Source organism: Cupriavidus sp. 30B13 (genome assembly GCF_049059565.2).
Lineage (GTDB): Bacteria > Pseudomonadota > Gammaproteobacteria > Burkholderiales > Burkholderiaceae > Cupriavidus.
On the sequence record NZ_CP188223.1, the window covers coordinates 2,187,402 to 2,243,109 of the forward strand.

The following is a 55,708-nucleotide window of genomic DNA, read 5'->3' on the forward strand; positions in this document are numbered from 1 at the left end:
GCGCCGCGCTGCCGCTGGTCACCGGCGGCTCCGGCCTGGCGCTCGGACTGCCGGCCAACTTCCGCCGCGCCGGCCTGCTGCCCGAGCGCGCCGACGCGGACAACGTGGCGCCCGTCGCCGGCCCGGCGCTGGTGCTGGCGGGCAGCGCGTCCAGGGCGACCAACGGCCAGGTCGCGCAGTGGCTGGCGCGCAAGCGCCCCGCCCTGCGCCTCGATCCGCTGGCGCTGGCCGAGCGCGCGCCGCTGGTCGAGCAGGCGCTGGAACTGATCGCCGCGCATGCCGAGCCGGTGCTGGTCTACGCCACCACGACGCCCGAAGAGGTCAAGGCCGCGCAGGCGGCGCTGGGCGTGGAGCGCGCCGGCCACCTGGTCGAGCAGGCGCTGGCCGCCATCGCCGCGGCGGCGAAGGCGCGCGGCACGCGCCGCTTCGTGGTGGCCGGCGGCGAGACTTCCGGCGCGGTGGTGCAGGCGCTGGGCGTGCAGGCGCTGCGCATCGGCGCGCAGATCGCGCCGGGCGTGCCGGCCACCGTCACGCTGGAGGCGCAGCCGCTGGCGCTGGCGCTCAAGTCGGGCAATTTCGGCGGCCCCGACTTCTTCGACGAAGCGCTGCGCCGGCTGGGAGGCGAGGCATGAGCCGCGAAGCCAGCCTGCGCGAAGAGATCTGCCGCATCGGCGCCAGCTTGTACCAGCGCAGCTATACCGTGGGCAGCGCCGGCAACATCAGCGCCCGGCTCGACGACGGCTGGCTGATCACGCCGACCGACGCCTGCCTGGGCATGCTGGACCCGGCGGCCATCGCCAAGGTGGACGGCGCCGGGGCCTGGGTGGCGGGCGACAAGCCCTCCAAGACCCTGATCCTGCACCGCGCCATCTACGACAACAACCCGCAGGCGCACGGCGTGGTCCACACGCATTCCACCCACCTGGTGGCGCTGAGCCTGGCGGGCGCGTGGCAGCCGCACGACGTGCTGCCGCCGATCACGCCCTACTACGTGATGAAGGTCGGGCATATCCCGCTGATCCCCTATCACCGGCCGGGCGATCCGGCGGTGGCCGGGCGCGTCGCCGCGCTGGCCGCCGAAGTGCGCGGCGTGCTGCTGGCGCGCCTGGGCCCGGTGGTGTGGGAAACCACCGTCTCGCGCGCGGCCTTCGCGCTGGAGGAACTGGAAGAAACCGCCCGGCTCTGGCTGATGCTCAAGGACAAGCCCGAGCCGCTCGACGAACACGCGCTGGCGGAGCTGCGCGACACCTTCAAGGCACGCTGGTAGCACCGGCACCAGCCACAACCCAGGCAAGACGACTGCACCGCACGCCCACCGGCCGCGGCAGGGACAGCGTCCGCCCGCGATCCGCGCGCCGGCTCGCGCAACCAGGAGACGACAATGACGACGACATCCACCGACGCGGGCCGCGCGGACCTGCCCGCCGCCACCGCGGCCGAGCACGACATCGAGAAGCGCGCCTACGGCAAGGTGTTCTGGCACATCATGCCTTTCCTCATGCTGTGCTACGTGATCGCCTATCTCGACCGCGTCAACGTGGGATTCGCCAAGCTGCAGATGGCACAGGACCTGGCCTTCTCGGAGACCGTGTTCGGTCTCGGCGCCGGCCTCTTCTTCATCGGCTACTTCCTGTTCGAGGTGCCCAGCAACCTGCTGATGCACAAGCTCGGCGCGCGCGTCTGGATCGCGCGGATCATGATCACCTGGGGCCTGATCTCGGCGCTGTTCGTGTTCGTCAAGACGCCCGCCACGTTCTACGTCATGCGCTTCCTGCTCGGCCTGGCCGAGGCGGGTTTCTACCCTGGCGTGATCCTCTACCTGACCTACTGGTACCCGGCGCACAAGCGCGCCCGGATGATCGCGCTGTTCATGTCGGGCATCCCGGTGGCCGGCATGTTCGGCAACCCGCTGTCGGGCTGGATCATGGATGCCTTCCATGACTACGGCGGCATGCGCGGCTGGCAGTGGATGTTCCTGCTCGAGGCGCTGCCGGCGCTGCTGATCGGCGTGGCCACCGTGTTCGTGCTCAAGAACGGCATCGACCAGGCGCCGTGGCTCGACGCCGACGAGAAACGCGTGCTCAAGCGCAACATCGAGGAAGACGCGCGCCAGGCCAGCGCCGCCGGCACCGGCCATTCGCTGCGCGCCGTGTTCGCCGACAGCCGCGTGTGGTGGATGTGCCTGATCTACTTCTGCTTCGTCACCGGCCAGTACGCGCTGACCTTCTGGATGCCCACGCTGGTCAAGACCAGCGGCGTGCAGGGCAACCTCAATATCGGCCTGCTGAGCGCGATCCCGTTCATCTGCGCCATCGTGGTGATGAACCTGCTCGGCCACAGCGCCGACAACCGCCGCGAGCGCCGCTGGCACCTGATCGTGCCGTCCCTGATGGGCGCGGTGGGCTTTGCCGTCGCCGCCTCGTACACCCACAATACCGTGGTGGCCATCGCCGCGCTGTCGCTGGCCGCCGCCGGCGTGCTGACGTGCGCGCCACTGTTCTGGTCGCTGCCGACCGCCTTCCTGAGCGGCGTGGCCGCCGCCTCGGGCATCGCGGTGGTGAATTCGGTGGGCAACCTGGCGGGCTTTGTGGCACCGTACATGGTGGGCTACCTGACCGACCTCACGCACAGCACGCAGTCGAGCATGTACGTGCTGGCCGCCATGCTGGTGATCGGCGCCGCGCTGGTGTGGCTCACGCCGGCCCGGCTGGTGAACCGCTGAGGCAGCCCGCCGCGCACCACGACGAGACCACAACGCCTTTCCTCCTGGAGTACCGCATGCCGCGCTTTGCCGCCAACCTCTCGATGATGTACACCGAGCACGCCTTCCTGGACCGCTTCGCCGCCGCCGCGGCGGACGGCTTCAAGGCGGTCGAGTTTCTGTTCCCGTACGAGCATCCCGCCGCCGAGATCCGCGCGCGCCTCGATGCCAGCGGCCTCGCCCAGGCGCTGTTCAACGCGCCGCCCGGCGACTGGCAGGCCGGCGAGCGCGGCATCGCCGCCCTGCCCGGGCGCGAGGCCGAGTTCCGCGACACCATCGCGCGCGCGCTGGAATACGCCGCCGTGATCGGCAACGACCGCATCCACGTGATGGCCGGCATGGTGCCCGCGGGCGCGGACCGCGCCCGCCACCGCGCCTGCTACCTGGAAAACCTGGCCCACGCCGCGCGCGCGGCCGCCGCGCAGGGCGTGACCGTGCTGATCGAGCCGATCAACGGCCGCGACATGCCGGGCTATTTCCTCAACCGCCAGGACGACGGCCAGGCCATCTGCAAGGAGGTCGGCGCGGCCAACCTGAAGGTGCAGTTCGACTGCTACCACTGCCAGATCGTGGAAGGCGACCTCGCCGTCAAGCTCAAGCGCGACATGGCCGGCATCGGCCATATCCAGATCGCCGGCGTGCCCGAGCGGCACGAGCCGGACCTGGGCGAGCTGAACTATCCCTACCTGTTCGACGTGATCGACGGCCTCGGCTACGACGGCTGGATCGGCTGCGAGTACCGGCCGCGCGCCGGCACCACGGCCGGGCTCGGCTGGGTCAGGCCGTATCTCAAGGGCTGAGCCGGCGGTCCGGCCCATCGACGCAAAGCACGCCGCCGCCAGGCGGCATCACCGGAAGACAAAGATGCATGTACTGATCACCGGCGGCGCCGGTTTCCTCGGCCTGCGGCTCGCCCGCCTGCTGCTCGCGCGCGGCACCCTGGACATCGGCGGCAAGCCCGTCGCCATCGACGGCCTGACCCTGCTCGACGTGGTGGCCCCGCCGCCGCTCGGCGACGCGCGCGTGCGCGTGGTCACCGGCGACCTGTCCGACCCCGCCGTGCTGGCGCAGGCCGTCGACGCCCGCACCGGCGCCGTGTTCCATCTCGCGGCCGTGGTGAGCGGCCAGGCCGAGGCGGATTTCGAGCTCGGCATGCGCGTCAATCTCGACGCCGCGCGCGCCTTGCTGGAAACCTGCCGCGCGCTCGGCCATCGCCCGCGCGTGGTGTTCACCAGTTCGGTGGCCGTCTATGGCGGCACCCTGCCCGCCGTGGTGCAGGACGATACCGCGCTCAACCCGCAGTCGTCCTACGGCGCGCAGAAGGCCATCGGCGAATTGCTGCTGTCCGACTACAGCCGGCGCGGTTTCGTCGACGGGCGCGTGCTGCGCCTGCCCACCATCAGCGTGCGCCCGGGCAAGCCCAACGCCGCGGCCTCGTCGTTCGCCAGCGGCATCATCCGCGAGCCACTCGCGGGCGAGGCCGCCAATTGCCCGGTGGCGCCGGACACGCCGCTGTGGCTGCTGTCGCCGCGCGGCGCCATCGCGGCACTGGTGCGCGGCATGGAACTCGACGGGGCAGCGTTCGGCGAGCGCCGCACGGTCAACCTGCCGGGGCTGTCGGTAACGCCGAGGCAGATGGTGGAAGCGCTGCGGGAGGTGGCCGGCGACTTCGTGGCCGACCGCGTGACCTGGCAGCGCGACGCGCGCATCGAGAACATCGTCGGCACCTGGCCGGCGGCGTGGAACACGCAGCGCGCGCTGGCGCTGGGCTTCGCCGGCGACGACGGCTTCGCGTCGGTGATCCGCGGCTATATCGAGGACGCCGGGATCGCGCCGTAGGACGGGCGCGCAGCGCCGGATCAGCCTTCCGGCGTCACCACCTCGTAGGCGAGGATTTTCTCGCGCACCGCGCCCGGCACGGGCGTCGACCTGCGGCTCTCGGGATCGGCGCAGACATAGACGATCTCGCCGGTGATCAGGTGCTCGTCGCCGCGGTACATCTCCACGCGGAACAGCATGCTGGAACGCCCCATGCGGGCGATCCGGCCACGGATGTCCAGCACGTCGTCGAAACGCGCCGAGGCGTGGTACTCGAGCGTCGACTTGACCACGAAGATGTCCACGCCATGCGCGTGCAGCACGTCCTCGGGATAGCGGATGCCCACCGCGCGCCAGTACTCGGTCACGCAGATATCGCAGTACGTCAGGTAGTGCGCATTGAAGACGATCGACTGCGGATCGACTTCGGCCCAGCGCACGCGCAGCGGCATGCCGTGGCGGAATTGTTCCTTGGCCATGAAAAGAAGCTCCTGCTGAATGAAGAAGCGGCGCCGGCCCTGGCGGGACCGGCGCCGCGCGCCTGCCGGCGGCGGGCCGCGGCCCGCGCGCGCGTTACTGCGGCTTGTTCAGCCCCAGCTTGTCGATGATGGCCTTTTCCTTCTTGACCGTATCGGCGGCGAAGCGCGCGTACTGCTCGCTGCTCATGTAGTACGGCTCCATGTCGAACTTGGCGAGCGAGTCGCGGTAGTTCTGCATTTCCATCGCCTTCTTGAACGCGTCATGCAGCTTCTTGACGACCTTCGGATCGGTGCCCTTGGGCGCGACGATGCCGAACGGCGAGGTCTGCACGATGCCGTAGCCCAGTTCCTTGAGCGTGGGCACGTTGGGGAAGCGCGCCGAGCGCTTGTCGCCCCAGGTCGACAGCAGGCGCAGCTTGCCGGACTCCACGTACGGCGCCCACGCCGGCGTGTCCGCCACCGACATCACATGGCCGCCCAGCAGGGCCTGCATCGATTCCGAATTGCCCTTGTACGGGATATGCGAGAACTGCACGTTCTGCTTCATGGCCAGCTCTTCCATGGTCAGGTGCAGCGTGGTCATCGAGCCCGGCGAGCCGTAGGTCAGCTTGCCCGGGTTGGCGCGCGCGTAGGCCATGTACTCCTGCATGGTCTTGATCGGCGAATCCGCCGGCACCACCAGCCCGAACGAGTAGCCGGCCAGGTTGATCACGTAGCTCAGGTCCTTGACCGGGTCCCAGTTGATCTTGGTGGTATACGGCAGGCGGTAGACCGGCATGGCCACCTGGGCCAGCGTGTAGCCGTCGGGCTGGGTCGACTGCATCAGCTGGGCCGGCAGCACGCCGCCCGCGCCGGGCTTGTTCTCGATGATGACGGGCTGGCCGAGGATCTTGGACGCGTTTTCCGCCAGCACGCGGAACGGCAGGTCGGTGGAGCCGCCGGCGGTATAGCCGATGATGAGGCGCACCGGCCGCTGCGGGAAATTGTCCGCCTGTGCCTGGACCGGCGCGCTGGCCAGGCCGAGGGTTGCCACGGTAGCGGCGAACACGCCCGCTTGGGCGAAGAATTGGCGGCGTTGCATGAGTCTGTGTCTCCTATCTCTGCTGTTGCTACTACTACTGCTGCAGGCCGGACGCCTGGAGCACGTTGGGGTGAAGCCATGAATCGGTGGTTCTGCGACCGCTTCGATCCGGCTGCCGGCGCCGGCCGGCAGCCGTGCTCAGCCGCTGCCGAAGGCGGCGCGCAAGGCAGCGACGGCATCCGCGTGGGCGCCCGCCACCGCCGGGACGAAACGTCCCAGCTTGAAAAAATCGTGGATCATGCCCGGGTAGTCGGCCAGCGCGGCGGGCACGCCCGCGGCGCGCAGCTTGGCCGCGTAGGCCACCCCCTCGTCGTGCAGCGGGTCGTAGCCGGCCACGGCGATCCAGGCCGGGCAGCAGCCGTGCACGTCGGCCCCGTGGCCGCCGCCGTCGAGCGGGGCGAAGCGCCAGTCGTCGCGGCTGGCCTCGCTGTCGAGGTACTGCGAGAAAAACCACTGGATCATCGGCCCGGTCAGCAGATAGCCCTGGGCCAGCGCGCGGTGCGAAGGCGTGTCCTGGCGCGCGCAGGTGCCGGGGTAGATCAGCATCTGCAGCACCGGCGCCAGGCCGGCGTCGCGCGCATGCACGGCACAGGCGGCCGCGAGCGTGCCACCCGCGCTGTCGCCGCCGAGCGCGATGCGGGCCGGGTCCGCGCCCAGGCGGGCGGCTTCGTGGAAGACCCAATGCATGACATCGAACGCATCGTTGGCGGCGTAGGGAAACTTCCACACTGGCCCGAGCCGGTAGTCCACCGACAGCACCATGCACTCGCCCTGCGCGCACAGCAGGCGGCACAGCGGATCGTGCGAATTGATGCTGCCCACGGTAAAGCCGCCGCCGTGGAAGTACAGCAGCAGCGGCAGCGGCTCGGCCCAGCTGGCAGCGCGCGGCGCATACAGGCGCAGCGCGATCTCGTAGCCGTCGCGCGCCGGCACCGTCAGGTTTTCCACGCTGTGCACGGGCACCGGCGAGATGTCCATGATCGGCGCGCTCTTCTCGTAGGCGGTCTTGGCGTCGACCGGGTCCAGTTCGTGGATGCCGGGCCGCTTGACGCGCGCGATCAGTTCCAGCAGCGCCGCCACCTGCGGGTCGAGTGCGGCCGCGGGCATGCCGGGCACGGCAGGCGCGGGCCGGGCGGACCCGTGGGGGGAGGCAGGAACGGTCATGGACGATGAATCCGGGGTTTTGTGAACGGTCGTTCGATTTTAGTATGATTCCGGTTGTTTCTGCAGCAATGCAATGGAATTTTCCTGGGGGCTGGTCAGCCCGGGCAGTTTTGCGCCATCATCGACCATCGTCAAACAATAAAACACCTCACCGACGGAGACAGCATAGATGGCCTTCATTTATTACCTGACCCATATCCACCTCGACTTCGGGGCCATCGGCCAGTTGAAGGCGGAGTGCGAGCGCATCGGCATCCGCCGTCCGCTGCTGGTGACCGACAAGGGCGTGGTTGCCGCCGGCGTGGCGCAGCAGGCCATCGACGCGCTGGGCGGACTGCCCCATGCCGTCTTCGACGAGACCCCGTCCAACCCCACCGAGGCCATGGTCAAGAAGGCCGCGGCGCTCTACCGCGAGAGCGGCTGCGATGGCCTGGTGGCCGTCGGCGGCGGCTCCTCGATCGATCTCGCCAAGGGCATCGCCATCCTGGCCACGCACCCGGGCGAGCTGACCGGCTACGCCACCATCGAAGGCGGCAGCGCGAAGATCACCGACCGCGCCGCGCCGCTGATCGCCGTGCCCACCACCGCGGGCACCGGCAGCGAGGTGGCGCGCGGCGCCATCATCATCCTCGAGGACGGACGCAAGCTCGGCTTCCATTCCTGGCACCTGCTGCCCCGCTCCGCCATCTGCGACCCCGGCCTCACGCTCGGCCTGCCGGCGGGACTGACCGCCGCCACCGGCATGGACGCGATCGCGCATTGCGTGGAGACCTTCCTGGCGCCGGCCTTCAACCCGCCCGCCGACGGCATCGCGCTGGACGGCCTGGAACGCGGCTGGAAGCATATCGAGCGCGCCACCCGCGACGGCCAGGACCGCGAGGCGCGGCTGAACATGATGAGTGCCTCCATGCAGGGCGCGATGGCGTTCCAGAAGGGCCTGGGCTGCGTGCATTCGCTGTCGCACCCGCTCGGCGGCCTCAAGGTCGACGGCAAGACCGGCCTGCACCACGGCACGCTCAACGCGGTGGTGATGCCCGCGGTGCTGCGCTTCAATGCCGATGCCCCCGGCGTGGTGCGCGACAACCGCTACGCGCGCCTGCGCCACGCCATGGGCCTGCGCGCGGACGCCGACCTGGCGCAGGCCGTGCACGACATGACCGCGCGCCTGGGCCTGCCCACCGGGCTGCGGCAGATGGGCGTCACCGAGGACATGTTCGACAAGGTGATCGCCGGCGCGCTGGCGGACCATTGCCACAAGACCAACCCGAAGGAGGCCAGCGCGGCGGACTACCGGCGCATGCTGGCGGAATCCATGTAAGCGCGGCGGCGGGCCGGCGCAGGCAAGCGAAGGCAAGGCAGGCGCGCGGGACCGCCGCGAAGATCCGGTTTCATCCAGGCTCATCCAGCTTCATCCCACCAGCACGGAGAGACGTCATGACAGGGGAACACCTGCAGGTCTTGCACGGAGACATCACCCGCATGGAAGTTGACGCCATCGTCAACGCCGCCAACAGTGGCCTGCTCGGCGGGGGCGGCGTCGACGGCGCCATCCACGGCGCCGGCGGCCCGGCCATCATGGCCGCCTGCCGCGGCATCCGCGAAACCCGCGGCGGCTGCCCCACCGGCCAGGCCGTCATCACCACCGGCGGTCTGCTGCCCGCGCCCTACGTGATCCACGCGGTCGGCCCGGTGTGGGAAGGCGGCAGCCGCGACGAAGACGCCCTGCTCGCCAGCGCCTACCAGGCCAGCGTGGCGCTGGCCGCGCAGCACAAGCTGCGCACCATCGCCTTTCCCAACATCAGCACCGGCATCTACGGCTTTCCGCGCGAACGCGCCGTGGACATCGCCATCGACGCGGTGCGCAAGGCGCTGGCCGCGGCGCCGAGCATCGAGCAGGTGAGCTTCGTCTGCTTCGACGAGGAGAACTACCGGCTGTACCGGCAACGCCTGAGCTGAACGCCGGGACGCCTTCGCGGCGCAAGCCGGGAAGGCGCCGGGCCTGCTGCGGCAGCGTCCCGAAAGCGCGCGAAAGCGCGCGCGGCGCCGGCTATCTCACCAGCGCCTTGATCGCCAGCCGCTTGGTCATCTGGAACATGGTCGGGAAGCGCGTCTCCACGCCGAGCACGACGCGGCTGCCCAGGTTGTCCATGTCCTTCGGGCAATGGAACTGCATGCCCTCGAACTGCTTGAGGTTCAGCGGCTTGATGCGCGACTGGAACTGCAGGAAGCGGTGCGACTGCGGGATGTAGTGCGCGGTCAGCGAGTTGCGCGAGAACTGCGGGCGCGTGGTGCGCAGGCTGCCGTGGATGGTCATCGAGTGCCAGAACAGCACGTCGCCCTTGCGCAGCGCGGGCGCCTCGAAGCGCAGCCCGTTCTCGGCGATCACCTTGCGGATCAGCCCCTTGTACTTGTCGTGGTTGAACGCCACGTCGAAGTCCTTGCCGTTGCGGACCATGTCCAGGCGGTGGCTGCCCGGCACCACGAAGAAGCGGCCGGCGCCCGCGTCGATGTCTTCCAGCGCGTACCAGCTGCCGGCCATGCTGCCGATCTTCTCGCTGTCGAGGTAGTAACTGTCCTGGTGCGGCCAGGTCTCGGAGTTGCCCTCGAAGTACATGCTCTGCACCAGCTTGACCTCCTCGTCGAGCAGCGCCCGCCCGATCTTGCGGATCGGGTCGCTGGCGAACACCTTGACCGCGAGCGACTTCAGCGGCGCGAAATCCAGCTGGCCGAGCGACTGGAGGTTGAGGATCGGGTTCATCACGAAGCCGAATTCGTTGATGCGGTTTTTCTCCGGATTGGCCGTGGCCTGGCGGTAGATATAGCCCGGATACGGCTTCACGGTCCTGGCGAAGGCAGTGCGGATGGCATCGCAGGTGGCCGGCTCGATCACGCCGCGGACCACCGTGTAGCCGTTTTCATCGTAGTAGAGCCGGGCCTCCGCCAACTGGTCCAGCGTGAAATAGCTGGCGCCCTCTTCGGCACTTTCTGGAATGGTGATTTCCGTCCCGACGGGACTGACGATGGTGTGCATACCTTCCCCCGGCATGTGTGCTTTCCATGGCGTTCAGCATGGCGTCAAGCCTGCGCCATGCCAAGCCAGATTCGCCGCTAAGGCCGACGGTGGCTATAAGCCGTCCGGCGGAGAAGGCCTCAGCCAGAGGAATGAACAACGGCGCCGGGTGGCGCCGGGTGGCGCCGGGCGGCGCTGCCGGCGCTATGGCGTGGCGGCCGCGGCACTCGCTGCCAGCGCGCCCTCCAGCGCGCGGCTTACCGCGGCCTGCGCGTGCAGCGCGGTGGTGTCGAATACCGGCAGCGGCACGTCGCCCTGCCCGATCAGCAGCGCGATTTCGGTGCAGCCGAGAATGACGCCGCCCACGCCTTGTGCCTGCAGCTCGCCGATCACGCGCCGGTATGCCTCGCGCGAGGCGTCGCGCACGACGCCGTGGCACAGCTCGTCGTAGATGATGCGGTGCACCAGCGCGCGTGCCTCGGGCCCGGGCACCACCGCTTCGATGCCGTGCCGCTCCAGCATGCGGCCGCGGTAGAAATCCTGTTCCATGGTGAAGGCGGTGCCGAGCAGGCCCACGCGCGCGATGCCGGCCGCGCGCAGCGCCTGCGCGGTGGGATCGACGATATGGAGAAACGGCACCGCGAGCGCCGCCTCGATGGCGGGGGCGACGCGGTGCATGGTGTTGGTACAGAGCACCACGAAATCCGCGCCCGCGGCCTGCACCTTCAGCGCGGCATCGCGCATGATGCCGGCCAGCTCGTCCCAGCGGCCGGCGTGCTGCAACGCCTTGACCTGCTCGAAGCCGACCGTGACCATGACGCTGCGCGCGTTGTGGTGGCCGCCGAGCCGCTGCTTCATGTCCTGGTTGATCAGCCGGTAGTACTCGGCGGACGACTCCCAGCTCATGCCGCCGATCAGTCCGATGGTCTTCATCCCGCCCTTTCCTTGCGCGCGCCGGCGCTGTCCGAACCGGCGCCACTGTAGCAGGCGCCGCCCGCGCGGCCCATGCACAGTCGCCCGCATGCCGGCCGGGCCAGCACCGCCGGGCCGGCCGGCATGCGGCCGGCATGCGGGCGGCGCGGACTCAGGGCAAGGCGCTGCGGATCAGCAGGTTGATGCGCTCGGGCTGCTCGTGCACGACCCAGTGCGTGCCGTCGGGAATGCGCTCGAGCCGCATCTCCGGCACGAACTGCTCGAGCCCCTCCAGCAGGCTCTTGGGCAGCGCGGTGTCGCGCTCGCCCCAGATCACCAGCGTGGGCACGCGCACCGTGAAGGCGGCCGGGTCCAGCTTGGAGATGTCGGGCGGCGTCTCGCCGGGGCCGGGCGGGTGCATCGGCGACGCGCGGTAGTAGTTGACGCCGCCGGTCAGCGAATGCGACCCGCCCGCGCCGGGCTGCGACCACGCCGCGCGGTATCTCTCGCGCGTCTCCCCGCTGAACCATGGTGCGGGCTGCTTGCCCAGGCCGTGCAGGAAGCTCTCCAGCCTGGCGAAGCCGTCCGCCGCCAGCGCCTCTTCCGAGCCCGGCTGGCGCAGCCAGTTCATATAGGCCGAGGCCGCCTGCTGCTCGGGATTGCTGACCAGCGCCTTGGCGAACACATAGGGATGCGGCGAATTGATGATGACCAGGCGCTCGACCAGTTTCGGGAACTGGATGGCGAGGTTCCAGCAGATCGCCCCGCCCCAGTCGTGCGCCACCACCACGCAGCGCGAGTACCCCAGCGCGTTGATCAGCTGCACCAGGTCCTCGACGATATGGCGCGGCCGGTAGGCCTCGACCTCGGCCGGCTTGCTGGACAGGTTGAAGCCGCGCAGGTCCGGCGCGACCGCGAAGTGCGTCTTGCCGAATTCCGCTAGCTGGGCCTCCCACTCGTACCAGAATTCGGGAAAGCCATGCACGAACAGCACCAGCGGCCGCCCCCGCTCGCCCGCGCTGGCATAGTGCAGGCGCGTGCCGTTGGGCAAGGTGGCGTACTGCAGGTGGCGGATGACTGCAGCTTTGGTCATGGTTTCTCCTCCCTGGGCCGCAATGAGTTTGTCTGCTTCGGGCGCGCGGCAATGTGTGCTGACGCACGAACCGTGCCCGCGCCGCCCGGCGCCGCCCGCACGGCTCATCCGCGCAGCGCCGCCACCAGCCCGGCGCGCACCTCGGGCTTGCCCGCGAACGGATCGCCGGGGTTGCGCTGGCCGACGATCTCCTCGAAACGCTGGCGCACGGGATCGAGCTGCTGCGGATGCGAATAGATGTAGAAGCCGTTGTCGCGGATGGCGTCGAAGGTGATCTGCGCCACCTCGGCGGCGGTCACCTTGCCGGAGTTGACCGCCTTGTCCGACATGGCCTGCGACACCAGTTGCGAGCGCGTGAGCGGGCCCTCGTTGGCAAGCTCCGCCGGGCGGTTGCGGCCCGACCTGGTGATGCCGGTCGGCACGAAATACGGGCACAGCACCGAGCAGCGGACCTGCTCGCTGACCAGGCTCAGGTCCTGGTACAGCGATTCGGACAGCGCGACCACCGCGTGCTTGGACACGTTGTACACGCCCATCGCCGGCGGGCTGAGCAGGCCGGCCATCGAGGCCGTGTTGACGATATGGCCCTCGAACGACGGGTCCTTCTGCGCCGCGGCCAGCATCAGCGGCGTGAAGATGCGCACGCCGTGGATGACACCGTAGAGATTGACGCCGAGCACCCAGTCCCAGTCGCGCTCGGTGTTTTCCCACATCAGGCCGCCGGCGCCCACGCCGGCGTTGTTGAACAGCAGGTTGACCTGGCCGAAGGCGGCGATGGCGGCATCGGCCAGCGCCTGCACCTGCTCGGCCCTGGACACGTCCACGCGCACGCCGATCACCGGCACGCCCTGCGCCTTGAACTCGGCCACGGTGGCGTCCAGCACGTCTTCCTGCACGTCGGCCAGCACCAGCTTCATGCCGAGCCCGGCGCCGATCCTGGCGAACTCCTTGCCGAAGCCGGATGCGCCGCCGGTGATCACTGCCACCTTGCCCTGGAATTGCTTCATCTTGTCTGCCTCTCGTCGATATGTTGTCGTGGTGGTGGTATTGCCGCGATGCCGGTGCCGGGCGCGCGCGCCTCAGCCGGCGCGCCTGACTTCGTATCCCTGGCGCGGGAAATGCACGTTGACCGCCCCGGCGCGCGGATCCTGCCGGCGCAGCACCGCGCGCCGCGCGTCCAGCGCCACCAGCACGCCGGCGACGGGATCGCGCGCGTAGTCGGTCGGCGTCACGGTCACCGCGTCGCCCGCCTCGAAGCCGCTGCCCGGCGCCACGCCGCCGCTCTGCGCGGCGGGGTCGGCGCGGTGCGCCACCGCCAGCGCCACCTCGCTGCCGATCACGTGCACCTTGCCGTGGCCGAACGCCTGCATGCGCGCGTGCCAGGCCTGCAGCGCCGGATAGGCATCGAGCAGCCTGGCCAGCTCGCTGGCGCGGCGGATGAACCAGACGTTGTGATAGAGCGAAAAGTCCGCCACCGACAGCGCGGGGCCGGACACATGCGCCACGCCCGCCCTGAACTGCTGGTCGAGCCGGCCGAAGGTGTCGTGCAGCAGCGCGATCGCCTCGGGCAGCGGCATGCGCAGCGCGTTGCCCTCGCCGCGCATGGCCTTGCGGTCGGCGGCGAAGGCCTGGATCTGCGCCGGCGCGAGATGGCCGAGCATGCTCTGCGCGCCGGCCGGCTGGAACAGGTAGGTGACGGCGGCGGTAAACAGCGCGGTGTCGAACCAGTGCGCCATCACGCGCGCGCTGGCGGCCTGCGCCGCGGGATAGAGCGCGGGGTCCGGCGCCATGGCGTCGGCCACCTCGCAGATCAGCGCCGTGTCGCAATAGATGTCGGCGCCGACCTGCAGGACGGGCGTGCGTCGGTAGCTGCCGGTGAGCGCCACCACGTCGGGCTTGGGCAGGATCGGCGGGATTTCCACCGCCTGCCAGCCGAGGCCCTTGGCTCCCATCAGCAGGCGGATCTTCTCGGAGAACGGCGAGGTTGCGTACTGGTGGAGGATGAGGTCTGCCATGGGATCGATGTCGCCTGTCTTTGTGTGCCTGGAAAACGCCGGCGGCTGCCCGCCGGCGCCCCGACTGCCTCCGCGCCCGGAGGATGCCGCGGCCTCAGTCCAGCAGGTCCGGCTGTTCCTTCACGATGCGCGCATAAAGCGGCTGGAACTGGAACCAGCCGGCCTGCGCGGTGCCGACGATCGAGTATGCCTGGCGCGCCGCGGCGTCCGAGATCATCTTCAGCGGCGCGCCGGTGCGCGCGGCCGCGGCTTCCGCCAGCAACTGCACCTGGCACGAGCGCTCCATGGTGATGAACCACCATGCGGCTTCGTCCACCGTCTTGCCCACCGTCAGCAGGCCGTGGTTCTGCAGGATGGCCGCCTTGTTGGGGCCGAGCGCATTGGCGATGCGCTGGCCTTCGTCGAGCTCCACCACCACGCCGCCGAAATCGTCGTAGAGCGCGTGGTCGTTGTAGAACGCGCACACGTCCTGCGTGAGCGGGTCGAGCGGGCGGCCCAGCGTGGACCACGCGCGGCCATGCGTGCTGTGCGAGTGCGCGGCGGCCACGGCATCTTCGCGCGTCTGGTGCACGCGCGAATGGATGGCGAACGCCGCGGCGTTGACCGGGTAGGCGCCCTCCACCACGTTGCCGTGGTGGTCGCAGCGGATCAGGTTGGACACCTTGACCTGGCTGAAATGCACGCCGAACGGATTGACCCAGAAGGTATCGGTGAACTCCGGGTCGCGCGCGGTGATGTGGCCCGCCACGCCTTCGTCGAAGCCGAATCTCGAGAACAGGCGGAAGGCCGCGGCCAGCCGCTGCTTGCGGTGCAGGCGCTCCTCGGCCGGCGTGTCGAATTTCGGCGGGCGCGGCAGCATGCGGTATCTGGCCTTGACCTCTTCGGACAGGCCGGCGGCCATGTCGTCGGGGTTGTCCTGCGGCCTGGTGTTTTCTGCCGGGGCATTCATGGGGAGTCTCCTTTTATGTTGGCTGGCCGCGCCTTGCCGCGCCTACACCAGCTTGACGAGTTGCTTGCCGAAGTTCTTGCCCTTGAGCAGGCCCATGAAGGCCTCGGGCGCGCTGGCCAGGCCCTGTGCGATGCTCTCGCGGAACTTGAGCTTGCCTTGCGCCACCGCGGCGCCCAGTTCCTGCAGCGCCTGCGGCCACAGTTCCATGTGCTCGGACACGATGAACCCTTCCACGGTCAGGCGCGACACCAGGATCAGCTGCGGGTTCTTGAGCGGCATCGGCTGGCCGTCGTAGCCCGCGATCATGCCGCACACGGCAATGCGGCCGAAGGCGTTCATGCGCGCCAGCACGGTGTCGAGGATCTCGCCGCCGACGTTCTCGAAGTAGCCGTCCACGCCGTCGGGCGTGGCTTCCTTGAGCATGGCGTAGAGTTCCTTGCCGTCCTTGGCGGCCTTGTAGTCGATGCAGGCGTCGAAGCCCAGCTCGCCGACCACGTAGTCGCACTTGTCCTTGCCGCCGGCAAAGCCCACCACGCGGCAGCCCTTGAGCCTGGCAAGCTGGCCCACCACGCTGCCGACCGCGCCGGACGCCGCGCTGACCACCACGGTCTGGCCGGCCTTGGGCGCGATGATCTTGTTCAGGCCGTACCAGGCCGTCACGCCGGGCATGCCGACCGAGCCCAGGTAGGCGGACAGCGGGATATGAGTGGTATCGACCTTCTGGATGCCGGTGCCGTCGCTCAGGCCCATCTCCTGCCAGCCGAACATGCCGACCACCTTGTCGCCCACGGCATATTTCGCGTTCTTCGAGGCCACCACCTCGCCCACCGTGCCGCCGATCATCACCTGGTCCAGCGGCTGCGGCGTGGCGTAGGACTTGCTGTCGTTCATGCGCCCGCGCATGTACGGGTCGAGCGACAGGTAATGGTTGCGCACCAGCACCTGGCCGTCCGCCAGCGCGGGCACCGGCACTTCCTCGAGGCGGAAATTGTCGGGCGTGACCGCGCCGGCGGGACGCGAGGCCAGCACGATGCGCTTGAAGGTATTCGGCATGATGGTTTCCTTATGGTGAAGCGGGCCAGGAGAGGTGTCCCGTGCCCGGCGTTGTGCGTGGATGCCGTCCGGCTTGCGGCATGGCTATTTCATCAATGCCAGCGCCAGCGCCCGGTACGCGCGATGCGTGACGGGATCGTTGGCGCCGTTGGCGGCGACGGGATGCGAAGCGTAGCGCACGATGGTGAGCTCGGCCCGGGGATCGACGTAGATGCGCTGGCCGTGGATGCCGCGCGCCTCGAACACACCGTGGTCGTCGTGCGAGACCCACCACATCGAGCGGTAGCTCCAGCCCGGCAAGGTGGCATAACCGGCCTTGGCGAACCTGGCGGGGTCGCCGCCGCGGCGGATATCGGCCACGACCTGCGCCGGGACGATCTGCCGGCCGTTGAAGCGGCCGTCGTTGCGCATGGTCTCGCCAAAGCGGGCCAGGTCGCGCAGCGTGGTGTTGAGGCCGCCGCCGCCGGATTCGCTGCCGACGCTGTCGACCATGAAGTAGGCATCGTTCTCGGCGCCCATCTTCTGCCACACGCGCTCGGACAGCAGCGTGGCCAGCGGCTGGCCCGACACGCGCTTGACGATCCACGCCAGCACCTCGGCATTGACCGTCTTGTAGGCGAAGGCCTGGCCGTGCTCGCCTTCCTTCTTCAGCGTGGCGAGGAATTCATAGAACGTCCGCGGGCCGGCGTAGCCCGGCTCGCGCGGCATCATGCCGCCGGCGCGGCTGTAGTCCCAGATCTCGGCCTTGGGGTCGGCGTAGTTCTCGGAGTACCTGACGCCCACCGTCATGTCCATCACTTCGCGCACCGTGGCGTCGCCGTAGGCGGTGCCCGCCATCTCCGGCAGGTAGCGCGTGACGGGCGCGGCCGGATCGAGCTTGCCGTCGGCCACCAGCATCGCGGCCAGCGTGCCGACGAAGGACTTGGTCACCGACATGGCGATGTGCGGCGTGTGATCGTCCAGCGCGCCGAAGTACTTCTCGTAGACCACGCGGCCCTTGTGCATCACCAGGATGCCGTCGGTGTAGGTCAGCGCCAGCATGTCGGCGAACGTGCGGCGCGTGCCGTCGGCGTCGATGAACGGCGTGCCGCCGATGTCGCGCTCGGCGCGCGGCAAGGCCGAGACCGGGCCGCGCCCGTGCCAGACCGACGCGGTCGGCACCAGCTCGCGGATGTGCGAGAAGCTCCAGCGCGTGCGCGGGAAGCCATTGCCGGCGGGGGTAAAGCTGACGATCTTGTCCGGCGCGGGCGGAAAGCCCTGCATCCAGCCCGCGGCGACGGGGTCGGTGGCGGCCGCATCCGCGAACACCGGCGCCGGCGCGGGTGCGGGCGGGGGTGCGGACGGGGCTATCGCGGGTGCCGCGGCTGCCGGCGGAACGGGGGCATTCTGGGCCCGGGCGGGGTGGTACATGGCAAATGCTCCTGCGCCGCACGCGGCGAGCACGGTCAGTCTCAGGCGCCGCGCGGCGGCGGTCCGTTCAAACAGCATCTTGTCTCCGTTCTTCTGTTTTATAGGTGCTGCCAGGTGCTGCGCGCCGGCTTTCCCTTTGCCTTTGCCCTTTTTGCCGCCGGTCCCGGCATCGCCCGCCGGTCCGGCCGGACGCGCCGGCCTCAGCCGTCGGCGCCGGTGTCGGCGGCGCTGCCGCCCGCGCGCTGCGGCGGCACGCGCTTGACGTACTTGAACGTGCCCGAGCCGCGCGACACGGTCTTGCCGTCGCCGTCGACGATCTCCGCCTCGCAGAACGCCATGGTGCTGGTGCGATGCACGCACTGGCCGCGGGCAATCAGCTTGCCCCGGCCCGGTGCCATGAAGGTGGTCTTCATCTCGATGGTCACCACGCCGCGGCCATCGCCGTCGGCCGCGCGCCCGGCAATCGCCATGGCCACGTCGAGCAGCGTCATCAGCACACCGCCGTGCGCCATGTCCCAGCTGTTCTGGTGGCGCTCCTCGAGCGCCAGTTCGATCTCGCTGCCGTCGCGGTCCATGCGGTTGCATTGCACGCCGAGCGAAGCCAGGAAGGGGATCCTGAGGGGAAAGCCGTTGGTTTGGGTCATGGATAGTGAATGAAGCGGGAAACAGGATCGGTGCGCGGGCGGGAACCTGCAAGCGGCATGCCCGCCGCGCACCGGCTGCATTAAAGCACGGCTCAGACCGCGCTGACGCCCCCGTCCACCGCCAGTACCTGGCCCGTGATGTGCTTGCCGGCATCGCTGGCGAACAGCAGCGCGGCGCCCTTCAGGTCTTCGTCGTCGCCCAGCCGGTGCAGCGGCACGCCGGCGCACATGGCGTCCACGCCCATGCGGTCGAGCGAGCCTTGCGTCATCTTCGAGGGGAAGAAGCCCGGCGCCAGCGCATTGACGGTGATGTTGTGCTCGCCCCACTCGGCCGCCAGCGTGCGCGTGAAATTGACCACGGCGCCCTTCGAGGTGTTGTAGGCGATGGTTTCCATCGAGCCCGGCGGGTTGCCCGCCAGCCCGGCGATGGAGGCCACGTTGATGATGCGCCCGTAGCGGCGCGGGATCATCGACAGCTTGCCGATGCGCTGCGACAGCAGGAACACGCCGCGGATGTTGAGGTTCATGACCTTGTCCCAGGCCTCCACCGGGTGGTCCTCGGCGGGCGCGCCCCAGGTGGCACCGGCGTTGTTGACGAGGATGTCGACATGGCCGAGCCTGGCCAGCGCTTCGTCGGCCAGGCGGGCGATGTCCGCGTCGCGCGCGCCGTCGGCGGCGATCCATTCGGCGTCGATGCCGCGTGCCTTGAGGTGGGCCTGGGCCGACTGCAGCTCGTCGGCCTTGCGCGCCGACAGCACCAGGCGCGCGCCCTGCTCGCCCAGCGCCTCGGCGATCTGCAGGCCGAGTCCGCGCGAGCCGCCGGTGATCAGCGCGGTCTTGCCCGTGAGGTCGAACAGTTGCTGGATGGTATGCATGGGGTCTCCCGATCATGTGGCGCGCGCCGGGTCCGGCGCGCGCGGGTCTTGTCTCGCATGGCGCCGGGCGTCAGAACCAGGCGTCCTGCATGTCCAGCGTGGTGCGGTCCAGCGAGGCCAGCAGGTGCAGCTGCGGGCCGGCCTTGGGCAGTTCCCAGCGGAAGAAGTACGCCGCCGCGGCCAGCTTGCCGCGGTAGAAGGCCGCATCGTCGCCGCCGGCGGCGGGCAGAGCGGCCTGCGCCAGCAGCGCCTGCTCGAGCCAGATCCACGCCACCACCACGTGGCCGAAGGCCTCCAGGTAGACGGACGCGTTGGCCAGCGTCACGCTGGCGTCGCCCGCCGCCCACAGCGCCTGCGTGACCTCGGCCACGCGCCTGACGGCCGCGCCCAGCGCGCGCGCGTGGCTGCCCAGCCCGGCATCGCCGCCGGCCAGCGCGCGGCCGATGGTGGCCTGGATTTCCTCGCCGAGCGCCTTGAACGCGGCGCCGTCCTTCATCACCACCTTGCGGCCCAGCAGGTCCAGGCCCTGGATGCCGTGGGTGCCTTCGTGGATCGGATTGAGGCGGTTGTCGCGGTAAAACTGCTCGACGTTGTACTCGCGGGTGTAGCCGTAGCCGCCGTGCACCTGGATGGCCAGGCTGTTGGCCTCCAGGCACCATTGCGACGGCCAGCTCTTGGCGATCGGGGTAAGGATGTCCAGCAGCAGCGCCGGCCGTTCGTGCTCGGCGCCCGCGGCCGCGCGTTCCTGGTCCACCAGTTGCGCGCAATACAGGTTGAGCGCCAGCCCGCCTTCCACATAGCTCTTCTGCGCCAGCAGCATGCGGCGGACGTCGGCATGCTCGACCAGCCGCACCTGCGGGCTGGCCGGATCCTTGCCGCCGGGACCGATCGGGCGGCCCTGCGGGCGGTTGCGCGCGTAGTCCAGCGCGTGCAGGTAGCCGGTGTAGCCCAGCATCACCGCGCCCAGGCCCACGCCGATGCGCGCCTCGTTCATCATGTGGAACATGCAGGCCAGCCCCTTGTGCGGCTCGCCGACCAGGTAGCCGATCGCGCCGGCCTTGCCGCCCGGGCGGTATTTCATGCCTTCGCCGAAGTTCAGCAGGCAGTTGGTGGTGCCGCGGTAGCCCATCTTGTGGTTCAGGCCGGCCAGCACCACGTCGTTGTGCTCGCCCAGGCTGCCATCGGCGTTGACCAGGTATTTCGGCACGATGAACAGCGAGATGCCCTTCACGCCCGGGATCAGCTTGCCGTCCGGGCCGGGGATCTTGGCCAGCACGAGATGCACGATATTGTCGGAAAGCTCGTGCTCGCCGGCGGAGATCCACATCTTGTTGCCGCGCAGGCGGTATTGCCGGCCCAGTGGCGACTCGCCCTCGTAGTCGGCGCGCGTGGTGATGTCCGACAGCGACGAGCCGGCCTGCGGCTCCGACAGGCACATGGTGCCGAAGAAGCGCCCCTCCATCTCCGGCTTGACGAAGGTCTCCACCTGCGCCGGCGTGCCGTGCGCGAGCAGCAGGTTGGCGTTGCCGATGGTCAGGAACGGATAGGAACTGGTGCCGACGTTGGCGCCCTTGAAGTAGGCGAAGCCGGCCTTCTCGACCACCACCGGCAACTGCATGCCGCCGATCTCGTAGTCTTGCCCGGCAGCCATCAGCCCGGCCTCGCAGAAGGCCTTCAGCGCGGCCCCGACCTCGGGGATGATGGCGACGGTGTCGCCGTCGAAATGCGGCTCATGCTGGTCGTTCTTCTTGTTGTGCGGCGCGAACAGGTCGGTGGCGATCTTCTCGCAGGTATCGAGCGCGGCGTCGAAGGTCTCGCGGGAGTGGTCGGCGTAGCGCGGGATGCGCGCCAGTTCCTCGACCTTGAGCCACTCGTACAGCATGAAGTTCAGGTCACGGCGGGAAAGGATCAGCGACATGGCAGGAACGGGCTCCTGGTCTGAAAGCGAAAATCGATGATGCGCGATGCGGGCGCGCCGGCCCGGATCGTCGCTGTCTCCACGGCGGCGCGCTGCATGGCACGCCGCGTTTTTTTGTTCTGGCGGCAGGGCGCGCGCAAAGACGCACACGACCCCGCTCCGCATGTTTGCTCCCCTCTCCCGCGTGCGGGAGAGGGGAGCAAACCATCGGCAATGCCAAACAGCGTCTTACAGGACTTCGTTACAGGACTTCGAACAGCCCCGCCGCGCCCTGGCCGCCGCCGATGCACATGGTCACCACCACGTACTTGACGCCGCGGCGCTTGCCTTCGATCAGCGCATGGCCCACCAGGCGGGCGCCCGACACGCCGTACGGGTGGCCCACCGCGATGGCGCCGCCGTTGACGTTGAGGCGGTCCATCGGGATGCCCAGCTTGTCGGCGCAGTACAGCACCTGCACGGCGAACGCTTCGTTCAGCTCCCACAGGCCGATGTCGTCGACCTTCAGGCCGGCCTTCTTGAGCAGCTTGGGCACCGCGAATACCGGGCCGATGCCCATTTCGTCGGGCTCGCAGCCGGCCACGGCGAAGCCGCGGAACACGCCCAGCGGCTGCAGGCCACGGGCGGCGGCCACCTTGCCGTTCATCACCACGGCCGCCGAGGCGCCGTCGGAGAACTGCGAGGCATTGCCTGCCGAGATCACGCCGCCGGGCACGGCGGTGCGGATCTTGACCACGCCTTCGAGCGTGGTGTCGCCGCGGATGCCTTCGTCGGCGGAGACCGTGACTTCCCTGGTCATCAGCTGGCCGGTGGCCTTGTCGGCCACGCCGGCGAGCACCGTGATCGGCACGATCTCGTCGTTGAACTTGCCGGCTTCCTGCGCCGCGAAGGCGCGCTGCTGGCTGCGCACGCCGTACTCGTCCTGGCGTTCCTTCGAGATGTTGTAGCGCTTGGCCACGTTCTCGGCGGTCTGCAGCATGTTCCAGTAGATTTCCGGCTTGTTCCTGGTCAGCCAGCTTTCCTGGATCATGTGGCGGTTCATGTCCTGCTGCACGCAGGAGATGGACTCGACGCCGCCGGCCACGAAGATGTCGCCCTCATCGGCGATCACGCGCTGCGCGGCCATGGCGATGGTCTGCAGGCCGGACGAGCAGAAACGGTTGACGGTGGCGCCCGGCACGGTGACCGGGCAGCCCGCGCGCAGCGCGATCTGGCGCGCGATGTTGGCGCCGGTGGCGCCTTCCGGGTTGGCACAGCCCATCAGCACGTCTTCCACTTCGCCGGCTTCGATCCTGGCGCGCGCGATGGCGTGCTGGACCGCATGGCCGCCCAGGGTGGCGCCGTGGGTCATGTTGAATGAACCCTTCCAGCTCTTGGCCAGGCCGGTCCGTGCGGTGGATACGATGACTGCCTCGTTCATTTGTTGCTCCTCGGAATCTTGGTGTCTGCGCAAGTCGCTCTTGCGCTCTCTTGCGCTCTTGCGCGTTGTTCGGTTTGTCTAGCGCGAGGGCTGCGCGGCGAGCACGTCGGCCGACTGCAGGCGCTGCACGCCGGCGGCGGACAGGTCCTGCCAGGCGCGTTCGAGCGAGCCGTCGAGGTCGATGGCGCGGCAAGCGTCCTCGATCACGGCCGCCTCGAAGCCCGCGGCGCGCGCGTCGAGCGCGCTCCAGGCCACGCAATAGTCGGTCGCCAGGCCCGCGCAGAACACGCGGCGCACGCCGTGCTCGCGCAGGTAGCCGGCCAGCCCGGTGCGCGTGGCGCGGTCCGCCTCCATGAAGGCGGAGTAGCTGTCCACGTCGCGGTGGTGGCCCTTGCGGATCACCAGCCGCGCATGCGGCACGCGCAGGCCCCCATGGAGCGCGGCGCCCGGCGTGTCCTGCACGCAGTGCACCGGCCACAGCACCTGCTGCCCGTACGGCAGCGCGATGGCCTGGAACGGCTGCGCGCCGGCATGGCTGGCGGCGAACGACGCATGGCCGGCGGGATGCCAGTCCTGCGTCACCACCACATGCTCGAACGCCTGCGCCAGCCGGTTGACGACGGGCACGACCTCGTCGCCATGCGGCACGGCCAGCGCCCCACCCGGCATGAAGTCGTTCTGCACGTCGATCACCAGCAGGCAATCCTGCGCACCGTAGCTCATGGTTGGTTCCGCCCTTGCGTTGCCCTTGCGATTGCCCCCGCCCTCACGGCCGGCTTAGTCGTTGAAGCCCTTGCCTTCGGCCGCCAGCTTCTGCAGCAGCGCGGCGGGCTTCCAGGCTTCGCCGTGATAGCCCTTGGCATAGCGGTTCATCGCCTGCGCCACGTTGAACAGGCCGACCTGGTCCGCGTACAGCATCGGGCCGCCGCGGAACAGCGGGAAGCCGTAGCCGGTCAGGTAGACCATGTCGATATCCGAGGCCTTGGACGCGATGCCCTCTTCCAGGATCTTGGCGCCTTCGTTGACCAGCGCGAACACCAGGCGCTCGACGATTTCCTCGTCGGAGATCTTGCGGCGCGCGATGCCGAGGTCCTTCGAGTGCTGCACGATCATCTCGTTGACCTGCTGGTTCGGGTACGGCTTGCGGTCGCCCGCCTTGTAGTCGTACCAGCCCGCGCCGGTCTTCTGGCCGAAGCGGCCCAGCTCGCACAGCAGGTCGGCGGTCTTGGAGTACTGGATGTCCGGCTTGTCCACCGCGCGGCGCTTGCGGATGGCCCAGCCGATGTCGTTGCCGGCCAGGTCGCCCATGCGGAACGGCCCCATGGCGAAGCCGAACTTCTCGATGGCCTTGTCGACCTGCTCGGGCAGCGCGCCTTCGTCCAGCAGGTAGCCGGCCTGGCGGCTGTACTGCTCGATCATGCGGTTGCCGATGAAGCCGTCGCACACGCCCGACACCACGGCGGTCTTCTTGATCTTCTTGGCGATCTGCATCACCGTGGCCAGCACGTCCTTGCCGGTCTTCTCGCCGCGCACCACTTCGAGCAGCTTCATCACGTTGGCCGGGCTGAAGAAGTGCATGCCGACCACGTCCTGCGCGCGCCTGGTGAACGAGGCGATCTTGTTGACGTCCAGCGTGGAGGTGTTGGAAGCCAGGATCGCGCCCTGCTTCATCACTTCGTCCAGCTTCTTGAAGACGATTTCCTTGACGCCCATTTCCTCGAACACGGCTTCGATCACCATGTCCGCGTCCTTGATGTCGTCGTAGGACAGCGTGGTGGTCAGCAGGCCCATGCGCTGCTCGACCTTTTCCTGCGTGAGCTTGCCCTTCTTGGCGCTGTTCTCGTAGTTCTTGCGGATCGTGGCCACGCCGCGGTCCAGCGCTTCCTGCTTGGTTTCCAGCATGGTGACCGGAATGCCCGCGTTGAGGAAGTTCATGGTGATGCCGCCGCCCATGGTGCCGGCGCCGATCACGGCCACCTTCTCGATCTTGCGCACCGGGGTGTCGCCGGGCACGTCGGGGATCTTGCTGGCGGCGCGTTCGCCGAAGAACGCATGGCGCAGCGCGCGCGATTCCGGCGTGGTCACCAGCGCCATGAAGCCTTCGCGCTCGGCCTTCAGGCCTGCCTCGAACGGCTTGAGCGACGCGGCCACGGCGTCGACGCACTTGAGCGGCGCCGGGAAGTTCTTGGCCACGGCGGCCACCGTATTGCGGGCGAAGGCGATGAAGCCCTCGGCGTTCTCGTGCTTGACCTTCAGGTCGCGCACCTTGGGGTACGGGCCGGGCGCCGCGGCGACGCTCTTGGCGAAGGCCACGGCAGCGGGCAGCACGTCGCCGTCGACGATCTCGTCGAACAGCTTGGTGCCGGCGAACTTCTCGCTCGGGATGGCATTGCCCGACACGATCATGTTCAGGGCAGCCTCCAGGCCAATCACGCGCGGCAGGCGCTGCGTGCCGCCGGCACCGGGCAGCAGGCCCAGCTTGACTTCCGGCAGCGCGATCTGCGCGCCCTTCGCGGCCACGCGGTAGTTGCAGCCCAGCGCCAGTTCCAGGCCGCCGCCCATCGCCACCGAATGGATGGCGGCCACGACCGGCTTGGCCGACGCTTCGATCGCGCGGATCACCGAGTGCAGCGTGGGTTCCTGGGTGGCCTTGGGGGTATTGAATTCACGGATGTCGGCGCCGCCCGAGAAAGCCTTGCCGGCGCCGGTGATGACGACGGCCTTGACGGCCGCATCTTCCAGCGCACGGGTCAAGCCTTCGACGATGCCGAGCCGGGTGCTGTAGCCCAGGCCATTCACGGGGGGATTGTCGAGCGTGATGACGGCGACGCCGTCCTGAACCTGATACTGCGCTGTCATGCTGGTTCCTTTGTACTAGAAGTTGTCTCGGGATTCGAATTCTCGAATTATGTTTTTCTGCGTCGTCCTGCATGGTTTCCGCCTTGGCCGGAACTGCGCGCGGCGGGCTCATTGTCCGCCTTGGCGCCGGCTCCTGCTACCGGGGAAACCGCCCGCCGGCTACCTCGCGCAGGTGGCCGCCCGAGTACGGGCGACGGCCCGGGCGGCAGTACGAGCGGGACAAGCATACACAGAAAAGCACGGTCGTTCAATTTTAATTTGGGCGCGCCGGGATGCCGTCATGCGCCCGCTTTATGGCCGATCTCGCCGGCGTGCATGCCACTCTGGCCAGGGCGCATTTTCGCGGTTCGCGCAAGCGCCGGCCGATGCGTTATCAGGCACTTCCGGGCCGTCTTCCGCGGCGCCGCACTCACCGTGAACCCCCGCGAGGCAGGTCTCCGGATTTACCCTTAGGCGCTTCGCGTTCTCGCGCGAGCCCCGCGCCGGAAGACGCGGAGGACGCAGAAAGCGGGGCGTCGGTCATCGCCGCCGCCGCGCATATGACTGTCCCGGAACTGTCATGCCCGCGTCATTCGGCGCATGCATCGTAGCGGTCTTTCCACCCGATCCCACCGCCCGCATGCGCCTGCTTCCGTCCGCGACCGTCTCCGCCGTCATCGCCATCACTGCCGCCGCCTGGGCCTTGCCCGCCGCATCGCAAACCGCGCAAACCGCGCAGACGGCCGCCGCGCCCGCCTATCCCGCCATCCTCGCCGGCCATGCCATCCTGCCCGCGCAGAGCTTCATCGCCGCGCCCAAGGACGCGCCGCAGGACCTGCAGTCCAGCGGCAAGTTCACCACCGGCGAGCGCGCGGAAAAGATCGGCAGCATCGAAGGCAAGTCGAACGGCCGCCCCACCGGCGTATCGGTGCCCTTCAAGGGCCAGCCGCTGCAAGGCCACTCCGGCATCAGGCACATGGCCGACGGCAGCTTCTGGGTGCTGACCGACAACGGCGCCGGCAGCAAGGCCAACTCGCCCGACTTCATGCTCTACCTGAACCACTACAAGGTGGACTTCAAGGGCGGCAAGCTGCAGCGCCTGGGCACCGTCTTCCTGCACGACCCGGACAAGAAAGTGCCGTTCCGCATCGTCCACGAAGGCACCAGGCAACGCTACCTGACCGGTTCGGACTTCGACACCGAGAGCTTCCAGTTCGCCGGCGGCGCCCTGTGGATCGGCGACGAATTCGGGCCCTTCCTGATCAAGGCCGACCTGCAAGGCAAGGTGCTGGCCGTGTACGAAACCCTGGTCGACGGCAAGCCGGTGCGCTCGCCCGACCACCCCGCCGTCACCACGCCCGGCGTGCCGGGCGGCGCGGTCGACTTCCAGGTCAAGCGCTCCAAGGGCTTCGAAGGCATGGCCTCGTCGCCGGACGGCAGCAAGCTCTACGCCCTGCTCGAAGGCCCGGTATGGAACGCCCAGGCCAAGGACTACGAGCGCGTCGACGGCAAGGAAGCGCTGCGCGTGCTCGAATTCGACACGCAAGCCGGCAAATGGACCGGCCGCTCGTGGCAATACCCGCTCGAAGCCAACGGCAACGCCATCGGCGACTTCAACATGATCGACGCCACCACCGGCCTCATCATCGAGCGCGACAACGGCGAAGGCACCGCCGACAAGGCCTGCCCCGAAGGCCAGAAGCGCGACGACTGCTTCGCCGACATCGCCAGGTTCAAGCGCATCTACAAGATCGAGCTGACCGACGCCAACGCCGGCGGCCCGCTGCGCAAGATCGGCTACATCGACCTGCTCAACATCGCCGACCCCGACAAGCTGGCGCGCAAGCCGCTCAACGACGGCGTGCTCAAGTTCCCGTTCTTCACCATCGAGAACGTCGACGTGGTGGACCCCACCCACATCGTGGTCGGCAACGACAACAACCTGCCCTTCTCCAGCAGCCGCGAGCCGAACAAGGCGGACGACAATGAGATGGTGCTGCTGGAGGTGGGGGAGTTCCTGAAGGCGAAGTAAGCCGCCAGGACAACAAGAAGGCGCTGCGCTCCGGTGACGGAGCGCAGCGCCTTCTTGCATTCCGCCCCGGCGTCCAGGCTCGCAGCGGCATCGTTGCGACGGTCCGACCTGCGGAACCGGCGTAGGCCGACGCCAGCACCTTCGCGCCACCGACATGGGGGCTGCGGCAAAAAACGGCGTCGCGATTAATCTCCCGCCGGATGCATTCGCTCAAATACGAAATTCATGATCGCCATCCAGTTCTTGTAATGGCGTTCTGGAATTAACGATCCGGGGGAAATAAGAGTTCTCTTACGACGCCAGTGGGGTGATGACCCCTGTCAGCCTTGCCGATATTTCACATGCGGGACACGTACTTGTCTCCGTATTCGAGGCTATCTTGATTCTCCGCATCGTCCATCCCCGGCCACCCGATGCATCACGCGGACAAACAAGCTTCATCCAACGTTGCCAATCACCATGAAGATAGACTTCAGCTGAACGCCCTGCAATCGATCACACCCAAGGTCGCCGCACCGGACGTGGCTCCGCAGGCCACGCCGGCAACCACCACTGCCAGGATCTCGAATGCCGGACGCACCGGCGCGGCACTGGATTCCCGCGCGCAGGCAAAGGACATCGACAATCCCGAGCTACGCACAAACCTGCCGCTGCGGGAACTGATGAGCCGATACGATTTCAACCGCATCACGCCACGACAAATGGCGTATCTCGCGACGGAACTCTACTCCCGGGGCGAGATTTCGGAAGACGCGACCAGCAGCTTTATCGGCATCGACATCAGCACGGTGGAAGGCATGGACCTCGACGAGCCGATCGATATGGTGGCGTTCGCCAAGTCCAGGCTCGATTGCACCGAGAAGGACGTACGCACGGGCAGCAAGCCCTATCTGGCATGGACGCTCTACTTCTATCGCGAATCCAGCCAGACGCTGGCGGACATGGTGTCCTTCGCCGACAGCGCCCGGGAGCATATCGCGAGCGGGAAGACAGGCGGGTTCCGGGCAACTGCCTAGTCAGCCCCTTCACGGCGGCATATCGCGGGCACCCGGTTCGGAAAGTCGTACGGCACGTCCCTACGCCGAGACTTTATTACGCTCGACTGCCGCGAGCCAGCCGTTCACGCCCCTGACGGCGCGGCACTGCCCTCCCTGTCCACGCGCCCGGCATCGATGACCAGTTGGCTGATCTGAGCATCCAGTTCGGGGCCGTGATACAGATCCAGGCATTTCAGGAAATCGAACCTGATGCCTTTGACTTCCGATTCAACGAGTGGATTCGAGTAGTCTCGCGACAGATACCCATCCACCAGAGAGCGGATCGCGTCGGGACCCAAAATGCAAATCCCCCGAACAAGTCAGGGGACCGATGGCACGACATGCGCGCAGCCGCGCATAGGCCGCGGCCGGGATCCACGCCGCCCTACACCTCCAGCCACTCCTTCCGAATCGCCGCATTCGCCTTCAGGTCCTGCGGCGTGCCTTCGAACACGATGTGCCCGTGCCCCATCACGTAGACGCGCTGCGAGATGTCCAGCGCGATGGCGAGTTTCTGCTCGATCAGCAGCACCGACACGCCACGCTCCTTGAGCCGCTTCAGGTAGTCGCCCACCAGCGTGACGATCATCGGCGCCAGCCCTTCGGTGGGCTCGTCGATCAGCACGAGGTCGGGGTCGCCCATCAGCGTGCGGCACAGCGTGAGCATCTGCTGCTCGCCGCCCGAGAGCACGCCGGCGGCGGTGTGCTCGCGTTCCTTGAGGCGGGGGAACATGTCGTACATGTCCTGCACGGTCCAGCGGGGCCTGGGCTGGCGCGGGTTGCGCTTTTCGCCGAGCAGCAGGTTCTGGCGCACCGTGAGCGTGGGAAAGATGTCGCGGTTCTCGGGCACGTAGCCTACGCCGAGGTGGGCGATCTCGAAGGTGCGGCGGCCGAGGATTTCCTCGTCGCGGAAACGCACCGAGCCTTCGGCCTTGACCATGCCGAGGATGGCCTTGGCCATGGTGGAGCGCCCCACGCCGTTGCGGCCCAGCAGCGCGACGATCTCGCCTTCGCCGATATGGGCGTCCACGCCGTGGAGGATGTGGCTCTTGCCGTAGTAGGCGTGCAGGCCTTGCACGTCCAGCATGCGCTTGCCCATCAGTGCGCTCCTTCGGTGGCGGGTTCGTCGAGGGTGGTGCCGAGGTAGGCTTCCTTGACCTTGCGGTTGGCGCGGATGGCTTCGGGCGTGTCGGTGGCGATCACCTCGCCGTAGACCAGCACGGAGATGCGGTCGGCCAGGCCGAACACCACGCTCATGTCGTGCTCGACCATCACCAGGGTCTTGCCCACGGTGACGCGGCGGATCAGCTCGACGGCGTGGTCGGACTCGGAGCGGCTCATGCCGGCGGTGGGCTCGTCGAGCAGGATGACTTCGGCGCCGCCGGCGATGGTGATGCCGATCTCCAGCGCGCGCTGCTCGGCGTAGGTGAGCAGGCTGGCCTGCGTATGGCGGCGGTGGTGCAGGCCGATCAGCTCCAGCACTTCCTCGGCGCGCTCGCGCGCGTCGCGCAGCTCGGACAGGCGGTGCCAGAACGAGTACTTGTAGCCGAGCGACCAGAGCACGGCGCAACGCAGGTTCTCGAACACCGACAGCCGGTGGAAGATGTTGGTGATCTGGAAGCTGCGCGACAGCCCCATGCGGTTGATGACGAACGGCTGCAGCCCGCCGATGTCCTGCCCGTTGAGCTTGACCGTGCCGGAGCTGGGCGCGAAGCGGCCGGAGATCAGGTTGAAGGTGGTCGACTTGCCGGCGCCGTTGGGGCCGATCAGCGCGTGGCGCTCGCCCTTGGGGATGGTCAGGTTGACGCCCCGGATGATCTCGGTCTGGCCGAATTTCTTGCGCACGTCGTTCAGTTCCAGTGCCGCGCTCATACCGCACCTCCGGCCATTTCGGCTTGTACCTTGTCCCAGGTCGCGCGCACGCGCGCACGCGCGGCGCGGCAGGCCAGCAGGCCGCCCGCCCACAATGCCGCGGCCGCCAGCCACGGCGCCACGGCGGCGGCGTCGAAGCCGATGCCGAACAGCGACATGGCGGTGCCGTTGGCGCTGTCCACCTGCACCTTGTAGACCAGCTCCACGGTGAGGATCACCGCGGCCAGCAGCACCAGCCCGGCGGCCGCGGCGCGGCCGTAGTCGGGCAGCATGGCGCGCAGCTTGCCGCGCGCCAGCAGCGGCACCTGCATCATCAGCAGGCTGGCGATGCCGCCCGGCACGAACATGACCATCAGCACGAAGAACAGGCCCAGGTAGAGCAGCCACGCCTTGGTCAGGTCCGACAGCGCCACCGCGAACAGGATGAACACCACGGCGCCGATCACCGGGCCGAAGAACACCCCGGCGCCACCGATGAAGGCCGCCAGCAGCACGCCGCCGGAGCGCACCGCGCTGACGTTCTCGGCCGAGACGATCTCGAAGTTGATGGCCGACAGCGCGCCCGAGATGCCAGCGAAGAACGCCGACAGGATCAGCACCAGGTAGCGCACGCGCTGCGTGTTGTAGCCGATGAATTCCACGCGCTCCGGGTTATCGCGCACGGCGTTGGCGATGCGGCCCAGCGGCGTCTGCGTCCACGCGTACATGGCCGCCATCGACAGCAGGCACCACACGGCGATCAGGTAATACACCTGGCGCCCCGGGCCGAAGGTGATGCCGAGCACCGGCTCGCCCACCACGCGGTTGGTGGAGATGCCGCCCTCGCCGCCGAAGAAGTCGGGGAACATCAGCGAGCTGGCGAACACCATCTCGCCGATGCCCATGGTGATCATGGCGAAGGTGGTGCCGGACTTCCTGGTGGTGACGTAGCCGAACAGCACGCCGAAAAAGGCCCCGGCCAGCCCGCCCACCACCGGCAGCAGCGACACCGGCAGCCAGACCTTGCCCGCGCCCGCCATGTTGAGCACGTGAATGGCGATGAAGGCGCCCAGCCCGGCGTAGACCGCGTGCCCGAACGACAGCATGCCGGTCTGGCCGAGCAGCATGTTGTAGGACAGCGCGAAAATGATCATGATGCCCATCTGCGACATCAGCGTGATGGCGAAGCCGCCCGTGAACACCAGCGGCAGCACCAGCATCAGCAGCGCGGCGCTGCCCCAGATCAGCCAGCGCACCAGGTTGAGCGGCCGGTAGCGCATGGTGCGGCCGGTCACGGCCGCCTCGCGGCGTTGTTGCATTGTCGTCTCCATGCCGTCAGCCCTCCCGGGTACCCATCAGACCACGCGGGCGGAAGATCAGCATCACCACCAGCAACAGATACGGCAGCACCGGCGCGACCTGCGCCACCGTGAGATTCCACAGCGAGGACAGCGGCGTGCTGTCGGTGACGTGCATGCCGGCCATGCCCAGCAGCCCGGCCAGCGACGCGTCGAGCGTGACGGCGAAGGTCTGCAGCACACCGATCAGCAGCGAAGCGACGAAGGCGCCCACCAGCGACCCCATGCCGCCCACCACCGCCACCACGAACACGATCGAGCCCACCGCGGCCGCCATCGACGGCTCGGTGACGAAGGCATTGCCGCCGATCACGCCCGCCAGCCCGGCCAGCGCGGCGCCGCCGCCGAACACCATCATGAACACGCGCGGCACGTTGTGGCCAAGCGCCTCGACCATCTCGGGGTGCGTGAGCGCGGCCTGGATCACCAGCCCGATGCGGGTGCGCGTGAGCACCAGGTAGATCGCCACCAGCATGGCCAGCGACACCAGCATCATGAAGGCGCGGTATTTGGGGAAGGACGACGTGAACACCGTGAACAGCGGCCCGTCCAGCTCGGCCGGGATGCGGTACGGCACGGCGGCCAGGCCCCACACCAGCTTGACGCCTTCCTCGATCAGATAGGCCAGGCCGAAGGTAAACAGCAGCTCGGCCACGTGCCCGTACTTGTGCACGGTGCGCAGCCCGAAGCGCTCGACCAGCGCGCCGGCGCCGGCCACCAGCAGCGGCGCGAAGATCAGCGCCGGCCAGAAGCCGATCTTGGCGGCGATGGTGTAGGCGAAATACGCGCCCAGCATGTAGAAACTGGCATGCGCGAAATTCAGCACGCCCATCATGCTGAAGATCAGCGTAAGCCCGGAAGACAGCATGAACAGCAGCAGCCCGTAGCTGATGCCGTTCAGGAGGGAGATGACGAAGAATTCCACAACATGTCCTTCATTGTGACGCCGGCCAGCCAGGCAGCCTCCGGCCGCCTGCCGGCCGCGATATGGCACGACGGGCCGCGCCCGGGTGAGCGCCGCCCGCCCGGCGCGGCGGGCGCCGCGCCGGGCGGGCCGCAGCCGCGCCGGGCGGGCCGCAGTATGCAGGATCGGGCGGCGCGCCGGAACCATCCTGCCGTCCGCCGCACCATCCGCCGGGGGCGGACCTACGGGCGCTTCATCTGGCAGGACGTGGGCTGCGCGGCCACGTACTGGTCCATCAGCGCGTCGGTCTTCCAGCCGTAGCCGGTGTTCTCCTGGTCGTACTTGACCTCCTTGCCGTCGACCTTGGTCCAGGTGGCCACCACCAGCGGCTGCTGGACCTGGTGGTCGGAGCCGCGCATTTCGACGATGCCGTTCATGCTGTCGACCTTCATGCCTTCGAGCGCCTTGGCCACCTTGACCGGATCGGTCGACCTGGTGTCCTTGAAGGCCTTGCCGAGCATGGCGATGCCGGTGTACGCGGCCATCACGTAGAAGTCGTCGTTGTACTTCTTCTTGAAGCCTTCGATGACCTCGGAGCCCTTGAAGCCCTTGTTGTTGGCGTTGTAGTAGCCCACGTACTTGACGTGCTCGGCGCCGGACGAACCCATCGCCGTCGGCACGCCGGTGGTGGCGCCATAGTAGGTGTAGTAGTTCGCGTTCAGGCCGGCATCCTTGCCCGCCTTGATCAGCAGCGCCAGGTCGCTGCCCCAGTTGCCGGTGATCACGGTGTCGGCGCCGGAAGCCTTGATCTTGGCCGCGTACGGCGCGAAGTCCTTGACCTGGGCCAGCGGGTGCAGGTCGTCGCCCACGATCTGGATGTCCGGGCGCTTGCGCTTGAGGTAGTCCTTGGCCGCGCGCGCCACCTGGTGGCCGAACGAGTAGTTCTGGTTGATCAGGTAGACCTTCTTGACGTTGGGGTCCTTGGCCAGGAAGGTGGTCAGGGCCTCCATCTTCATGTCGGAGTTGGCGTCGAGCCGGAAATGCCAGTAGTTGCACTTGCTGTTGGTCATGTCCGGGTCCACCGCGGCGTAGTTCAGGTAGACGATTTCCTTGCCCGGATTGCGTTCGTTGTGCTTGGCGACCGCGTCCTCCAGCGCCAGGCCCACCGAGGAGCCGTTGCCCTGCACGATGTAGCGGATGCCCTGGTCCACCGCCTGCTTGAGGATGGTCAGGCTTTCCTGCGGCGACAGCTTGTTGTCGAAGCCGACCACCTCGAACTTGTTGCCGCCGCCCCAGTCCTTCTGGTTGGCGAGATCGGCGACGAACTGCCAGCTCTTGAGCTGGTTCTGGCCGACCGGCGCCATCAGCCCGGACAGCGGATCGATAAAGGCGATCTTCACCGTCTCGGCAGCCGCGACCCCGGAACCCATCGCCGCGAACAACGCCACGGTGGCCGTGGCGGCCACGAGCGGACGCAATCTGATCATGCTTGTCTCCTTCGGTTTTTTTGTTGGCTTTGGTTGATGCCGGCCCGCGCGCGGCGCCCTCTCCCGAAACCTCGGCGCGCCGCGGACCTGTCCTGCGGATGGCGGCTCTGTGGCCGCCTTGGGGTCAGGCAGACGGCAGCCGGTAATCCTTGAACTGCTCGCGCAGCCTGAGCTTCTGCATCTTGCCGGTGGCGGTGAGCGGAATTTCGGTAACAAAGGCGACGTCGTCGGGGATCCACCACTTGGCGACCTTGCCTTCGAAGAAGCCGAGCAGTTCCTCGCGCGTGACCTCGGCGCCGGGGCGCCTGACCACCACCAGCAGCGGGCGCTCGTCCCACTTGGGGTGATAGCAGGAGATGCAGGCCGCCATGTGGACCGCCGGGTGGGCGGAAGCCACGTTCTCGATATCGATGGAGGAGATCCATTCGCCGCCCGACTTGATCACGTCCTTGCTGCGGTCGGTGATCTGCATGTAGCCGTCGGCGTCGATGGTGGCCACGTCGCCGGTGGGGAACCAGCCGTCCACCAGCGGCGAAGCGTCGTTGCGGTAATAGCGTTCGATCACCCAGGGGCCGCGCACGTGCAGGTCGCCGAAGGCCTGGCCGTCCCACGGCAGTTCGTTGCCGTCGCCGTCCACGATCTTCATGTCCACGCCGTAGATCACGCGGCCCTGCTTCTCCTGGATCTTCTGCTGCTCTTCTTCCGGCAGGTCCCCGTGGCGCGCCAGCAGCTTGCACGAGGTGCCCAGCGGCGACATCTCGGTCATGCCCCAGGCGTGGATGGTCTCCACGCCCAGCGCCTTGAGCGCGCGGATCATGGCCGGCGGCGCCGCCGAGCCGCCGATCACGGTGCGGCGGAACGTGGAGAACTTGAGCTGGTTGCCCTGCACGTATTGCAGCAGGCCCAGCCAGACCGTGGGCACGCCGGCGGAAAAGGTCACCTTCTCCTGCTCGAACAGTTCGTACAGCGAGGCGCCGTCGAGCTTGGCGCCCGGGAACACCAGCTTGGCGCCGACCAGCGGCACCGAGTACGGCAGGCCCCAGGCGTTGACGTGGAACATGGGCACCACCGGCAGGATCACGTCCTGCGCGGAGCAGCCCAGCGCGTCCGGCAGCGCCGACGCATACGAATGCAGCACCGTGGAGCGGTGCGAATACAGCGCGCCCTTCGGGTTGCCGGTGGTGCCGGAGGTGTAGCAAAGGCTGGACGCGGTGTTCTCGTCGAACTGCGGCCAGGTGTAGTTGCCGTCCTGCGCGTCGACCAGGTCTTCGTAGCACAGCAGCGCGACCTTGGCGTCGGCCGGCATGTGCGCGCGGTCGCTCATCATCACCCAGCCCTTCACGCCCGGGCAATGCGGCGCCACGCCTTCGACCAGCGGCAGGAAGGTGGCGTCGAAGAACACGTACTGGTCCTCGGCGTGATTGATGATGTAGGCCACCTGTTCCGGGAACAGGCGCGGATTGACGGTGTGGCACACCGCGCCCGAGCCGGACACGGCATAGTAGATCTCCAGGTGGCGATAGCCGTTCCAGGCCAGCGTGCCGACCCGCTCGCCCTCGCGCACGCCCAGCGCGGCGATGGCCTGGGCCAGCTTGCGGGCGCGCAGCTCGCAGTCGCGGTAGGTATAGCGGTGCAGGTCGCCTTCGGTCCGCCGCGAGACGATTTCCGTGCCGCCGTAGTGGCGGGCGGCGTGCTTGATGATGGAGGAAATGAGCAAGGGTTCGCTCATCATTTGACCCATCAATGCCATGGAATAGTCTCCTGTAGTTTTTTGGAATCCGCAAAAAAACGAACAACCGTTCTATTTTTGGGCCGATTGTTCCCATCCTGTGATGAAACGTCAACGGGAATCCGTTGTGCACCGCCGTATCGTCCTGCTCCCTGCTCCCTGCTCCCTGCTCCCTGCTCCCCGCTCACGCGGCAAGCCGCTCCCATGCCCTGCACCGGTGCGTGCGTTGCGAGACTGGAGAAGGACTTGCGGAGACCGCGCGGCGGCAACGGCGGTCACAGATGGCAATGACAGCGTGGAAGTACAATAACGCCTGCCATGTTGCACCTCAACATGTCGTTTTCCCTAGCCTGCAAGCGCACTTGCGGGAAATCCGGCGAGCCGGCGCTGCGCCGCCCAGCCACTCAACACGACGCCCCCAGTGACCCCTTCCGAGCCAACCGACGTTCCCTCCCTGCCCGACCCGCTTCCCGGCGGCGACGGCACCGCTGCCGCGCCGTTCGCCACGGCGCCCGGCTTTGCCGAACTCGGCTCGCGCTTTTTCACGCGGCTGGCCCCCACGCCCTTGCCCTCGCCCTACCTGGTCAGCGTCTCGGCCCCCGCGGCGGCGCTGCTGGGCTGGGACGCGCATGCCGCCACGCAGGCCGGCTTCATCGAAACGTTTGCCGGCAACCAGGTGCCCGCCTGGGCCGATCCGCTCGCCAGCGTCTATTCGGGCCACCAGTTCGGCGTCTGGGCCGGCCAGCTCGGCGACGGGCGGGCGATCCGCCTGGCCGAGGCGCGCACCGCCGGCGGCCCGATGGAAATCCAGCTCAAGGGCGCCGGCATGACGCCCTACTCGCGCATGGCCGACGGCCGCGCCGTGCTGCGCTCGTCGATCCGCGAATACCTGTGCTCCGAGGCCATGGCCGCGCTGGGCATTCCCACCACGCGCGCCATGTGCATCGTCGGCTCCGACGCCCCGATCCGGCGCGAGACCGTCGAGACCGCCGCCGTGGTGGCGCGCCTGGCGCCGTCCTTCATCCGCTTCGGCCATTTCGAGCATTTTGCCGCGCGCGAGGACATCGGTGCGCTGCGCCAGCTCGCGGATTTCGTCATCGACCGCTTCATGCCGGCCTGCCGCGAGGATGCGCAGCCCTACCAGGCGCTGCTGCGCGAGGTGTCGCTGCGCACCGCCGAGCTGATGGCGCAATGGCAGGCGGTGGGCTTCTGCCACGGCGTGATGAATACCGACAATATGTCGATCCTCGGCCTGACCATCGACTACGGCCCGTTCGGCTTTCTCGACGCCTTCGACGCCAACCATATCTGCAACCACACCGACTCGCAGGGCCGCTACGCCTACAGCCAGCAGCCGCAGGTGGCGTTCTGGAACCTGCATTGCCTGGCCCAGGCGCTGATGCCGCTGTGGCGCGAAGGCGAAGGCGAGGCGGGCAAGGACGCGGCGGTGGAAGCCGCGCGCGCGGCGCTCGACCCGTTCCGCGCGCGCTACGCCGCCGCCTTCTTCCGGCGCTACCGCGACAAGCTCGGGCTGCGCCCGCCGGCCGGCCGCGACGAAGACGACGAGCCGCTGCTGACCAGCCTGTTCCAGCTGCTGCACGAACAGCGCGTGGACTACACCTTGTTCTGGCGCAACCTCGCCCGCATATCGTCGGCAGACGGCAGCCGCGACGCGCCGGTGCGCGACCTGTTCCCGGACCGCGCGGCCTGGGATGCCTGGGCCGGCACCTACCGCGCCCGGCTGCGCGCCGAGCAGTCCGACGACGCCGCGCGCGCCGCGGCCATGCTGGCGGTGAACCCGAAGTACGTGCTGCGCAACCACCTGGCGGAAACCGCCATCCGGCGCGCGCGCGAGAAGGACTTCGGCGAGGTGGACCGCCTGCTGGCCGTGCTGTCCCGTCCCTTCGACGAACAGCCCGGGGCCGAAGCCTATGCCGCGCTGCCGCCGGACTGGGCGGCCGGGCTGGAAGTGAGCTGCTCGTCGTAAGCCGCGAGCGATAAGCCATAAGCCATAAGCCTGCGCAAGCGATGAGCCGGCAGGCCGGCAGGTCCGGCTTACGCCCGACACGCAACTACTGTAAGGTTTGACAGTCTAGATACGACCAGAGGCCCGGGCGGCCAAGCGAGGCGACAGCGTCCTCCGCGCCGCCGAGCCAACCAGAAAGGAAGCCGGACATGACCACCAAAAAGACCGACGCCGAGTGGCGCGCGCAACTCTCCGACATCGAATACCGCGTCGCCCGCGAGGCCGCCACCGAGCGCCCCTTCACGGGCCGCTACTGGGACCACTGGGAACGCGGCACCTACCGCTGCGTCGGCTGCGGCACGCCGCTGTTCGAGGCCAGCACCAAGTTCGACGCCGGCTGCGGCTGGCCCAGCTACTTCCGCCCCATCAACGGCGAGGTGATCGACGAGCACACCGACCACTCGCACGGCATGGTGCGCGTGGAAGTCCGCTGCAAGGAATGCGGCAGCCACCTGGGCCACGTCTTCGAAGATGGCCCGGCGCCCACCGGCTTGCGCTACTGCATCAACTCGGCTGCGCTAAAATTCGACGAGCGCGACCCCGCCGATGCCGGTACCGATGCGGGTGATGCCGCGCCGACATCGCCCGACACGCCGCGCTAAGCCCGGACCGCCCGCGCGGCGGTCTGCCGCCAACCAGCCCCGACCTCCGCGTCGATCTATCCTGTCCGCATGAAATTCCTGTTCGACCTGTTCCCGGTCATCCTGTTCTTCGTCGCCTTCAAGCTGTGGGGCATCTTTCCCGCCACCGCCGTGGCCATCGCCGCCACCGTGGTGCAGATCGGCTGGGTCTGGCTGCGCCACCGCAAGGTCGAGCCGATGCAGTGGATCAGCCTGGCGATCATCTCGGTATTCGGCGGCGCCACGCTGCTGCTGCACAACGAGACCTTCATCAAGTGGAAGCCCACCGTGCTGTACTGGCTGTTCGCCGCCACCCTGACGCTGTCCGCGCTGATCTGGCGCAAGAACCTGATCCGCGCCATGCTCGGCAAGCAAGTGAGCATGCCGGACGGCGCCTGGGGCAAGCTCAATGCCGCCTGGGCCGCTTTCTTCGCCGTGATGGGCGTGGTCAACCTCTACGTGGCCTACCAGTTCTCCACCGACACCTGGGTCAATTTCAAGCTGTTCGGCAGCATGGGCCTGATGCTGGTGTTCATCCTGGCGCAAAGCATCTGGCTGTCGCGCCACATGCAGGAAACCCCCACCGAATGACGGCATGGCCCGGTGCCGGCCTGCGCGCCGGCACCGGGCCCGCTACCGCAACCCACGGATACCGATGGCCGCCGACCCAGCACATATCGAGGCGCTGCTGCGCGCAGCGCTCGCCCCCACCAGCGTCGCCGTGCGCGACGACAGCGCGCTGCATGCCGGCCACGCCGGCGCGGCCTCCGGCGGCGGTCACTACCATGTGACCATCGTCAGCAGCCGTTTTGCCGGCAGCACCCGCGTGGCGCGCCACCGCATGGTGTATGATGCGCTGCGCGAACTATTCCCCACGCAAATCCACGCGCTGGCCGTAACCGCGCTGACCGACCAAGAACTTGAATCCCGCGAATCCTCCCGCGATTCCTCGAGCAACTCTCAGACCTGATTCCATGAAGACCACCGTCCTCTCGTTCAGCCTGGCGGCTGTGCTTGCCGCTGGCAGCTTGCCCGCCCTGGCCCAGAACGCCGCCGTCGTGAATGGCAAGGCGATTCCCTCGGCGAAGCTGGACAAGCTCATCGCCGGCACCGGCCAGCCTTCCAGCCCCGAACTGCGCGACCGTGCCCGCACCATGCTGATCGACCGCGAGCTGCTGCTGCAGGAAGCCAACAAGCGCGGCCTGACCCAGCGCGACGACCTGCAGGAACAACTGGAACAGGCCAAGCTCAACGTGCTGGCCGGCGCGGTGTTCGAGGACTACGTCAAGACCCACGGCGCCAGCGACGAAGAACTGCGCAAGCAGTACGAAAAGATCAAGTCGCAGTTCGGCAGCGGCAAGGAATACCACGCCCGCCACATCCTGGTCGAGAAGGAAGCCGACGCGCGCGCCATCATCGCCAAGATCAAGGCCGGCGCCAAGTTCGAGGACATGGCCAAGGCCTCGTCCAAGGATCCGGGCTCGGCGGCCAACGGCGGCGACCTGGACTGGGCCAACAGCAGCAGCTACGTGCCCGAGTTCTCGGCCGCGATGACCGCGCTGCAGAAGGGCCAGATGACCGACACCCCGGTCAAGACCCAGTTCGGCTGGCACATCATCCAGCTCGACGACGTGCGCGACGCCAAGGTCCCCACGTTCGAGGAAGTCAAGCCGCAGCTCACGCAGATGCTGATGGGCGACCAGAACTGGCAGCGCGAGCAGTTCCAGGCCATGATGAAGTCGCTCAAGGACAAGGCGAAGATCCAGTAAGGATCGCGCTTCGGATGCAGCAGGGGAAACGGCGCCAAGGGCGCCGTTTTTCATGTTGCCGGCGGCGCAAGCCGACCGTGGCCTGCCCTCGCGCGCGCAGCGGCGCTGCCGGAGGCAACGGTGGCCCGGCGCGGCCTCAGGCCGCGCAGAGTTCCAGCAACTGCTCGTCGCGGAAACCCCATTGCGCGGGGTCCTCGAAGCTCACCACGGTGTCGTCGGTGTCGCGCAGGTCCATCTCTTCCGGGCCGATGTGCTCGGCCTCGCTCACCGAGTAGAACAGCTTGACGCGCGGATGCAGCGGGTCGTTGTCGTTCTGCGCGCAGACCACCGCCAGCCGGCCCGAGCGCATGCGCAGCACCGTGCCCAGCGGGTAGATGCCGATCGAGCGCGTGAAGGCCTGGAACACGGTGCGGTCGAACAGGGTGTCCACCCGCACCGCCATGTATTCCAGCGCGCGCGCCGGCGTCCACGCCTGGTGGCCGGGCCGGTTGGAGGTCAGCGAGTCGTAGGTGTCGCAGACCCCGGCGATCTTCGCGTGCACGCTGATCTCGTTGGCGCGCAGCCCGAACGGATAGCCGCGCCCGTCGATGCGCTCGTGATGGTGGATGCAGACGTCCAGCGGGATGTTGCGGTAGAGCCTGGCCTCGTTGAGGATGCGGTAGCCCACCGAGGGGTGGCGCTGCACGGCTTCCATCTCCGCGCTGGTCAGCGGGCCGTCCCGGTGCAGGACATGGGTGGGAATGGCGACCTTGCCGATGTCGTGCACCAGCCCCGCCAGGCCGAGCTGCTGCACCTCGCCGGTGTCGAGCCCGAGCGTGCGCCCGAGCGCGATCATCAGCGCGCAGACGGCGAAGGAATGCAGGTAGGTATAGTCGTCGCGCACCTTGAGGCGCGCCAGCGCGATCAGCGCCTGCGAATGGCGGGTCAGCGAGTTGGAGACCGAATCGACCAGCAGCAGCGCGCCCTCCACCTCCAGCGCGCGGCCCATGCGCGCATCGGTAAACATCGAGCCCACCACCGCCTTGCCGTTGCGCATCACGTCGCGCGCCAGCACGAGTTCCACTTCCAGCGGCACGCCGGACTGCGGCACCGCGCCCTGCGGCTCGTCGGCCACCGGATTGACGGTCAGCGACCCGGTCGCCGCGAGCGGCGGCGGAATGCCCTTGCCCTTGAGCAGGTCGATCCACACCTCCTCGACCTTGGAGGCGATCATCTGGTCGATCTGCTCCTGGCTGGTCACCGCAAAGCGCGAACGCCAGAACGGATGCTCCAGCCACGGCCCGCCCACCCTGGCGACGAACATGCCGACTTGAAGCTGTTGGGTCTTGATGCGTTTCAGCATGCCAGCTCTCCGGGTGCAGGGTAAATGGGGCGTGGCCGCTTAACGGCGGGAAGCGGGAAAACTTTAGGAGCGGCAAGACCAAAAGCCGCCCCCTGTCAACGAACACTCCGAATATCCGCCTCTTCGCCTCAGGCATTCGGCCCCGCCCCCGGGGCGCAAAGCTACAATACGCGGCCACTTGTCCGCCCGTCACACCATGTCCAGAACGTACACGCTCGTCGGTATCGCTCGCGCCAAGGCCCAGCGCCGCGAGGTCCTCGGCGCCAAGCTCGCCGCGCTGCGCACGCGCGGCGCCATGGAGCCGGGCTGCCTGCGCTACCACGTGGGCGAGGATGCCGAGGATGCCGAGGTGTTCGTGCTCTACATGGAGTGGAATTCCCGGCATGCGCTGGAATCGCACCTGAACAGCGAATATGTGCGCGACTTCCACGCCAGCCGCCAGGATTTCCTGGAGGGCGACATCCAGTTGCGCTGGCTGAACGCCGCCTGAGCCCTGCCGCGCCGGCGCGGCCCTCGGCCCCGGTCTCCGGCCCCGGTCTCCGGCCGCGTCTCCCGGCCGCGTCTCTGGCGCTATCTCCGAGGCCTTCTCCGGGGCCTTCTCCGCCTATTTCCCGTCTTCCCTCAGCCGCCGCCACAGCGTCGTGGCGCTGATCCCCAGCAGATGGCACGCCGCGGCGCGGTTGCCGCCGCACTGGGCCAGCACGTGCCGGATATGCTCGGCCTGGCTGGCGCGCGCCATGCCGGCCAGCGACTGGCTGCCCTGCGTTTCCGCGGCTCCGTCCGGAGCTTGGGCCCGGGCCGCCGGCCGGGCCGGCGCGGCCGCCTGCGCCACGCCGAACAGCTCCGGCGCGGCCGCCTTCAGTTCTTCCAGCAGGTCGCGCGGCGCCAGCGTGCGACCCACCACCAGCACCGCGATGCGCTCGGTCACGTTTTCCAGCTCGCGGATATTGCCCGGCCACGCGTAGCCCGAGAGCCGCTCGCGCACGGCCTGCGGCAACGGCTGCGCACGGGCCTGGCCGAGGCGCTCCTGGGCGCGCCGGTACAGCAGTTCGGCCAGCTCCGGGAGGTCCCCGGCGCGCTCGCGCAGCGGCGGCATCTCGATGCGCAGGATATTGAGGCGGTAGTAAAGATCCTGGCGGAAGCTGCCCTGCCGCACCAGTTCGCCCAGGTCGCGGTGGGTCGCGGCAATCACGCGCACGTTGACCGGCACCGCGTCGAGCCCGCCGATCGGCAGCACCTGTTTTTCCTGCAGCACGCGCAGCAGCCGCGTCTGCAGCGCCGGCGGCATGTCGCCCACCTCGTCCAGGAACAGCGTGCCGTTGTGGGCCGACTCGAACAGGCCGGCCTTGCCACCGCGGCGCGCGCCGGTGAAGGCGCCCTCTTCGTAGCCGAACAGTTCGCTTTCCAGCAGGGTCTCCGGGAACGCCGCGCAGTTGACGGCCACGAAGGGGAACATGCGGCGCGGGCTGGCGTCGTGCATGCCCTGCGCCAGCACCTCCTTGCCGGTACCGCTTTCGCCGCCCACCAGCACGGTGGAATCCACCGCGGCATAGCGCCGCGCCAGTTCGCGCAGGTTGTGCATGGCGGGCGAGGCGCCGGCGAGGTCGTCCAGGCTGTAGCGCACGCCGGCCGGGCGCGCGCGGCTGCGCGAGCGCAGGTTGCGGTCCACGCGGTGGATGGCGTTGGCATCCTGCAGCGTCAGCACGGCGCCGGTGGTGCCGCTTTCGGTGACGATGGGAATGCGGTTGACCACCACCATCTTGTCGCCGAGCTTGTGGATGGCCTCGAGCTCCTTGCTGCCGCTCTGCATGACGTGGTCCAGCGCCAGCGCGGGCGCCAGCGTCTGCAGCTTGCGGCCCAGCGCGGCCGCCGGCGCGATGCCGAGAAAGCGCCCCATGGCCGGGTTGTAGGTCTGGATGCGCCCCTCCGCGTCCACCGCCGCCACGCCCTCGTTGAGGTGCGCCAGGATGGTGTTGACGTAGTCGCGCCGGCCGGACTCGATGCGCCGCAGCCGGGCCGCCTCGATCACGTCTTCCAGCGCGCCGCGCACCGACACGCCCGAGTACAGGAACACCCCGATCAGGCCGATGCGGTCGGCCAGGTCGGTCACCAGCCCCGGCCCCACCACCACCTGCACGCCCTCCTGCTTGAGCGCCTTCACGCGCGCCGTGGCATCGTCCTCGGTGAGGTAGGTGTAGGCCGGGATCGACAGCGAGAAGGTGCGCACGAACTCATCGACCTCGGGATAGGTGGCGGCGTGGGTGACCAGCGCCACGCGCGGCGAAATGCGGCGCGCGGTCGACAGCGCGCTCATCACATCGAAGCCGGTCACCTTGACCAGCACCACCGGCACGTCCACGTGCTGGCGCAGGTAGGCGCCGTTGGAGCCGCCCGCGACCACGGCGTCGAGCCGGCCCTCGCGCGCTTCGCGCGCGATCGCGCTGGCGGCGGCGGCGAAGCCCTTGCCGACGATGCGGAAGTCCGCCTGCGCGGCGTAGCCGGGAATCAGGTCGGCGAACGCGCGCGACAGGCGGCTGATGCCGACGGCCCAGATGCGCGGGCGGGTGGTGCCGGCGGCGGCCGGCGGGTTGGCGGAAGCGGTCAGGACGGCACTCATGGGCGCGAAAATCCGGCGAGGATGCGGCTGGGGGACTAATCTTTGCATTGTGCTCGCCCGGCGATTGCATTTCAATATTGAAATGCAATCATTGCATTGCTGAAATCCATGCAGCATAACGCCCGCATCACAATCCCCGGGGAAAAAAGCCGCCTTGGCCCGCCAGCGCAGGCGGGCCAAGGGCTGGCCGGCGCGGGCCAGGGCCGCCGCAAGCGCGGCCGGGCGCGGCGATCCGGCTGGCACACCCTTTGCGCTATCCCGTTGCGCTACCGTCCGTCCACTTCACAAGCGAAGATCATGACCTTCTCGACTTCCGACCTCGCCCGCTCCGCCGGCGCCCGCTTCCGCCAGGCCCTGGCCGACGAACATCCCCTGCAGGTGGTCGGCACCATCAACGCCAACCATGCCCTGCTGGCCAAGCGTGCCGGCTACCGCGCGATCTACCTGTCGGGCGGCGGCGTGGCCGCCGGCTCGCTGGGCCTGCCCGACCTGGGCATCTCCAGCCTCGACGACGTCCTGACCGATATCCGCCGCATCACCGACGTGTGCGACGTGCCGCTGCTGGTCGACGTCGATACCGGCTTCGGCGCCTCGGCGTTCAACGTGGCGCGCACCACGCGCTCGCTGATCAAGTTCGGCGCCGGCGCGATGCATATCGAAGACCAGGTCGGCGCCAAGCGCTGCGGCCACCGCCCGGGCAAGGAAATCGTCTCGCAGGGCGAGATGGTGGACCGCATCAAGGCCGCCGTGGATGCCCGCACCGACGAGCACTTCGTCATCATGGCGCGCACCGACGCGCTCGCCGTGGAAGGCCTGGACAAGGCCATCGAGCGCGCCGTGGCGTGCGTGGAAGCCGGCGCCGACGCCATCTTCCCGGAAGCCATGACCGACCTCGACATGTACCGCAAGTTCGTCGACGCGGTAAAGGTGCCGGTGCTGGCCAACATCACCGAATTCGGCGCCACGCCGCTGTTTACCACCGACGAGCTGGGCAGCGCCGGCGTGTCGATGGTGCTGTACCCGCTGTCGGCCTTCCGCGCCATGAACAAGGCCGCCGAGAACGTCTACACGGCGATCCGCCGCGACGGCACGCAGAAGAACGTGGTCGACACCATGCAGACGCGCGCCGAGCTCTATGAGCGCATCGGCTACCACGCCTTCGAAGAGAAGCTGGACGCCCTGTTCGCGCAAGGCAAGGGCAAGTAAAAGCCAGTCGCGCCGGCCGCCGGGCAGCGCGCCGCTGCCGCGGCCGGCGCCGGCAACGCAACGTCAGATACCAAGTCAGTCAGCACACGGCATTCCCCAAGGAGACCCCAACATGTCCGAAGCGCAACCGCTCGCTACCCCGAAGCCGAAGAAATCCGTCGCCCTGTCGGGCGTGGCCGCCGGCAACACCGCGCTGTGCACGGTCGGCCGCACCGGCAACGACCTGCACTACCGCGGCTACGACATCCTCGACATCGCCGAGACCTGCGAATTCGAGGAAATCGCCCACCTGCTGGTGCACGGCAAGCTCCCCACCCGCGCCGAACTCGCCGCCTACAAGGCCAAGCTCAAGGCCTTGCGCGGCCTGCCCGCCAACGTCAAGGCCGCCCTCGAATGGGTGCCCGCCAGCGCCCATCCGATGGACGTCATGCGCACCGGCGTGTCCGTGCTCGGCACCGTGCTGCCCGAGAAGGAAGACCACAACACCCCGGGCGCGCGCGACATCGCCGACCGCCTCATGGCCAGCCTCGGCTCCATGCTGCTGTACTGGTACCACTACAGCCACAACGGCCGGCGCATCGAGGTCGAGACCGACGACGACTCCATCGGCGCGCACTTCCTGCACCTGCTGCACGGCCAGAAGCCGTCGGCGCTGTGGGAACGCGCCATGCAGACCTCGCTGAACCTGTACGCCGAGCACGAGTTCAACGCCTCGACCTTCACCGCGCGCGTGATCGCCGGCACCGGCTCGGACATGTATTCGTCGATCGCCGGGGCCATCGGCGCGCTGCGCGGCCCCAAGCACGGCGGCGCCAACGAGGTGGCCTTCGAGATCCAGAAGCGCTACGACAGCCCGGCCGAGGCCGAGGCCGACATCAAGCGCCGCGTGGAGAACAAGGAAGTGGTGATCGGCTTCGGCCACCCGGTGTACACCACCGGCGACCCGCGCAACCAGGTCATCAAGGAAGTGGCCAGGCGCCTGTCGAAGGACGCCGGCGCGATGAAGATGTTCGACATCGCCGAGCGGCTGGAGACGGTCATGTGGGACGCCAAGAAGATGTTCCCCAACCTGGACTGGTTCAGCGCGGTGAGCTACCACATGATGGGCGTGCCCACGGCCATGTTCACGCCGCTGTTCGTGATCGCGCGCACCTCGGGCTGGGCCGCGCACATCATCGAGCAGCGCATCGACAACAAGATCATCCGCCCCAGCGCCAACTACACCGGGCCGGAGAACCTGAAGTTCGTGCCGATCAAGGATCGCAAGTAACACCGGCCCGCCGGCCTGCTCCCGGGACCGCGCGCAGCGCGGCCCGCGGGCGCGGGGGCCGGCGGCCGCAAAGCACGGCCGCCGCCCCCGGACCATGACTTTCTCTATTCCCTACGAAATGAACACTGCAAACCGCAAGCCGCTGCCGGGCACCAAGCTGGATTTCTTCGACGCGCGCGCCGCGGTCGAGGCAATCCAGCCGGGTGCCTATGACAAATTGCCGTACACGTCGCGCGTGCTGGCCGAGAACCTGGTGCGGCGCTGCGACCCGGCCACGCTGGATGCATCGCTCGCGCAGCTCATCGAGCGCAGGCGCGACCTCGATTTCCCCTGGTTCCCGGCGCGCGTGGTTTGCCATGACATCCTCGGCCAGACCGCGCTGGTGGACCTGGCCGGCCTGCGCGATGCCATCACCGCCCAGGGCGGCGACCCGGCCAAGGTCAACCCGGTGGTGCCGGTGCAGCTGATCGTCGACCATTCCCTGGCGGTGGAGTGCGGCGGCTTCGACCCCGACGCGTTCGCCAAGAACCGCGCCATCGAAGACCGCCGCAACGAAGACCGCTTCGACTTCATCAACTGGACCAAGAAGGCGTTCAAGAACGTCGAGGTGATCCCGCCCGGCAACGGCATCATGCACCAGATCAACCTGGAGCGGATGTCGCCGGTGATCCATGCGGTGGACGGCGTGGCCTACCCCGACACGCTGGTCGGCACCGACAGCCACACGCCGCACGTCGACGCGCTGGGCGTGATCGCCATCGGCGTGGGCGGGCTCGAGGCCGAGAACGTGATGCTCGGCCGCGCCTCGTGGATGCGCCTGCCCGACATCGTCGGCGTGGAGCTCTCCGGCAAGCGCCAGCCCGGCATCACCGCCACCGACATCGTGCTGGCGCTGACCGAATTCCTGCGCAAGGAAAAAGTGGTCGGCGCCTACCTGGAGTTCCGCGGCGAGGGCGCGGCGAGCCTGACGCTCGGCGACCGCGCGACGATCTCCAACATGGCGCCGGAATACGGCGCCACCGCCGCGATGTTCTTCATCGACGAGCAGACCATCGAGTACCTGCGCCTGACCGGCCGCGACGACGCGCAGATCAAGCTCGTCGAAACCTACGCCAGGACCGCCGGCCTGTGGGCCGACACCCTGAAGCACGCCGAATACGAGCGCGTGCTCAAGTTCGACCTGTCCACCGTGGTGCGCAACATGGCCGGCCCGTCCAATCCGCACAAGCGGCTGCCGACCTCCGACCTGGCCGCGCGCGGCATCGCCGGCAAGTGGGAGGAAACGCCGGGCCAGATGCCCGACGGCGCCGTCATCATCGCCGCCATCACCAGTTGCACCAACACCAGCAACCCGCGCAACGTGATCGCCGCGGCCCTGCTGGCGCGCAACGCCAACGCGCGCGGGCTGACCCGCAAGCCGTGGGTGAAAAGCTCGCTGGCGCCCGGCTCCAAGGCCGTGCAGCTGTACCTGGAAGAAGCCGGCCTGCTGCCGGAGCTGGAGCGGCTCGGCTTCGGCATCGTCGCGTTCGCCTGCACCACCTGCAACGGCATGTCGGGCGCGCTCGACCCCGCCATCCAGAAGGAGATCATCGAGCGCGACCTGTACGCCACCGCCGTGCTCTCGGGCAACCGCAACTTCGACGGCCGCATCCACCCGTACGCCAAGCAGGCCTTCCTGGCCTCGCCGCCGCTGGTGGTGGCCTACGCCATCGCCGGCACCATCCGCTTCGACATCGAGCAGGACGTGCTGGGCACCGACGCCGACGGCAAGCCGGTGCGGCTCAAGGACATCTGGCCGAGCGACGAGGAAATCGATGCGATCGTGGCCAGGAGCGTGAAGCCCGAACACTTCCGCAAGGTCTACGAGCCGATGTTCAACTTCGCGGTCGACAGCGGCGAGCAGATCAGCCCGCTGTACGACTGGCGCCCGCAGAGCACCTACATCCGCCGCCCGCCCTACTGGGAAGGCGCGCTGGCCGGCGAGCGCACGCTCCAGGGCCTGCGTCCGCTGGCGGTGCTGGGCGACAACATCACGACCGACCACCTGTCGCCGTCCAACGCCATCATGCTCGACAGCGCCGCCGGCGAATACCTGGCCAGGATGGGCCTGCCCGAGGAAGACTTCAACTCCTACGCCACCCACCGCGGCGACCACCTCACCGCGCAGCGCGCGACCTTCGCCAACCCCACGCTGGTCAACGAGATGGCCGTGGTGGACGGCAAGGTCACGAAGGGGTCGCTGGCGCGCATCGAGCCCGAAGGCAAGGTGGTGCGCATGTGGGAAGCCATCGAGACCTACATGGACCGCAAGCAGCCGCTGATCATCGTGGCGGGCGCGGACTACGGCCAGGGTTCCTCGCGCGACTGGGCCGCCAAGGGCGTGCGCCTCGCCGGCGTGGAAGCGATCGTGGCCGAGGGCTTCGAGCGCATCCACCGCACCAACCTGATCGGCATGGGCGTGCTGCCGCTGGAGTTCAAGCCCGGCACCAACCGCCTGACGCTGGGCATCGACGGCACCGAGACCTTCGACGTGATCGGCGCGCGCAAGCCGCGCGCCGACCTCACGCTCGTGATCCGCCGCAAGAACGGCGAGCGCGTCGAAGTGCCCGTGACCTGCCGCCTCGACACCGCGGAAGAAGTGTCCATCTACGACGCCGGCGGCGTGCTGCAGCGCTTCGCGCAGGACTTCCTCGAATCGTCGAAGGCCGCCGCCTGAGGCAGCGGCCAGGACAGCGGCAATAGCGCAGCGCGCCGGGTGGCATGGCAACGTGCCGCCCGGCCTCACCAGGACGAAATTTCATGGCTCACGTACCCCAGATCAAGATTCCCGCCACCTACATGCGCGGCGGCACCAGCAAAGGCGTGTTCTTCCGCCTGCAGGACCTGCCCGCGGCCGCGCAGGTACCCGGCGAGGCGCGCGACAAGCTGCTGATGCGCGTGATCGGCAGCCCCGACCCCTACGGCAAGCAGATCGACGGCATGGGCGCGGCGACGTCCAGCACCAGCAAGACCGTCATCATCTCGAAAAGCAGCCGGCCCGGCCACGACGTCGACTACCTGTTCGGCCAGGTCTCCATCGACCAGCCCTTCATCGACTGGAGCGGCAACTGCGGCAACCTGTCCGCCGCCGTCGGGCCGTTCGCCATCGGCGCCGGGCTGGTCGACCCCGGCCGCGTCCCGCGCAACGGCGTGGCCACCGTGCGCATCTGGCAGGCCAACATCGGCAAGACCATCGTCGGCCACGTGCCCATCACCGATGGCGCCGTGCAGGAAACCGGCGACTTCGAGCTCGACGGCGTGACCTTTCCCGCGGCCGAAGTCCAGCTCGAGTTCATGGATCCGGCCGCCGAGGAAGACGGCGCGGGCGGCGCCATGTTCCCCACCGGCAACCTCGTCGACGACCTCGAGGTGCCGGGCGTCGGCACCTTCAAGGCCACCATGATCAACGCCGGCATCCCGACCATCTTCGTGAACGCGGAAGACATCGGCTACACCGGCACCGAACTGCAGGACGACATCAACGGCGACCCCGCCGCGCTGGCGAAATTCGAGACCATTCGCGCCTATGGCGCGGTGCGCATGGGCCTGATCAAGCATATCGACGAGGCCGCCAAGCGGCAGCACACGCCCAAGGTGGCCTTTGTCGCCAGGCCGGCCAGCTATGTCTCCTCCAGCGGCAAGCAGGTCGGCGCCGGCGATGTCGACCTGCTGGTGCGCGCGCTGTCGATGGGCAAGCTGCACCACGCCATGATGGGCACGGCCGCCGTGGCCATCGGCACCGCCGCGGCGATTCCGGGCACGCTGGTGAACCTCGCCGCCGGCGGCGGCGAGCGCAACGCGGTGCGCTTCGGCCATCCCTCGGGCACGCTGCGCGTAGGCGCGCAAGCCAGCCTCGTCGACGGCGAATGGGCCGTGACCAAGGCCATCATGAGCCGCAGCGCGCGCGTGCTGATGGAAGGCTGGATCCGCGTGCCCGGCGACGCGTTCTGAGAACATCGGCCGCGCCCGGGCCGGGGTCCGGTTGCGGCGAGGTCGATGCGGCCCGGCTTATGCCGGGCCGTTGCGTTTCCGGCGCCGCGACTGCCCGCGGCCCATGAAGCACGCGCGCTGCCTTGCGCCCCCGGGAAAACCCCAGAACGGTAAATGTCGACACATTCAGGGCCCCTCTCGTATAGTGCTGGTCCGCCGCGGCGACGCCTGTAAGACAGGCGCCGCCGCGCGGATTGCGTAGACCGATAGACGACGCAGACACCCACAAGGTGCTGCACAGTCGTGCCTATATGAGGAAGATCATGAAGCATTTCGCCCGTCTCACCACGCTCAGCACCCTGCTGCTCGCCGCCAGCCTGACCACCGGCGCCGCCCATGCCCAGCTCGCCCCGTCCGCCGCCACGCCGGCCCAGGCCAGCGCGCCGGCGGAGGCCCGCAAAGCCAACATCGTCATCATCGGCACCGGGGGCACCATCGCCGGCGCCGGCGCGGCCGCCACCAACACCGCCGCCTATCAGTCGGCCGTGGTGCCGGTGGACAAGATCATCGCCTCGGTGCCGGAAATCTCGAAGATCGCCAACGTCAAGGGCGAGCAGGTCTTCCAGATCGGTTCGGAGAGCTTCAACAACGAGCGCCTGCTCAAGCTCGGCAAGCGGGTGTCGGAACTGCTCAAGCAGCCGGACGTGGACGGCATCGTGATCACGCACGGCACCGATACCATCGAGGAAACCAGCTACTTCCTCAACCTCACGCTCAAGAGCGACAAGCCGGTGGTGGTGGTGGGCTCCATGCGCCCCGGCACCGCGCTGGGCGCCGACGGCGCGCTCAACCTGTACGACGCCGTGCTGGTGGCGTCCAGCCCCGAATCGCGCGGCAAGGGCACGCTGGCCGTGCTGAACGACGAGATCCACACCGGCCGCGACGTCACCAAGACCAACACTTTCAAGACCGAGACCTTCCGCTCGCCGTTCGGGCCGCTGGGCTATGTGGTGGAAGGCCGCACGCTGTATTTCCGCCTGCCGGCGCGCCCGCACACCACGCAGACCGAGTGGGACATCGACAAGCTCGACAAGCTGCCTGAAGTGGCGGTGGTGTACGCCTACGGCAACGTCAACCCGGGCGCGGTGGACGCCGCGGTGAAGAACGGCGCCAAGGCCATCGTCTACGCCGCCACCGGCAACGGCAGCGTGGGCGACTACATGGTCGAGCCGCTCAAGGCCGCGCGCGCCAAGGGCGTGCAGATCGTGCGCGCGTCGCGCACCGGCAGCGGCGTGGTGGTCCGCAATGCCGAGCAGCCCGACGACAAGTACGACTGGCTGGTGACCGACGACCAGTTGCCGCAGAAGGCCCGCATCCTGATGGCGCTGGCGCTGACCAAGACCAGCGACAGCAAGGAACTGCAGAAGATCCTGTGGAAGTACTGAGGACCGCGGCGTAGCCGCGGGCATCGCGGGCGGGGGCGCACCCCGCCCTTCACACCCCGCTCCCCGCCCTCGCGGCCGGCCGGTCGCCCGCGCGACCTCGCCGGCCGTTTCTCCATTCATGCCAGCCGTCTTCCTGCAAGACCAGGGGACAACGGAGCCGACGCGGGCAGCATGCCGCCAAGCCGCGACGGAACATGGATCTGTGATGGCAAACTGAGGCCGTTAATTGCGTTAGTGGTGCGTCCAGACTGGCGGAGGACCTCCGGGGCCCGCTATTTTCCCTCGGCCTTCTCCACCGGAATCAGAATGGTTTCGCCCGTGGCCACCAGCCGCAACGCGCCGTCGCGCTCGGCGAACACCTCGGCCCGGGCGAATACTTGCCGCCTGCCCGCCTTGACCACGCTGGCGCGCGCCACGAACGCCTGCCCCACCGCCGGCGCCATGCAGTTCACCGAATAATGCGAAGCCAGCACCGACCCCGCCACCGTGGTGGCGGCAAAACCGCAGGCCGTATCGATCAGCGCGCCCAGCACGCCCGCATGCAGGAAACCCGCGTACTGCGTGGCGTCTTCATGCCAGGGCATGCGCAGTTCCGCCTCCCCGCCCTCCGCGCGCACGACCTCGAAGCCCAGCCAGCGGTTGAGCGCGGCGGTGCGATTGACGTCCCTGAGCTTCGCGAGCGAATAAGTGGCGGCGGCCGGCGTTGCCAAGTCTTTGGTCATTAAATGTCTCCTTGCCCGACGGCGCCTTCGTGCCTGTCTTCGTGTCGTGGATTTAATGTAGACCAGTCTATATAATTTCCGACAACCCGCAACCCCTCCGACGCACGAGGATCCCCATGCCCGCCCACGCCAAGCACCGCGACAAGATCGTCCGCGCCGCTGCCGTCCTGTTCCGGCAAAACGGCTACGCGGCCAGCGGGACCAACGATATCGTCGCCCTGAGCGGAGCGCCCAAGGGTTCGCTGTATCACTACTTCCCGCGCGGCAAGGAACAGATCGCCGAGGAAGTCATCGCCTATGCGGGCGAACTGGTGCGCGCCACGCTGGCGCGCATGTGCGCGGAGCACGCTTCGCCGGCGGCGGCGGTGCGCGCCTACGGCACGGCCCTGGCGGGATGGATGGCGGAATCTTCGTACCGCGACGGCTGCCCGATCTCCACCATCCTGCTGGAACTGGCGCCCGAGTCGGAGACCATCGCCGAGGCAGGCAAGTCCGCCTTCGCCACGTGGGAGAACGTGCTGGCGACGCAGTTCGCGGCGCACGGGATCGCGCCGGCACGCGCGGCCGGGCTGGCCAGCCTGGTGGTCTGTTCATGGTCCGGGGCACTGATCCGCGCGCGCGCGGCGCGCAGCGGCGAGCCGATCCTGTGCGCCATGGAAGCGCTGGCATGCCAGATCGATGCCGCCGTGCTGGAGGCGGCATCGAAGGCCGCCGGCACACCGGGCTAGAACACCACGTTGCTCATCAGCGCCCTGGCCACGAGTTCGGCCTCGTCGGCGCCCTCGGCGTAGACCGACACTTCGCTCACCACCTGCTTGCGCCCGCGCCGGATGACGCTGGCCACGGCGCGCAGGCTGGCCGCCTTCGCCGCTTCGAGATACTGGATATTGAGCGAGCTGGTCGCGCCGCCGCGCAGGTTGCCGGCATCGCAGCCGGATACCGAGGCGGCCGCGCCGGCCACGTCGATCAGCGTGGCGATCACGCCGCCGTGGACGATCTCGCCGACCGTGATGTTGGCGGCGCTGAACGGCAGCAGCAGTTCGACGTGGTCGACCGCCAGCACGTCCAGCACGATGCCCAGCGAGCGGGCCACGGGCGAGCCCATCAGGACCTGCTCCACGGTCTGGCGGATACGCGGATCGACCGGCGCGCTGACGGCGGCGCCGGACAAGGCGGCAACGAGGGTTGGCATCGTACTCTCCTGGGTGAGGATCCTGGCAACAGGTGCAGCTTAAGGCGGGCCGCCGACGGCGCTCAATTACCTGGCTGGTAATCGGCAAACTTCCACGCGGCGGTGTTACGCCAAAGGCACCGCGCGAGCCGGGATTGCCCCTGCCGCCGTTTATAATGTGCGCCCGTCCGCCCCGCCTCGCCGCCGCATGCCGTCAGACCCGCCAGACACAAACCCGCTTTCCGCGCTCTCGCCCGCTACCGGTCCGCAGCGCGACGAAAGCCTGTTCGACCGGCCCGACAGCCCCTGTATCGGCATCTGCTCGACCTTGTTCGACGAAATCTGCCAGGGCTGCGGGCGCACCGCGATGGAAGTCAGCAACTGGGTCTTCATGGACGACGCCGAAAAACAGGCCGTGTGGGAGCGCATCACGCGCGAAGGCACGGCGCGGCGCTTCCGCCAGGGCTGAGCGCCGTCAGCCGCCCCCCAGCCGCCGCTCCATATCCTCGACCTCGCGGCGCGCCAGCCGCTGGCGCGCCAGCTTGCGCCAGCTCTCGGCCAGCGCCGGCAACGCCGCCATCTCGGCCAGCGCCGCCATGTCGAGCCGGTCCACGTACAGCACATGCAGCAGGCGCCGCAGGCTCCAGCCGGGGCACGGCCGCGCGACCAGCGCGAGGCGGTCTCCGCTGGCCAGCTCGCCTTCTTCCAGCACCCGGTAGTACCAGCCCGTGCGCAGGCTCTGCTGGACCGCGCGCGCCATGCCGGCATGGCCGAAACGGTGGTTGAGCTTCCAGCAGGGCTGGCGCGCCTGCGACACCTCGACCAGCGCGGTGCCCAGGCGGAAACGGTCGCCGATGCAGACGTCCGCCTCGGTGAGGCCCGCGCTGCTCAGGTTCTCGCCGAACGCGCCGGGCCGCGACAGCACCGCGGCAGCCTCCGCCGACAACGGCGCGAGGTCCCGCCGCCAGGCCGGGTAATGATCGAAGGCATAGTGATGAAGCGCTTTTTCCGGGCCGCCGTGGTGCCTGGGATCGCCCTGCCCGTCGCCGACGAGGCCAAGCGTGGTGACGCGCACCGCGCCCGCCGCCGGCTGCTTGTCGATGCCGCTGGGCAGGCCCTGGGGCCCGAACGGGCGCACGGCGCCGAGCAAGACGCTGTCGATCGCCGTGGCAACCCCGCTCACAGCCCCGCCTCCTCCAGCCAGCGCGCGAACATGCGGCGGCCCGCCGCGGCCACGCCGGCGCCGATCTCCACGGTGCGGGCGCGGATCGCGCGCGGGTCGATGCCGGCCTTGCCGAGTTCGACCGTATGCCCGATCAGCCAGCCCTCCAGTTCGGCGGGGCGCACCTCGGGATGGAACTGCAGCGCCAGCGCGTGCCGGCCGATGGCGTAGGCCTGGTGCGGCACGGCCGCCGTGGAAGCCAGCAGCTGCGCGCCGGCGGGCAGGTCGAAGGTGTCGCCATGCCAGTGCAGCACGTTCCAGCCGGCGCTCTCCAGTTCGGCCAGCGCGGACTCGCGGCCCGCGGCGGTGGGCTGGACCGGCGCCCAGCCGATCTCGCGCGTGCCGGGATAGACGCGCGCGCCGCTGGCGCGGGCGATCAGCTGCGCGCCCAGGCAGACGCCGATCACCGGCCGGCCCGCCTCGAGCCGCGCGCGGATGACGTCGACCTCCGCGTCCAGCCACGGATAGGCCTCGTTCTCGTACACGCCGAT

General features: G+C 68.6%; 53 protein-coding genes (2 of these 53 only partly in view). 22 read left to right on the top strand and 31 right to left on the bottom strand.

The window, feature by feature from the left end; all coding sequences use genetic code 11:
* The 5 genes from otnK to denD all read left to right on the top strand — a co-directional run.
* Window positions 1-632 carry the final stretch of a 3-oxo-tetronate kinase gene (gene otnK, locus ACKI2N_RS09990; protein ID WP_420994276.1) on the top strand. 676 nt of this gene lie to the left of the window's left edge, so the window shows 632 of its 1,308 coding nt (coding positions 677-1,308); the start codon falls outside the window, past its left edge; it ends in the stop codon at window positions 630-632.
* On the top strand, window positions 629-1,267 hold the full coding sequence (locus ACKI2N_RS09995; protein WP_420994277.1) for an aldolase: 639 nt from the start codon (window positions 629-631) through the stop codon (window positions 1,265-1,267). Before otnK ends, ACKI2N_RS09995 begins: the two co-directional genes overlap by 4 nt.
* 114 nt (window positions 1,268-1,381) lie before the next feature.
* Window positions 1,382-2,722, top strand: a complete 1,341-nt coding sequence (locus ACKI2N_RS10000; protein WP_420994278.1) for an MFS transporter — start codon at window positions 1,382-1,384, stop codon at window positions 2,720-2,722.
* Between the two features lie 56 nt (window positions 2,723-2,778).
* Complete coding sequence (otnI, locus tag ACKI2N_RS10005; protein WP_420994279.1) at window positions 2,779-3,561, top strand: 2-oxo-tetronate isomerase; 783 nt, start codon at window positions 2,779-2,781, stop codon at window positions 3,559-3,561.
* A 64-nt stretch (window positions 3,562-3,625) separates the two neighbouring features.
* Complete coding sequence (gene denD, locus ACKI2N_RS10010) at window positions 3,626-4,600, top strand: D-erythronate dehydrogenase (protein ID WP_420994280.1); 975 nt, start codon at window positions 3,626-3,628, stop codon at window positions 4,598-4,600.
* Window positions 4,601-4,620: 20 nt separating this feature from the next.
* Here the strand turns inward: denD and ACKI2N_RS10015 are convergent, their stop codons facing one another.
* The 4 genes from ACKI2N_RS10015 to ACKI2N_RS10030 form a co-directional block, all read right to left on the bottom strand.
* Window positions 4,621-5,058 (bottom strand): YbgC/FadM family acyl-CoA thioesterase, encoded by a 438-nt coding sequence (locus tag ACKI2N_RS10015; RefSeq protein WP_420994281.1) that lies wholly within the window; start codon window positions 5,056-5,058, stop codon window positions 4,621-4,623.
* 94 nt (window positions 5,059-5,152) lie between these two features.
* Window positions 5,153-6,139, bottom strand: coding sequence for a tripartite tricarboxylate transporter substrate-binding protein (locus ACKI2N_RS10020; RefSeq protein WP_420994282.1), 987 nt, complete (start codon window positions 6,137-6,139; stop codon window positions 5,153-5,155).
* Between the two features lie 138 nt (window positions 6,140-6,277).
* A complete protein-coding gene (locus ACKI2N_RS10025) occupies window positions 6,278-7,246 on the bottom strand; it encodes an alpha/beta hydrolase (RefSeq protein ID WP_420994283.1) in 969 nt (322 codons plus the stop codon).
* A gap of 96 nt (window positions 7,247-7,342) precedes the next feature.
* Window positions 7,343-7,483, bottom strand: a complete 141-nt coding sequence (locus ACKI2N_RS10030; RefSeq protein ID WP_420994284.1) for a hypothetical protein — start codon at window positions 7,481-7,483, stop codon at window positions 7,343-7,345.
* Between ACKI2N_RS10030 and ACKI2N_RS10035 the strand changes: the two genes are divergently transcribed.
* Together ACKI2N_RS10035 and ACKI2N_RS10040 are read left to right on the top strand one after the other, a co-directional pair.
* Window positions 7,473-8,621 (top strand): iron-containing alcohol dehydrogenase, encoded by a 1,149-nt coding sequence (locus ACKI2N_RS10035; protein WP_420994285.1) that lies wholly within the window; start codon window positions 7,473-7,475, stop codon window positions 8,619-8,621. The two genes, ACKI2N_RS10030 and ACKI2N_RS10035, sit on opposite strands and share 11 nt — an antisense overlap.
* A gap of 116 nt (window positions 8,622-8,737) precedes the next feature.
* A complete protein-coding gene (locus ACKI2N_RS10040) occupies window positions 8,738-9,259 on the top strand; it encodes an O-acetyl-ADP-ribose deacetylase (RefSeq protein ID WP_420994286.1) in 522 nt (173 codons plus the stop codon).
* A 91-nt stretch (window positions 9,260-9,350) separates the two neighbouring features.
* Here ACKI2N_RS10040 and ACKI2N_RS10045 read toward each other — a convergent pair whose 3' ends face one another.
* From ACKI2N_RS10045 to ACKI2N_RS10110, 14 genes are all read right to left on the bottom strand, one after another.
* Window positions 9,351-10,349, bottom strand: a complete 999-nt coding sequence (locus ACKI2N_RS10045) for a phytanoyl-CoA dioxygenase family protein (protein WP_420994287.1) — start codon at window positions 10,347-10,349, stop codon at window positions 9,351-9,353.
* 168 nt (window positions 10,350-10,517) lie between these two features.
* The gene (locus ACKI2N_RS10050) at window positions 10,518-11,246 is read right to left on the bottom strand and encodes an aspartate/glutamate racemase family protein (protein ID WP_420994288.1); all 729 of its coding nucleotides are present in this window, start codon (window positions 11,244-11,246) and stop codon (window positions 10,518-10,520) included.
* A 151-nt stretch (window positions 11,247-11,397) separates the two neighbouring features.
* The gene (locus ACKI2N_RS10055; RefSeq protein ID WP_420994289.1) at window positions 11,398-12,318 is read right to left on the bottom strand and encodes an alpha/beta fold hydrolase; all 921 of its coding nucleotides are present in this window, start codon (window positions 12,316-12,318) and stop codon (window positions 11,398-11,400) included.
* 104 nt (window positions 12,319-12,422) lie between these two features.
* On the bottom strand, window positions 12,423-13,325 hold the full coding sequence (locus tag ACKI2N_RS10060; RefSeq protein WP_420994290.1) for an SDR family oxidoreductase: 903 nt from the start codon (window positions 13,323-13,325) through the stop codon (window positions 12,423-12,425).
* Between the two features lie 72 nt (window positions 13,326-13,397).
* Window positions 13,398-14,333 (bottom strand): glutathione S-transferase family protein, encoded by a 936-nt coding sequence (locus tag ACKI2N_RS10065; protein ID WP_420994291.1) that lies wholly within the window; start codon window positions 14,331-14,333, stop codon window positions 13,398-13,400.
* 94 nt (window positions 14,334-14,427) lie between these two features.
* The gene (locus tag ACKI2N_RS10070; protein ID WP_420994292.1) at window positions 14,428-15,282 is read right to left on the bottom strand and encodes a class II aldolase/adducin family protein; all 855 of its coding nucleotides are present in this window, start codon (window positions 15,280-15,282) and stop codon (window positions 14,428-14,430) included.
* A gap of 42 nt (window positions 15,283-15,324) precedes the next feature.
* On the bottom strand, window positions 15,325-16,335 hold the full coding sequence (locus tag ACKI2N_RS10075) for an NADP-dependent oxidoreductase (protein WP_420994293.1): 1,011 nt from the start codon (window positions 16,333-16,335) through the stop codon (window positions 15,325-15,327).
* Between the two features lie 84 nt (window positions 16,336-16,419).
* Window positions 16,420-17,823 carry a serine hydrolase domain-containing protein gene (locus tag ACKI2N_RS10080; RefSeq protein WP_420994294.1) on the bottom strand — a complete coding sequence of 468 codons (1,404 nt, stop codon included), beginning with the start codon at window positions 17,821-17,823 and terminating at the stop codon, window positions 16,420-16,422.
* Between the two features lie 122 nt (window positions 17,824-17,945).
* Window positions 17,946-18,389, bottom strand: a complete 444-nt coding sequence (locus ACKI2N_RS10085; protein WP_420994295.1) for a PaaI family thioesterase — start codon at window positions 18,387-18,389, stop codon at window positions 17,946-17,948.
* 92 nt (window positions 18,390-18,481) lie between these two features.
* Window positions 18,482-19,264: an SDR family oxidoreductase gene (locus ACKI2N_RS10090; protein WP_420994296.1), complete on the bottom strand. Its 783-nt coding sequence runs from the start codon at window positions 19,262-19,264 to the stop codon at window positions 18,482-18,484.
* 70 nt (window positions 19,265-19,334) lie between these two features.
* Window positions 19,335-21,182, bottom strand: coding sequence for an acyl-CoA dehydrogenase (locus tag ACKI2N_RS10095; protein ID WP_420994297.1), 1,848 nt, complete (start codon window positions 21,180-21,182; stop codon window positions 19,335-19,337).
* Between the two features lie 241 nt (window positions 21,183-21,423).
* Entirely contained in the window at window positions 21,424-22,602 is a 1,179-nt protein-coding gene (locus ACKI2N_RS10100; protein ID WP_420994298.1) for an acetyl-CoA C-acyltransferase, read from the bottom strand.
* Between the two features lie 78 nt (window positions 22,603-22,680).
* The gene (gene pncA / locus ACKI2N_RS10105) at window positions 22,681-23,325 is read right to left on the bottom strand and encodes a bifunctional nicotinamidase/pyrazinamidase (protein WP_420994299.1); all 645 of its coding nucleotides are present in this window, start codon (window positions 23,323-23,325) and stop codon (window positions 22,681-22,683) included.
* A gap of 54 nt (window positions 23,326-23,379) precedes the next feature.
* A complete protein-coding gene (locus ACKI2N_RS10110; RefSeq protein ID WP_420994301.1) occupies window positions 23,380-25,461 on the bottom strand; it encodes a 3-hydroxyacyl-CoA dehydrogenase NAD-binding domain-containing protein in 2,082 nt (693 codons plus the stop codon).
* Window positions 25,462-26,080: 619 nt separating this feature from the next.
* Here ACKI2N_RS10110 and ACKI2N_RS10115 point away from each other — a divergent pair.
* Both ACKI2N_RS10115 and ACKI2N_RS10120 read left to right on the top strand, forming a co-directional pair.
* A complete protein-coding gene (locus tag ACKI2N_RS10115) occupies window positions 26,081-27,472 on the top strand; it encodes an esterase-like activity of phytase family protein (protein WP_420994323.1) in 1,392 nt (463 codons plus the stop codon).
* A 413-nt stretch (window positions 27,473-27,885) separates the two neighbouring features.
* Complete coding sequence (locus ACKI2N_RS10120; protein WP_420994302.1) at window positions 27,886-28,488, top strand: hypothetical protein; 603 nt, start codon at window positions 27,886-27,888, stop codon at window positions 28,486-28,488.
* 104 nt (window positions 28,489-28,592) lie between these two features.
* On the opposite strand, the gene ACKI2N_RS10125 is transcribed toward ACKI2N_RS10120, so the two are convergent.
* The 7 genes from ACKI2N_RS10125 to ACKI2N_RS10155 all read right to left on the bottom strand — a co-directional run bounded on the left by ACKI2N_RS10125 (window position 28,593) and on the right by ACKI2N_RS10155 (window position 35,859).
* Window positions 28,593-28,781, bottom strand: coding sequence for a T6SS amidase immunity protein Tai4 family protein (locus tag ACKI2N_RS10125; protein ID WP_420994324.1), 189 nt, complete (start codon window positions 28,779-28,781; stop codon window positions 28,593-28,595).
* 113 nt (window positions 28,782-28,894) lie between these two features.
* Entirely contained in the window at window positions 28,895-29,608 is a 714-nt protein-coding gene (locus ACKI2N_RS10130; RefSeq protein ID WP_420994303.1) for an ABC transporter ATP-binding protein, read from the bottom strand.
* Window positions 29,608-30,381 (bottom strand): ABC transporter ATP-binding protein, encoded by a 774-nt coding sequence (locus ACKI2N_RS10135; RefSeq protein WP_420994304.1) that lies wholly within the window; start codon window positions 30,379-30,381, stop codon window positions 29,608-29,610. The genes ACKI2N_RS10130 and ACKI2N_RS10135 overlap by 1 nt, the downstream gene beginning before the upstream one ends.
* Window positions 30,378-31,691, bottom strand: a complete 1,314-nt coding sequence (locus ACKI2N_RS10140; protein WP_420994305.1) for a branched-chain amino acid ABC transporter permease — start codon at window positions 31,689-31,691, stop codon at window positions 30,378-30,380. Before ACKI2N_RS10140 ends, ACKI2N_RS10135 begins: the two co-directional genes overlap by 4 nt.
* Before the next feature lie 4 nt (window positions 31,692-31,695).
* Window positions 31,696-32,643 carry a branched-chain amino acid ABC transporter permease gene (locus ACKI2N_RS10145; RefSeq protein ID WP_420994306.1) on the bottom strand — a complete coding sequence of 316 codons (948 nt, stop codon included), beginning with the start codon at window positions 32,641-32,643 and terminating at the stop codon, window positions 31,696-31,698.
* 221 nt (window positions 32,644-32,864) lie between these two features.
* The gene (locus ACKI2N_RS10150; RefSeq protein WP_420994307.1) at window positions 32,865-34,109 is read right to left on the bottom strand and encodes a branched-chain amino acid ABC transporter substrate-binding protein; all 1,245 of its coding nucleotides are present in this window, start codon (window positions 34,107-34,109) and stop codon (window positions 32,865-32,867) included.
* A gap of 124 nt (window positions 34,110-34,233) precedes the next feature.
* Window positions 34,234-35,859, bottom strand: coding sequence for a 3-(methylthio)propionyl-CoA ligase (locus ACKI2N_RS10155; RefSeq protein ID WP_420994308.1), 1,626 nt, complete (start codon window positions 35,857-35,859; stop codon window positions 34,234-34,236).
* Between the two features lie 433 nt (window positions 35,860-36,292).
* Here ACKI2N_RS10155 and ACKI2N_RS10160 point away from each other — a divergent pair, with 433 nt between their 5' ends.
* The 5 genes from ACKI2N_RS10160 to ACKI2N_RS10180 all read left to right on the top strand — a co-directional run bounded on the left by ACKI2N_RS10160 (window position 36,293) and on the right by ACKI2N_RS10180 (window position 40,253).
* Window positions 36,293-37,825 carry a protein adenylyltransferase SelO gene (locus ACKI2N_RS10160; RefSeq protein WP_420994325.1) on the top strand — a complete coding sequence of 511 codons (1,533 nt, stop codon included), beginning with the start codon at window positions 36,293-36,295 and terminating at the stop codon, window positions 37,823-37,825.
* A gap of 188 nt (window positions 37,826-38,013) precedes the next feature.
* Window positions 38,014-38,466, top strand: coding sequence for a peptide-methionine (R)-S-oxide reductase MsrB (gene msrB, locus ACKI2N_RS10165; RefSeq protein WP_420994309.1), 453 nt, complete (start codon window positions 38,014-38,016; stop codon window positions 38,464-38,466).
* Between the two features lie 69 nt (window positions 38,467-38,535).
* Entirely contained in the window at window positions 38,536-39,075 is a 540-nt protein-coding gene (locus tag ACKI2N_RS10170; protein ID WP_420994310.1) for a septation protein A, read from the top strand.
* Between the two features lie 64 nt (window positions 39,076-39,139).
* Window positions 39,140-39,454: a BolA family protein gene (locus tag ACKI2N_RS10175; RefSeq protein WP_420994311.1), complete on the top strand. Its 315-nt coding sequence runs from the start codon at window positions 39,140-39,142 to the stop codon at window positions 39,452-39,454.
* Window positions 39,455-39,458: 4 nt separating this feature from the next.
* Window positions 39,459-40,253 (top strand): peptidylprolyl isomerase, encoded by a 795-nt coding sequence (locus ACKI2N_RS10180; RefSeq protein WP_420994312.1) that lies wholly within the window; start codon window positions 39,459-39,461, stop codon window positions 40,251-40,253.
* Window positions 40,254-40,389: 136 nt separating this feature from the next.
* Here ACKI2N_RS10180 and ACKI2N_RS10185 read toward each other — a convergent pair whose 3' ends face one another.
* Entirely contained in the window at window positions 40,390-41,595 is a 1,206-nt protein-coding gene (locus tag ACKI2N_RS10185; RefSeq protein ID WP_420994313.1) for an HD-GYP domain-containing protein, read from the bottom strand.
* Between the two features lie 196 nt (window positions 41,596-41,791).
* On the opposite strand from ACKI2N_RS10185, the gene ACKI2N_RS10190 reads away from it, so the two are divergent.
* The gene (locus tag ACKI2N_RS10190; protein WP_420994314.1) at window positions 41,792-42,085 is read left to right on the top strand and encodes a putative quinol monooxygenase; all 294 of its coding nucleotides are present in this window, start codon (window positions 41,792-41,794) and stop codon (window positions 42,083-42,085) included.
* A gap of 114 nt (window positions 42,086-42,199) precedes the next feature.
* Here ACKI2N_RS10190 and prpR read toward each other — a convergent pair whose 3' ends face one another.
* The gene (gene prpR, locus ACKI2N_RS10195) at window positions 42,200-44,212 is read right to left on the bottom strand and encodes a propionate catabolism operon regulatory protein PrpR (protein ID WP_420994315.1); all 2,013 of its coding nucleotides are present in this window, start codon (window positions 44,210-44,212) and stop codon (window positions 42,200-42,202) included.
* A 297-nt stretch (window positions 44,213-44,509) separates the two neighbouring features.
* Here prpR and prpB point away from each other — a divergent pair, with 297 nt between their 5' ends.
* The 5 genes from prpB to ACKI2N_RS10220 all read left to right on the top strand — a co-directional run bounded on the left by prpB (window position 44,510) and on the right by ACKI2N_RS10220 (window position 52,102).
* Window positions 44,510-45,418, top strand: coding sequence for a methylisocitrate lyase (prpB, locus tag ACKI2N_RS10200; RefSeq protein WP_420994316.1), 909 nt, complete (start codon window positions 44,510-44,512; stop codon window positions 45,416-45,418).
* Window positions 45,419-45,530: 112 nt separating this feature from the next.
* A complete protein-coding gene (gene prpC / locus ACKI2N_RS10205; RefSeq protein ID WP_426989557.1) occupies window positions 45,531-46,688 on the top strand; it encodes a bifunctional 2-methylcitrate synthase/citrate synthase in 1,158 nt (385 codons plus the stop codon).
* 118 nt (window positions 46,689-46,806) lie between these two features.
* Window positions 46,807-49,404, top strand: coding sequence for a Fe/S-dependent 2-methylisocitrate dehydratase AcnD (acnD, locus tag ACKI2N_RS10210; protein ID WP_420997969.1), 2,598 nt, complete (start codon window positions 46,807-46,809; stop codon window positions 49,402-49,404).
* 83 nt (window positions 49,405-49,487) lie between these two features.
* Window positions 49,488-50,678 carry a 2-methylaconitate cis-trans isomerase PrpF gene (gene prpF, locus ACKI2N_RS10215; protein WP_420997970.1) on the top strand — a complete coding sequence of 397 codons (1,191 nt, stop codon included), beginning with the start codon at window positions 49,488-49,490 and terminating at the stop codon, window positions 50,676-50,678.
* 302 nt (window positions 50,679-50,980) lie between these two features.
* Entirely contained in the window at window positions 50,981-52,102 is a 1,122-nt protein-coding gene (locus ACKI2N_RS10220; protein ID WP_420997971.1) for an asparaginase, read from the top strand.
* 272 nt (window positions 52,103-52,374) lie between these two features.
* Here the strand turns inward: ACKI2N_RS10220 and ACKI2N_RS10225 are convergent, their stop codons facing one another.
* On the bottom strand, window positions 52,375-52,824 hold the full coding sequence (locus tag ACKI2N_RS10225; protein WP_420997973.1) for a PaaI family thioesterase: 450 nt from the start codon (window positions 52,822-52,824) through the stop codon (window positions 52,375-52,377).
* A 116-nt stretch (window positions 52,825-52,940) separates the two neighbouring features.
* On the opposite strand from ACKI2N_RS10225, the gene ACKI2N_RS10230 reads away from it, so the two are divergent.
* Window positions 52,941-53,552: a TetR/AcrR family transcriptional regulator gene (locus ACKI2N_RS10230; RefSeq protein WP_420997974.1), complete on the top strand. Its 612-nt coding sequence runs from the start codon at window positions 52,941-52,943 to the stop codon at window positions 53,550-53,552.
* Here ACKI2N_RS10230 and ACKI2N_RS10235 read toward each other — a convergent pair.
* Window positions 53,549-54,016, bottom strand: coding sequence for a PaaI family thioesterase (locus ACKI2N_RS10235; RefSeq protein WP_420997975.1), 468 nt, complete (start codon window positions 54,014-54,016; stop codon window positions 53,549-53,551). The genes ACKI2N_RS10230 and ACKI2N_RS10235 overlap by 4 nt on opposite strands.
* A gap of 262 nt (window positions 54,017-54,278) precedes the next feature.
* Between ACKI2N_RS10235 and ACKI2N_RS10240 the strand changes: the two genes are divergently transcribed.
* The gene (locus ACKI2N_RS10240) at window positions 54,279-54,464 is read left to right on the top strand and encodes a DUF1289 domain-containing protein (protein WP_420998030.1); all 186 of its coding nucleotides are present in this window, start codon (window positions 54,279-54,281) and stop codon (window positions 54,462-54,464) included.
* Between the two features lie 6 nt (window positions 54,465-54,470).
* Here the strand turns inward: ACKI2N_RS10240 and ACKI2N_RS10245 are convergent, their stop codons facing one another.
* Complete coding sequence (locus tag ACKI2N_RS10245) at window positions 54,471-55,178, bottom strand: MOSC domain-containing protein (protein ID WP_420997976.1); 708 nt, start codon at window positions 55,176-55,178, stop codon at window positions 54,471-54,473.
* Window positions 55,175-55,708: the 3' portion of a glutamine amidotransferase gene (locus ACKI2N_RS10250; protein ID WP_420997977.1), read on the bottom strand. The gene runs 180 nt beyond the window's last position; only the last 534 of its 714 coding nucleotides appear in the window; its start codon lies beyond the right edge, outside the window — the gene reads right to left on this strand; the stop codon is at window positions 55,175-55,177. The genes ACKI2N_RS10245 and ACKI2N_RS10250 overlap by 4 nt, the downstream gene beginning before the upstream one ends.

Bases quoted from the DNA above. Each gene is read 5' to 3' on its own strand.
- ACKI2N_RS09995 (WP_420994277.1), top strand. From the start codon at position 629: ATGAGCCGCGAAGCCAGCCTGCGCGAAGAGATCTGCCGCATCGGCGCC.
- ACKI2N_RS10000 (WP_420994278.1), top strand. From the start codon at position 1,382: ATGACGACGACATCCACCGACGCGGGCCGCGCGGACCTGCCCGCCGCC.
- otnI (WP_420994279.1), top strand. From the start codon at position 2,779: ATGCCGCGCTTTGCCGCCAACCTCTCGATGATGTACACCGAGCACGCC.
- denD (WP_420994280.1), top strand. From the start codon at position 3,626: ATGCATGTACTGATCACCGGCGGCGCCGGTTTCCTCGGCCTGCGGCTC.
- ACKI2N_RS10015 (WP_420994281.1), bottom strand. From the start codon at position 5,058: ATGGCCAAGGAACAATTCCGCCACGGCATGCCGCTGCGCGTGCGCTGG.
- ACKI2N_RS10020 (WP_420994282.1), bottom strand. From the start codon at position 6,139: ATGCAACGCCGCCAATTCTTCGCCCAAGCGGGCGTGTTCGCCGCTACC.
- ACKI2N_RS10025 (WP_420994283.1), bottom strand. From the start codon at position 7,246: ATGCCCGCGGCCGCACTCGACCCGCAGGTGGCGGCGCTGCTGGAACTG.
- ACKI2N_RS10035 (WP_420994285.1), top strand. From the start codon at position 7,473: ATGGCCTTCATTTATTACCTGACCCATATCCACCTCGACTTCGGGGCC.
- ACKI2N_RS10030 (WP_420994284.1), bottom strand. From the start codon at position 7,483: ATGAAGGCCATCTATGCTGTCTCCGTCGGTGAGGTGTTTTATTGTTTG.
- ACKI2N_RS10040 (WP_420994286.1), top strand. From the start codon at position 8,738: ATGACAGGGGAACACCTGCAGGTCTTGCACGGAGACATCACCCGCATG.
- ACKI2N_RS10045 (WP_420994287.1), bottom strand. From the start codon at position 10,349: ATGCCGGGGGAAGGTATGCACACCATCGTCAGTCCCGTCGGGACGGAA.
- ACKI2N_RS10050 (WP_420994288.1), bottom strand. From the start codon at position 11,246: ATGAAGACCATCGGACTGATCGGCGGCATGAGCTGGGAGTCGTCCGCC.
- ACKI2N_RS10055 (WP_420994289.1), bottom strand. From the start codon at position 12,318: ATGACCAAAGCTGCAGTCATCCGCCACCTGCAGTACGCCACCTTGCCC.
- ACKI2N_RS10060 (WP_420994290.1), bottom strand. From the start codon at position 13,325: ATGAAGCAATTCCAGGGCAAGGTGGCAGTGATCACCGGCGGCGCATCC.
- ACKI2N_RS10065 (WP_420994291.1), bottom strand. From the start codon at position 14,333: ATGGCAGACCTCATCCTCCACCAGTACGCAACCTCGCCGTTCTCCGAG.
- ACKI2N_RS10070 (WP_420994292.1), bottom strand. From the start codon at position 15,282: ATGAATGCCCCGGCAGAAAACACCAGGCCGCAGGACAACCCCGACGAC.
- ACKI2N_RS10075 (WP_420994293.1), bottom strand. From the start codon at position 16,335: ATGCCGAATACCTTCAAGCGCATCGTGCTGGCCTCGCGTCCCGCCGGC.
- ACKI2N_RS10080 (WP_420994294.1), bottom strand. From the start codon at position 17,823: ATGCTGTTTGAACGGACCGCCGCCGCGCGGCGCCTGAGACTGACCGTG.
- ACKI2N_RS10085 (WP_420994295.1), bottom strand. From the start codon at position 18,389: ATGACCCAAACCAACGGCTTTCCCCTCAGGATCCCCTTCCTGGCTTCG.
- ACKI2N_RS10090 (WP_420994296.1), bottom strand. From the start codon at position 19,264: ATGCATACCATCCAGCAACTGTTCGACCTCACGGGCAAGACCGCGCTG.
- ACKI2N_RS10095 (WP_420994297.1), bottom strand. From the start codon at position 21,182: ATGTCGCTGATCCTTTCCCGCCGTGACCTGAACTTCATGCTGTACGAG.
- ACKI2N_RS10100 (WP_420994298.1), bottom strand. From the start codon at position 22,602: ATGAACGAGGCAGTCATCGTATCCACCGCACGGACCGGCCTGGCCAAG.
- pncA (WP_420994299.1), bottom strand. From the start codon at position 23,325: ATGAGCTACGGTGCGCAGGATTGCCTGCTGGTGATCGACGTGCAGAAC.
- ACKI2N_RS10110 (WP_420994301.1), bottom strand. From the start codon at position 25,461: ATGACAGCGCAGTATCAGGTTCAGGACGGCGTCGCCGTCATCACGCTC.
- ACKI2N_RS10115 (WP_420994323.1), top strand. From the start codon at position 26,081: ATGCGCCTGCTTCCGTCCGCGACCGTCTCCGCCGTCATCGCCATCACT.
- ACKI2N_RS10120 (WP_420994302.1), top strand. From the start codon at position 27,886: ATGCATCACGCGGACAAACAAGCTTCATCCAACGTTGCCAATCACCAT.
- ACKI2N_RS10130 (WP_420994303.1), bottom strand. From the start codon at position 29,608: ATGGGCAAGCGCATGCTGGACGTGCAAGGCCTGCACGCCTACTACGGC.
- ACKI2N_RS10135 (WP_420994304.1), bottom strand. From the start codon at position 30,381: ATGAGCGCGGCACTGGAACTGAACGACGTGCGCAAGAAATTCGGCCAG.
- ACKI2N_RS10140 (WP_420994305.1), bottom strand. From the start codon at position 31,691: ATGGAGACGACAATGCAACAACGCCGCGAGGCGGCCGTGACCGGCCGC.
- ACKI2N_RS10150 (WP_420994307.1), bottom strand. From the start codon at position 34,109: ATGATCAGATTGCGTCCGCTCGTGGCCGCCACGGCCACCGTGGCGTTG.
- ACKI2N_RS10155 (WP_420994308.1), bottom strand. From the start codon at position 35,859: ATGGCATTGATGGGTCAAATGATGAGCGAACCCTTGCTCATTTCCTCC.
- msrB (WP_420994309.1), top strand. From the start codon at position 38,014: ATGACCACCAAAAAGACCGACGCCGAGTGGCGCGCGCAACTCTCCGAC.
- ACKI2N_RS10170 (WP_420994310.1), top strand. From the start codon at position 38,536: ATGAAATTCCTGTTCGACCTGTTCCCGGTCATCCTGTTCTTCGTCGCC.
- ACKI2N_RS10175 (WP_420994311.1), top strand. From the start codon at position 39,140: ATGGCCGCCGACCCAGCACATATCGAGGCGCTGCTGCGCGCAGCGCTC.
- ACKI2N_RS10180 (WP_420994312.1), top strand. From the start codon at position 39,459: ATGAAGACCACCGTCCTCTCGTTCAGCCTGGCGGCTGTGCTTGCCGCT.
- ACKI2N_RS10185 (WP_420994313.1), bottom strand. From the start codon at position 41,595: ATGCTGAAACGCATCAAGACCCAACAGCTTCAAGTCGGCATGTTCGTC.
- ACKI2N_RS10190 (WP_420994314.1), top strand. From the start codon at position 41,792: ATGTCCAGAACGTACACGCTCGTCGGTATCGCTCGCGCCAAGGCCCAG.
- prpR (WP_420994315.1), bottom strand. From the start codon at position 44,212: ATGAGTGCCGTCCTGACCGCTTCCGCCAACCCGCCGGCCGCCGCCGGC.
- prpB (WP_420994316.1), top strand. From the start codon at position 44,510: ATGACCTTCTCGACTTCCGACCTCGCCCGCTCCGCCGGCGCCCGCTTC.
- prpC (WP_426989557.1), top strand. From the start codon at position 45,531: ATGTCCGAAGCGCAACCGCTCGCTACCCCGAAGCCGAAGAAATCCGTC.
- acnD (WP_420997969.1), top strand. From the start codon at position 46,807: ATGAACACTGCAAACCGCAAGCCGCTGCCGGGCACCAAGCTGGATTTC.
- prpF (WP_420997970.1), top strand. From the start codon at position 49,488: ATGGCTCACGTACCCCAGATCAAGATTCCCGCCACCTACATGCGCGGC.
- ACKI2N_RS10220 (WP_420997971.1), top strand. From the start codon at position 50,981: ATGAAGCATTTCGCCCGTCTCACCACGCTCAGCACCCTGCTGCTCGCC.
- ACKI2N_RS10225 (WP_420997973.1), bottom strand. From the start codon at position 52,824: ATGACCAAAGACTTGGCAACGCCGGCCGCCGCCACTTATTCGCTCGCG.
- ACKI2N_RS10230 (WP_420997974.1), top strand. From the start codon at position 52,941: ATGCCCGCCCACGCCAAGCACCGCGACAAGATCGTCCGCGCCGCTGCC.
- ACKI2N_RS10235 (WP_420997975.1), bottom strand. From the start codon at position 54,016: ATGCCAACCCTCGTTGCCGCCTTGTCCGGCGCCGCCGTCAGCGCGCCG.